53 protein-coding genes (1 of these 53 cut by a window edge) are annotated in these 55,318 nt (G+C 74.8%); 31 read left to right on the plus strand and 22 right to left on the minus strand.

Annotation, left to right across the window (positions count from 1 at the left end; genetic code table 11):
* Nucleotides 1–43 precede the first annotated feature (43 nt).
* Nucleotides 44–643 (minus strand): hypothetical protein, encoded by a 600-nt coding sequence (locus tag ACFTZA_RS13140; RefSeq protein ID WP_378195407.1) that lies wholly within the window; start codon nt 641–643, stop codon nt 44–46.
* A 115-nt stretch (nt 644–758) separates the two neighbouring features.
* On the opposite strand from ACFTZA_RS13140, the gene ACFTZA_RS13145 reads away from it, so the two are divergent.
* Complete coding sequence (locus ACFTZA_RS13145; RefSeq protein ID WP_378195410.1) at nt 759–2,873, plus strand: copper-translocating P-type ATPase; 2,115 nt, start codon at nt 759–761, stop codon at nt 2,871–2,873.
* Between the two features lie 12 nt (nt 2,874–2,885).
* Here the strand turns inward: ACFTZA_RS13145 and ACFTZA_RS13150 are convergent, their stop codons facing one another.
* A complete protein-coding gene (locus ACFTZA_RS13150; protein ID WP_378195413.1) occupies nt 2,886–3,149 on the minus strand; it encodes a DUF6343 family protein in 264 nt (87 codons plus the stop codon).
* 142 nt (nt 3,150–3,291) lie between these two features.
* Here ACFTZA_RS13150 and ACFTZA_RS13155 point away from each other — a divergent pair, with 142 nt between their 5' ends.
* The 6 genes from ACFTZA_RS13155 to ACFTZA_RS13180 all read left to right on the plus strand — a co-directional run bounded on the left by ACFTZA_RS13155 (nt 3,292) and on the right by ACFTZA_RS13180 (nt 8,667).
* A complete protein-coding gene (locus ACFTZA_RS13155; RefSeq protein ID WP_378195416.1) occupies nt 3,292–4,188 on the plus strand; it encodes a transporter substrate-binding domain-containing protein in 897 nt (298 codons plus the stop codon).
* A gap of 1 nt (nt 4,189) precedes the next feature.
* The gene (locus tag ACFTZA_RS13160) at nt 4,190–5,098 is read left to right on the plus strand and encodes an amino acid ABC transporter permease (RefSeq protein ID WP_378195419.1); all 909 of its coding nucleotides are present in this window, start codon (nt 4,190–4,192) and stop codon (nt 5,096–5,098) included.
* Complete coding sequence (locus tag ACFTZA_RS13165; protein ID WP_378195422.1) at nt 5,095–5,847, plus strand: amino acid ABC transporter ATP-binding protein; 753 nt, start codon at nt 5,095–5,097, stop codon at nt 5,845–5,847. Before ACFTZA_RS13160 ends, ACFTZA_RS13165 begins: the two co-directional genes overlap by 4 nt.
* A gap of 48 nt (nt 5,848–5,895) precedes the next feature.
* Entirely contained in the window at nt 5,896–7,842 is a 1,947-nt protein-coding gene (locus tag ACFTZA_RS13170; RefSeq protein ID WP_378195425.1) for a thioredoxin domain-containing protein, read from the plus strand.
* A 109-nt stretch (nt 7,843–7,951) separates the two neighbouring features.
* Nucleotides 7,952–8,428 carry a dsRBD fold-containing protein gene (locus ACFTZA_RS13175; RefSeq protein ID WP_378195428.1) on the plus strand — a complete coding sequence of 159 codons (477 nt, stop codon included), beginning with the start codon at nt 7,952–7,954 and terminating at the stop codon, nt 8,426–8,428.
* Entirely contained in the window at nt 8,425–8,667 is a 243-nt protein-coding gene (locus ACFTZA_RS13180) for an acylphosphatase (protein ID WP_378195431.1), read from the plus strand. The genes ACFTZA_RS13175 and ACFTZA_RS13180 overlap by 4 nt, the downstream gene beginning before the upstream one ends.
* 17 nt (nt 8,668–8,684) lie before the next feature.
* Here the strand turns inward: ACFTZA_RS13180 and ACFTZA_RS13185 are convergent, their stop codons facing one another.
* The gene (locus ACFTZA_RS13185) at nt 8,685–9,758 is read right to left on the minus strand and encodes an alkene reductase (RefSeq protein WP_378195434.1); all 1,074 of its coding nucleotides are present in this window, start codon (nt 9,756–9,758) and stop codon (nt 8,685–8,687) included.
* Between the two features lie 93 nt (nt 9,759–9,851).
* Between ACFTZA_RS13185 and ACFTZA_RS13190 the strand changes: the two genes are divergently transcribed.
* Nucleotides 9,852–10,397: a DsbA family protein gene (locus ACFTZA_RS13190; protein ID WP_378195437.1), complete on the plus strand. Its 546-nt coding sequence runs from the start codon at nt 9,852–9,854 to the stop codon at nt 10,395–10,397.
* Nucleotides 10,398–10,423: 26 nt separating this feature from the next.
* Here the strand turns inward: ACFTZA_RS13190 and nhaA (ACFTZA_RS13195) are convergent, their stop codons facing one another.
* Nucleotides 10,424–11,836 (minus strand): Na+/H+ antiporter NhaA, encoded by a 1,413-nt coding sequence (nhaA, locus tag ACFTZA_RS13195; protein WP_378195439.1) that lies wholly within the window; start codon nt 11,834–11,836, stop codon nt 10,424–10,426.
* A 154-nt stretch (nt 11,837–11,990) separates the two neighbouring features.
* Between nhaA (ACFTZA_RS13195) and glp the strand changes: the two genes are divergently transcribed.
* Together glp and ACFTZA_RS13205 are read left to right on the plus strand one after the other, a co-directional pair.
* Complete coding sequence (gene glp / locus ACFTZA_RS13200; RefSeq protein ID WP_378195442.1) at nt 11,991–13,283, plus strand: gephyrin-like molybdotransferase Glp; 1,293 nt, start codon at nt 11,991–11,993, stop codon at nt 13,281–13,283.
* Nucleotides 13,280–13,708 carry a molybdenum cofactor biosynthesis protein MoaE gene (locus ACFTZA_RS13205; RefSeq protein ID WP_378195445.1) on the plus strand — a complete coding sequence of 143 codons (429 nt, stop codon included), beginning with the start codon at nt 13,280–13,282 and terminating at the stop codon, nt 13,706–13,708. Before glp ends, ACFTZA_RS13205 begins: the two co-directional genes overlap by 4 nt.
* 15 nt (nt 13,709–13,723) lie before the next feature.
* Here the strand turns inward: ACFTZA_RS13205 and moaA are convergent, their stop codons facing one another.
* A complete protein-coding gene (moaA, locus tag ACFTZA_RS13210) occupies nt 13,724–14,839 on the minus strand; it encodes a GTP 3',8-cyclase MoaA (protein ID WP_378195448.1) in 1,116 nt (371 codons plus the stop codon).
* A gap of 218 nt (nt 14,840–15,057) precedes the next feature.
* Here moaA and ACFTZA_RS13215 point away from each other — a divergent pair, with 218 nt between their 5' ends.
* On the plus strand, nt 15,058–16,191 hold the full coding sequence (locus ACFTZA_RS13215) for an SPFH domain-containing protein (RefSeq protein WP_378195451.1): 1,134 nt from the start codon (nt 15,058–15,060) through the stop codon (nt 16,189–16,191).
* On the plus strand, nt 16,188–17,378 hold the full coding sequence (locus ACFTZA_RS13220; RefSeq protein ID WP_378195454.1) for a hypothetical protein: 1,191 nt from the start codon (nt 16,188–16,190) through the stop codon (nt 17,376–17,378). The genes ACFTZA_RS13215 and ACFTZA_RS13220 overlap by 4 nt, the downstream gene beginning before the upstream one ends.
* A gap of 34 nt (nt 17,379–17,412) precedes the next feature.
* On the opposite strand, the gene ACFTZA_RS13225 is transcribed toward ACFTZA_RS13220, so the two are convergent.
* The gene (locus ACFTZA_RS13225) at nt 17,413–17,820 is read right to left on the minus strand and encodes a winged helix-turn-helix transcriptional regulator (protein WP_378195457.1); all 408 of its coding nucleotides are present in this window, start codon (nt 17,818–17,820) and stop codon (nt 17,413–17,415) included.
* 166 nt (nt 17,821–17,986) lie between these two features.
* Between ACFTZA_RS13225 and ACFTZA_RS13230 the strand changes: the two genes are divergently transcribed.
* Nucleotides 17,987–18,871: an NAD(P)H-binding protein gene (locus ACFTZA_RS13230; RefSeq protein ID WP_378195460.1), complete on the plus strand. Its 885-nt coding sequence runs from the start codon at nt 17,987–17,989 to the stop codon at nt 18,869–18,871.
* 113 nt (nt 18,872–18,984) lie between these two features.
* Complete coding sequence (locus tag ACFTZA_RS13235; RefSeq protein WP_378195463.1) at nt 18,985–19,986, plus strand: VOC family protein; 1,002 nt, start codon at nt 18,985–18,987, stop codon at nt 19,984–19,986.
* Nucleotides 19,987–20,011: 25 nt separating this feature from the next.
* Here the strand turns inward: ACFTZA_RS13235 and ACFTZA_RS13240 are convergent, their stop codons facing one another.
* Together ACFTZA_RS13240 and ACFTZA_RS13245 are read right to left on the minus strand one after the other, a co-directional pair.
* Entirely contained in the window at nt 20,012–20,395 is a 384-nt protein-coding gene (locus ACFTZA_RS13240; protein ID WP_378195466.1) for a universal stress protein, read from the minus strand.
* 44 nt (nt 20,396–20,439) lie between these two features.
* Complete coding sequence (locus ACFTZA_RS13245) at nt 20,440–21,270, minus strand: IclR family transcriptional regulator (RefSeq protein ID WP_378195469.1); 831 nt, start codon at nt 21,268–21,270, stop codon at nt 20,440–20,442.
* A 70-nt stretch (nt 21,271–21,340) separates the two neighbouring features.
* Between ACFTZA_RS13245 and eda the strand changes: the two genes are divergently transcribed.
* From eda to ACFTZA_RS13270, 5 genes are all read left to right on the plus strand, one after another.
* Entirely contained in the window at nt 21,341–22,003 is a 663-nt protein-coding gene (gene eda / locus ACFTZA_RS13250; RefSeq protein ID WP_378195472.1) for a bifunctional 4-hydroxy-2-oxoglutarate aldolase/2-dehydro-3-deoxy-phosphogluconate aldolase, read from the plus strand.
* Between the two features lie 2 nt (nt 22,004–22,005).
* Nucleotides 22,006–23,136 carry a PfkB family carbohydrate kinase gene (locus ACFTZA_RS13255; RefSeq protein ID WP_378195475.1) on the plus strand — a complete coding sequence of 377 codons (1,131 nt, stop codon included), beginning with the start codon at nt 22,006–22,008 and terminating at the stop codon, nt 23,134–23,136.
* Nucleotides 23,137–23,273: 137 nt separating this feature from the next.
* Nucleotides 23,274–23,666 (plus strand): hypothetical protein, encoded by a 393-nt coding sequence (locus tag ACFTZA_RS13260; RefSeq protein WP_378195478.1) that lies wholly within the window; start codon nt 23,274–23,276, stop codon nt 23,664–23,666.
* A gap of 72 nt (nt 23,667–23,738) precedes the next feature.
* The gene (locus ACFTZA_RS13265) at nt 23,739–24,167 is read left to right on the plus strand and encodes a zf-TFIIB domain-containing protein (RefSeq protein ID WP_378195481.1); all 429 of its coding nucleotides are present in this window, start codon (nt 23,739–23,741) and stop codon (nt 24,165–24,167) included.
* Between the two features lie 70 nt (nt 24,168–24,237).
* The gene (locus ACFTZA_RS13270) at nt 24,238–25,227 is read left to right on the plus strand and encodes a bile acid:sodium symporter family protein (RefSeq protein ID WP_378195484.1); all 990 of its coding nucleotides are present in this window, start codon (nt 24,238–24,240) and stop codon (nt 25,225–25,227) included.
* A gap of 1 nt (nt 25,228) precedes the next feature.
* On the opposite strand, the gene ACFTZA_RS13275 is transcribed toward ACFTZA_RS13270, so the two are convergent.
* Together ACFTZA_RS13275 and ACFTZA_RS13280 are read right to left on the minus strand one after the other, a co-directional pair.
* A complete protein-coding gene (locus ACFTZA_RS13275) occupies nt 25,229–25,687 on the minus strand; it encodes a SufE family protein (protein ID WP_378195487.1) in 459 nt (152 codons plus the stop codon).
* Between the two features lie 141 nt (nt 25,688–25,828).
* Nucleotides 25,829–26,740, minus strand: a complete 912-nt coding sequence (locus tag ACFTZA_RS13280) for a sulfurtransferase (RefSeq protein ID WP_378195490.1) — start codon at nt 26,738–26,740, stop codon at nt 25,829–25,831.
* A 159-nt stretch (nt 26,741–26,899) separates the two neighbouring features.
* Between ACFTZA_RS13280 and ACFTZA_RS13285 the strand changes: the two genes are divergently transcribed.
* The 5 genes from ACFTZA_RS13285 to ACFTZA_RS13305 all read left to right on the plus strand — a co-directional run bounded on the left by ACFTZA_RS13285 (nt 26,900) and on the right by ACFTZA_RS13305 (nt 32,386).
* Nucleotides 26,900–27,454 carry a class I SAM-dependent methyltransferase gene (locus ACFTZA_RS13285; RefSeq protein ID WP_378195492.1) on the plus strand — a complete coding sequence of 185 codons (555 nt, stop codon included), beginning with the start codon at nt 26,900–26,902 and terminating at the stop codon, nt 27,452–27,454.
* A 61-nt stretch (nt 27,455–27,515) separates the two neighbouring features.
* Nucleotides 27,516–28,772: a GAF domain-containing protein gene (locus ACFTZA_RS13290; RefSeq protein WP_378195495.1), complete on the plus strand. Its 1,257-nt coding sequence runs from the start codon at nt 27,516–27,518 to the stop codon at nt 28,770–28,772.
* Between the two features lie 241 nt (nt 28,773–29,013).
* A complete protein-coding gene (gene adh / locus ACFTZA_RS13295; protein ID WP_378195498.1) occupies nt 29,014–30,537 on the plus strand; it encodes an aldehyde dehydrogenase in 1,524 nt (507 codons plus the stop codon).
* A gap of 112 nt (nt 30,538–30,649) precedes the next feature.
* A complete protein-coding gene (locus tag ACFTZA_RS13300; RefSeq protein WP_378195501.1) occupies nt 30,650–31,171 on the plus strand; it encodes a DUF779 domain-containing protein in 522 nt (173 codons plus the stop codon).
* A 72-nt stretch (nt 31,172–31,243) separates the two neighbouring features.
* Nucleotides 31,244–32,386 (plus strand): hypothetical protein, encoded by a 1,143-nt coding sequence (locus ACFTZA_RS13305; RefSeq protein ID WP_378195504.1) that lies wholly within the window; start codon nt 31,244–31,246, stop codon nt 32,384–32,386.
* 93 nt (nt 32,387–32,479) lie between these two features.
* On the opposite strand, the gene aceB is transcribed toward ACFTZA_RS13305, so the two are convergent.
* Together aceB and aceA are read right to left on the minus strand one after the other, a co-directional pair.
* Complete coding sequence (gene aceB, locus ACFTZA_RS13310; protein ID WP_378195508.1) at nt 32,480–34,186, minus strand: malate synthase A; 1,707 nt, start codon at nt 34,184–34,186, stop codon at nt 32,480–32,482.
* A gap of 103 nt (nt 34,187–34,289) precedes the next feature.
* On the minus strand, nt 34,290–35,744 hold the full coding sequence (gene aceA / locus ACFTZA_RS13315; RefSeq protein ID WP_378195511.1) for an isocitrate lyase: 1,455 nt from the start codon (nt 35,742–35,744) through the stop codon (nt 34,290–34,292).
* A gap of 175 nt (nt 35,745–35,919) precedes the next feature.
* Here aceA and ACFTZA_RS13320 point away from each other — a divergent pair, with 175 nt between their 5' ends.
* Nucleotides 35,920–37,416, plus strand: coding sequence for a helix-turn-helix domain-containing protein (locus ACFTZA_RS13320; RefSeq protein WP_378195514.1), 1,497 nt, complete (start codon nt 35,920–35,922; stop codon nt 37,414–37,416).
* Between the two features lie 6 nt (nt 37,417–37,422).
* On the opposite strand, the gene ACFTZA_RS13325 is transcribed toward ACFTZA_RS13320, so the two are convergent.
* From ACFTZA_RS13325 to ACFTZA_RS13350, 6 genes are all read right to left on the minus strand, one after another.
* Nucleotides 37,423–38,634 (minus strand): acetyl-CoA C-acetyltransferase, encoded by a 1,212-nt coding sequence (locus tag ACFTZA_RS13325; protein ID WP_378195517.1) that lies wholly within the window; start codon nt 38,632–38,634, stop codon nt 37,423–37,425.
* Nucleotides 38,635–38,702: 68 nt separating this feature from the next.
* Nucleotides 38,703–39,386, minus strand: coding sequence for a CoA transferase subunit B (locus ACFTZA_RS13330; RefSeq protein WP_378195520.1), 684 nt, complete (start codon nt 39,384–39,386; stop codon nt 38,703–38,705).
* Nucleotide 39,387: 1 nt separating this feature from the next.
* Nucleotides 39,388–40,230 (minus strand): CoA transferase subunit A, encoded by an 843-nt coding sequence (locus tag ACFTZA_RS13335; RefSeq protein ID WP_378195523.1) that lies wholly within the window; start codon nt 40,228–40,230, stop codon nt 39,388–39,390.
* A gap of 177 nt (nt 40,231–40,407) precedes the next feature.
* Nucleotides 40,408–41,703, minus strand: coding sequence for a Na+/H+ antiporter NhaA (gene nhaA, locus ACFTZA_RS13340; protein WP_378195526.1), 1,296 nt, complete (start codon nt 41,701–41,703; stop codon nt 40,408–40,410).
* Between the two features lie 183 nt (nt 41,704–41,886).
* Nucleotides 41,887–42,453, minus strand: a complete 567-nt coding sequence (locus tag ACFTZA_RS13345) for a DUF1697 domain-containing protein (RefSeq protein ID WP_378195529.1) — start codon at nt 42,451–42,453, stop codon at nt 41,887–41,889.
* A complete protein-coding gene (locus tag ACFTZA_RS13350) occupies nt 42,450–43,982 on the minus strand; it encodes an amidase (protein WP_378195532.1) in 1,533 nt (510 codons plus the stop codon). The genes ACFTZA_RS13345 and ACFTZA_RS13350 overlap by 4 nt, the downstream gene beginning before the upstream one ends.
* A 390-nt stretch (nt 43,983–44,372) precedes the next feature.
* Here ACFTZA_RS13350 and ACFTZA_RS13355 point away from each other — a divergent pair, with 390 nt between their 5' ends.
* Both ACFTZA_RS13355 and ACFTZA_RS13360 read left to right on the plus strand, forming a co-directional pair.
* A complete protein-coding gene (locus tag ACFTZA_RS13355) occupies nt 44,373–45,650 on the plus strand; it encodes a PhoH family protein (protein ID WP_378195698.1) in 1,278 nt (425 codons plus the stop codon).
* Nucleotides 45,651–45,843: 193 nt separating this feature from the next.
* Entirely contained in the window at nt 45,844–47,421 is a 1,578-nt protein-coding gene (locus ACFTZA_RS13360) for a glycoside hydrolase family 6 protein (RefSeq protein WP_378195535.1), read from the plus strand.
* Between the two features lie 78 nt (nt 47,422–47,499).
* Here ACFTZA_RS13360 and ACFTZA_RS13365 read toward each other — a convergent pair whose 3' ends face one another.
* Nucleotides 47,500–48,918 (minus strand): class II fumarate hydratase, encoded by a 1,419-nt coding sequence (locus tag ACFTZA_RS13365; RefSeq protein WP_378195538.1) that lies wholly within the window; start codon nt 48,916–48,918, stop codon nt 47,500–47,502.
* Nucleotides 48,919–48,964: 46 nt separating this feature from the next.
* Nucleotides 48,965–49,642: a carbonic anhydrase gene (locus ACFTZA_RS13370; RefSeq protein WP_378195540.1), complete on the minus strand. Its 678-nt coding sequence runs from the start codon at nt 49,640–49,642 to the stop codon at nt 48,965–48,967.
* Between the two features lie 130 nt (nt 49,643–49,772).
* Here ACFTZA_RS13370 and ACFTZA_RS13375 point away from each other — a divergent pair, with 130 nt between their 5' ends.
* The 4 genes from ACFTZA_RS13375 to ACFTZA_RS13390 all read left to right on the plus strand — a co-directional run bounded on the left by ACFTZA_RS13375 (nt 49,773) and on the right by ACFTZA_RS13390 (nt 54,241).
* Nucleotides 49,773–51,065: an extracellular solute-binding protein gene (locus ACFTZA_RS13375; protein WP_378195543.1), complete on the plus strand. Its 1,293-nt coding sequence runs from the start codon at nt 49,773–49,775 to the stop codon at nt 51,063–51,065.
* A gap of 35 nt (nt 51,066–51,100) precedes the next feature.
* Nucleotides 51,101–52,042 (plus strand): carbohydrate ABC transporter permease, encoded by a 942-nt coding sequence (locus ACFTZA_RS13380; protein ID WP_378195701.1) that lies wholly within the window; start codon nt 51,101–51,103, stop codon nt 52,040–52,042.
* On the plus strand, nt 52,042–52,893 hold the full coding sequence (locus tag ACFTZA_RS13385) for a carbohydrate ABC transporter permease (RefSeq protein ID WP_378195546.1): 852 nt from the start codon (nt 52,042–52,044) through the stop codon (nt 52,891–52,893). Before ACFTZA_RS13380 ends, ACFTZA_RS13385 begins: the two co-directional genes overlap by 1 nt.
* A 94-nt stretch (nt 52,894–52,987) precedes the next feature.
* Nucleotides 52,988–54,241, plus strand: coding sequence for an ABC transporter ATP-binding protein (locus tag ACFTZA_RS13390; protein ID WP_378195550.1), 1,254 nt, complete (start codon nt 52,988–52,990; stop codon nt 54,239–54,241).
* A 63-nt stretch (nt 54,242–54,304) separates the two neighbouring features.
* Here ACFTZA_RS13390 and ACFTZA_RS13395 read toward each other — a convergent pair whose 3' ends face one another.
* Together ACFTZA_RS13395 and ACFTZA_RS13400 are read right to left on the minus strand one after the other, a co-directional pair.
* Nucleotides 54,305–55,270 carry a carbohydrate kinase gene (locus tag ACFTZA_RS13395; RefSeq protein WP_378195553.1) on the minus strand — a complete coding sequence of 322 codons (966 nt, stop codon included), beginning with the start codon at nt 55,268–55,270 and terminating at the stop codon, nt 54,305–54,307.
* On the minus strand, nt 55,267–55,318 hold the 3' end of the coding sequence (locus tag ACFTZA_RS13400; RefSeq protein ID WP_378195556.1) for an exodeoxyribonuclease VII small subunit. Its footprint extends 281 nt past the window's final position; 52 of the gene's 333 nt are visible here — the last part of the coding sequence; the start codon falls outside the window, past its right edge; it ends in the stop codon at nt 55,267–55,269. The genes ACFTZA_RS13395 and ACFTZA_RS13400 overlap by 4 nt, the downstream gene beginning before the upstream one ends.

Genomic DNA, 55,318 nt, shown 5'->3' on the forward strand with positions numbered 1-55,318 from the left:
GGGCCCACGACAGTGGGCCCGGGCCTTCGTCATGTCCGCCGCGTCAGCGGTAGAACGGCTGCTGCTCGTCCGGGTCGGCGCGGACCACGTCGACCCGGGACTCGGCCAGCAGGCGGTCGACCGCCTCTGGCTCGGCGCCGATGCCCGCCCAGTGCGGGTCGACGTCGCACGCGACGCACCACGCACGGTCGGCGGGCCAGACGAACGCCGGCACCGGCATCGCCTGGTGCGTCCGGCTCCACCAGGCGCGCTGCGCCGCGCCGGAGGCGAGATCGAGCAGGGAGCCGCGGAACAGGACGCAAGGGCGTTCCGGGACGGCGACGCGCGGCCCCTCCAGCGCCCCGCGGGGGAGGTCTCGCGCGCCCCACCCCTCCCAGATCAGGATGTAGCCGTCGTCCGGGGATCGTGTGTGCTCGACGAGCGTGCTGACGGCGACGCGGAACTGCTCGCCGTCCGAGAGGCCGGCCGCATCCCGGGCGGCGTCGTGCTCCGGCTGCCCTGGGTACGCCGGGTCGGGGATGAACCGCAGGCGTGCGTGCTCCGGGAAGCCGAGCGGGCCGAACGTGACGAGGCGGTGCCACGGGGTGTTGCTGCGGACGATCCAGTCGGCCGCCGAGAGGTCCGTGGAGTGCGCGAGGCTCATGTCGCCCATCCTCGTCCGTGCGCGACGGCTCCGGCGCTCTCGGGAACAACCGCGGCCGCCGAGGGGTTGCCCTTGATACCCCATGGGGGTATCAAGGAGTCGAGAGGTGATAAGGATGCAGCACGAGCACTCCGGGCACGCACCGACCGGCACGCACGGGCAGGGCACCGGCTCGCAGGCCCACGCCCCGGAGCACGAGCACGGCCACGACCACGGCCGGTCGTCGGCCGAGGCGCACGCCGGCCACGGCGACGCCGGGCACGCGCACCACGCCGCCGCGTTCCGCGACCGGTTCTGGGTGAGCCTGGTGCTCGCGGTCCCCGTGGTCGTGTTCAGCCCCATGTTCGCGGGCCTCCTCGGGTACGCCCCGCCGTCGTTCCCCGGCTCGACGTGGGTCCCGCCGGTGCTGGGCACCGTCGTCTTCCTCTACGGGGGCTGGCCGTTCCTCGCGGGGGCGGTGACGGAGGCGCGGGCGCGCCGGCCCGGGATGATGCTCCTCGTCGCGCTCGCCATCACCGTCGCGTTCCTCGCGTCGTGGGCGACCACGCTCGGCGCGACCACGGCGCTGGACTTCTGGTGGGAGCTGGCGCTGCTCGTCGTCATCATGCTGCTCGGGCACTGGCTGGAGATGCGCGCCCTCGGCGCGGCGTCCGGCGCCCTGGACGCGCTCGCGGCCCTCCTGCCGGACGTCGCGGAGAAGGTCACCGAGGACGGCACGACCGAGGTGGCGCTCGACGAGCTGCGCACCGGCGACGTCGTGCTCGTGCGCGCCGGCGGGCGTGTCCCGGCCGACGGCGTCGTGGTCGCCGGTGCGGCGCACCTCGACGAGTCGATGATCACGGGGGAGTCGCGGCCCGTGCGCCGCGGCACGGGGGACGAGGTCGTCGGCGGCACGGTCGCGACCGACTCCACGCTGCGCGTGCGCGTCGCGGCCGTGGGTGCGGACACGGCGCTCGCGGGCATCCAGCGCCTGGTGGCCGACGCGCAGGGGTCGAGCTCGCGTGCGCAGGCGCTCGCCGACCGGGCGGCCGGCCTGCTGTTCTGGTTCGCGCTGGTGGCCGGGGTGCTGACGTTCGCGGTGTGGATGCTCCTCGGCGACACGTTCGACGCGGTCGAGCGCACCGTGACGGTCCTCGTCATCGCGTGCCCCCACGCGCTGGGGCTGGCGATCCCGCTCGTCATCGCGATCTCGACGGAGCGTGCGGCGCGCGCCGGCGTGCTGGTGAAGGACCGGCTCGCGCTCGAGCGCATGCGCACCGTGGACACGGTCCTGTTCGACAAGACCGGCACCCTCACCGCGGGCCGTCCGACGCTCGTCGGGCACGCCGCCACGGCAGGGACGTCCCAGGACGAGCTGCTCGCCCTCGCGGCGGCCGTGGAGGCCGACAGCGAGCACCCCCTCGCGCGCGCGGTCGTGGCGGCGAGCACCGGTCCACGTCCCGCGGTGAGCGACGTCGCGACGCTCCCCGGCAGAGGCGTCTCGGCACGGGTCGAGGGCCGCACGGTGCACGTCGGCGGCCCGGCTCTGCTCGACGAGCTCGGCGCGGACGTGCCGCAGGACCTCGCGGAGCCGACGGCTCGGTGGCGCGAGGAGGCGGCCGGCGTGCTGTACGTGCTGGCCGACGGTCGCGTGATCGGCGCTCTCGCGGTGGCCGACGCCGTGCGGCCCGAGTCCGAGGCCGCGGTCCGCGCCCTGCACGCGCGCGGCGTCCGGGTCGCGATGGTGACGGGGGACGCGCAGCACGTCGCCGACGCCGTCGCCGCGCGGCTCGGCATCGACGAGGTGTTCGCGCAGGTGCTGCCGCAGGACAAGGACGCGAAGGTCGCCGACCTGCAGCGTCGTGGTCACCGGGTCGCGATGGCGGGCGACGGCGTCAACGACGCCCCGGCGCTCACGCGCGCCGACGTGGGCATCGCGATCGGCGCCGGCACCGACGTGGCCGTGGAGTCGGCCGGCGTGGTGCTGGCCTCCGACGACCCGCGCGCCGTCGTCTCGGTCATCGCGCTGTCGACCGCGTCGTACCGCAAGATGTGGCAGAACCTCGTCTGGGCGACCGGCTACAACTTGCTGGCCGTCCCCCTCGCGGCAGGGGTGCTCGCGGGTGTCGGGTTCGTCCTGTCGCCGGCGGTCGGCGCGATCCTCATGTCGGTCTCGACCGTCGTCGTCGCGCTCAACGCCCAGCTCCTGCGCCGGCTCGACCTCGACCCTGCGCGCGTCGCCGGCGGCTGACCTCGGGACGCGTCAGCCGGGCTCGCCCCGCAGCTTGCGCCGCACGACGACGACCAGGTCGACCAGCGCGACGACCGCGAGCACGGCGAACGCCACGACGAGCAGGGTCGGCGCCCCGGCGCCGGCGAGGAGCCAGGCGGCGACGGCGCACGCGACGAGCCCGAACCCGGCGAGGACGATCCGCAGGGTCAGGGCGCTGCGTGCGGGCGGTGCGCCGCCGATCCCACGGGTCGGGTCGTGGTGGTCGGGCCGGGCGCGGTCGTCGGGCGTGGTCATACCGCCATCGTGCGCACGCCGTCGGCGGCACGCACGCCGCCCGGGGCGGCCCTCGCCTCGCGGGGCGGGTGTGACGAGCCGCACCGTCCCAGGGGCCGGAGGGCCCGGCCACCGGGCGTCGCACGGGACTACGCTCGGCAGCATGTCGCCGTCTCCCCGGGCGGGAACCTCCCGCCGTCGTGCCCTCGTGCCCTTCGCCCTGCTCGCCGGGTCCTCGCTGGCCCTCGCCGCGTGCTCGTCCGGCGGCGACGCCGAGGAGCCGCCCGCGAGCGCGACGTCCGGCACGGCGGACGCCGCCGCGTGCGCGGCGGGCGAGCTGCCCACGCTGACCGACGGCGTGCTGACCGTCGGCGCGAGCGAGCCGTACCTCCCGTGGTACGCGGGGGAGCCCGAGTCGGGCGAGGGCTTCGAGTCGGCGCTCGTCTACGCCGTGGCCGAGGAGCTCGGCTACGAGCAGGACGCGGTGCAGTGGGAGACGGTCACGTTCGAGCAGATCATCAGCCCGGCCGTGAAGCCGTTCGACATCGCCGCGTACCAGACGTCGATCACGGAGGAGCGCGAGCAGGCCGTCGACTTCTCGAGCCCGTACCTCACGACGCGCCAGGGCGTCATCGTCATGGAGGACGGCCCCTACGCGGACGCGACGAGCCTCGCCGACCTCGAGGGCGCGCGCATCGGCGTGACCGCCGCCCAGACGAGCCTGACGCTGTCGGAGGCCGCGTTCGGCGAGGACGCGGACATCTCGCCGTACAACGCCGCGGGCGACGGCATGCAGGCGCTCCAGTCGGGCACGATCGACGCGATGGTCATGGACGTCGACCAGGGCGTCGCGGCGTCGACCGAGTACTTCCCGGACTCCGTGGTCATCGGGACGCTGCCGGACCAGGGCGTCGTGGAGCAGTACGGCCTCGTGCTCGACGAGGGCTCCGAGCTGACGGACTGCGTCTCGCAGGCGGTCGACGCCCTCGAGGAGGACGGCACGCTCGCCGAGCTGCGCACCACGTGGCTGAAGTCGGACGACATCCCCGTCCTCGAGTGACGTGACCGGACCCGACGACGGGCGCCCGCCCGCGCGTCCGGGCGGCGCCTGGACACCCTCGCCGCTAGCGCTCGACCGGGCGGCGTTCCGCCGTGCGCAGCGGCGGCGGTCGGCGCTCGTGGCGCTCGTCAGCACCGTCGTGGTGGTCGCGACGGTCGTGCTCGTCGTCGTGAACGCGCCCGGCTGGGAGCGCGCGCGCACGGCGTTCTTCGACCCGGCGAACGCGTGGGAGTCGCTGCCCGCGATCCTCGAGGGCCTGTGGCTCAACCTGCGCGTGTGGGTGGTCGCGGGTGTCGTCGGGACGCTGCTGGGGCTCGGCCTCGCGATCGCGCGGACGAGCCGCGTGCCGGCGCTCTTCCCGCTGCGGGCCTTCGCCGTCGTCTACGTCGACCTGTTCCGCGGCGTGCCGCTCCTGCTCGTGCTGCTCCTCGTCGGGTTCGGCCTGCCCGCGCTGCGGCTCGAGTGGCTGCCCACGTCGGGCGCGTTCCTCGGCGCGCTCGCCATCGTCCTGACGTACACGGCGTACCTCGCGGAGGTGTTCCGCGCCGGGATCGAGTCGGTCCACCCGTCGCAGGTCGCGGCCGCGCGGTCCCTCGGTCTCACGCGCGCCCAGACGACGCGGCGCGTCGTGCTGCCGCAGGCAGTCCGCAACGTGACCGCGCCCCTCGCCAACAACCTCGTGTCGCTGCAGAAGGACTCGGGCCTCATCTCGGTGCTCGGCGCGGTGGACGCGATCCGTGCCGCGCAGATCGCGACGACCGGCAGCTACAACTTCACGCCGTACGTCGTGGCGGGCCTGCTGTTCTTCCTCGTGTCGTTCCCGCTGACGCGGGCCGTCGACGCGTACCAGGCGCGACGCGGCTGGGGCCGGTCGCTCGCGACCGTGAGCGGGGCGGGGGACATCCGGTGACCCACCTGCTCTCGCTGCGCGCCGTGCGCAAGACGTACCCGGGCCCGCGCGCCGGCGAGCCCCGCGTGGTGCTCGACGACATCGACCTCGACGTCGACCGGCACCGCTGCGTCGTCCTCGTCGGCGCCTCCGGGTCGGGCAAGTCCACGCTCCTGCGCGTGGTCAACCTCCTGGACGACGTCGACGACGGGCAGATCCTGCTCGACGGGCAGGACGTCGCGGACCCGCGCCTCGACGCCGACGCGGTGCGCGCCCGCATGGGCATGGTCTTCCAAGCCTACAACCTCTTCCCGCACATGCGGGTGCTCGACAACGTGACCCTCGCGCCGCGCCTCGTGCACCGGCGGGCGCGCGAGGAGGCCGAGGACGCGGCCGTCGCGATGCTGCGCCGCGTCGGGCTGGGGCACAAGGCGACGGCCTACCCGGACCAGCTCTCCGGCGGCGAGCAGCAGCGCGCCGCGATCGCGCGGGCGCTCGTCAACGAGCCCGAGCTGCTCCTGCTCGACGAGGTCACCTCCGCGCTCGACCCCGAGCTCGTCGGCGAGGTGCTGGACCTCCTCGCCGAGCTGCGCGCCGAGGGCCGCACCATGCTCGTCGCGACGCACGAGATGGGCTTCGCGCGGCGCGTCGCGGACGAGGTGTGCTTCCTCCACGACGGTCGCGTGCACGAGCGGGGTACGCCGGAGCAGGTGCTCGGTGACCCGCAGCAGCCGCGCACGCGGGAGTTCCTGCGCCGTCTGCACGCCTGAGCCGGGGCCCGCGGTGGCGGGGGCGGCGGGCTCTGCCAGGGTGGACGGATGGTCAACCGTCTCGCCGACGCCGTGAGCCCGTACCTGCGCCAGCACGCCGACAACCCCGTCGACTGGTACCCGTGGGGCGAGGACGCGTTCGCCGAGGCCCGGCGACGCGACGTGCCCGTCATGGTGTCGGTGGGGTACGCGACGTGCCACTGGTGCCACGTCATGGCGCGCGAGAGCTTCTCCGACCAGGAGGTCGGCGCCGCGCTCGCGGAGCGGTTCGTCGCCGTCAAGGTGGACCGCGAGGAGCACCCGGACGTCGACGCCAGCCTCATGGCGGCCGCGAGCGCGTTCACGCAGAACCTCGGCTGGCCGTTGACCGTGTTCACGACGCCGGACGGCGCGCCGTTCTACGCCGGGACGTACTGGCCTCCCGTCCCCGTGCAGGGCCACCCGGCGTTCCGGGACGTGCTCGACGCCGTGGCGCAGGCCTGGGCGCGACGGCGCGACCAGGTGCTGGAGACGGGGGAGACCATCCGCGCCGCGCTGCGCGACGCCGCGGCGGGCGGAGCGACGCGCGGCGTCCCGGGCGGCGGAGCGCAGGACGACGGCGTCCCCGGCGGGCGACCGTCACCGGAGCTCGCCGTCGCACGGTGGGCGCCGGGCGTCGTCAGTGGCCTCGAAGCGCTGGAGGACCGGGAGCACGGGGGGTTCGGCAGCGCCCCGAAGTTCCCCGTCGCGCCCGGGCTGGAGCTGCTGCTCGACGTCGCGGCGTCCGCCGTCGTGGACCCGCAGGTCGCGGAGCGCGCGCTCGCGCTCGCGGGGCGCACGGTCGACGCGATGGCGGCGAGCCCGCTGCGCGACGCCGACGGCGGGTTCTTCCGCTACGCGACGCGGGCCGACTGGTCCGAGCCGCACTACGAGCGCATGCTCTACGACAACGCCCAGCTCCTGTCGGCGGCCACGACGCTGGCCGTGCTGCGGCGTCGGGACGGCGACGCGGACGGCGCCGCGCGTGCCGCGGAGGTCGCGGCCGGCGCCGGGCGGTTCCTGCTGCGGACGTTGCGCCTGCCCGGTGGCGCGTTCGCGAGCGCGCAGGACTCGGAGTCCACGCTCGACGGGCGCCGCGTCGAGGGCGGCTGGTACCTGCTCCCGCCCGAGGAGCGGACCGCTCACGAACCGCCGCCGCTGGACACCAAGGTGCTCACCGGCTGGAACGGTCTCGCGGTCGAGGCCCTCGCGCGCGCCGGGCACCACCTGGACCTGCCCGAGCTCACGGACGCCGCGTGCGCCGCGGCGGACCGCCTGCTCGCGACGCACGTGCGAGCCGACGGCACCCTGGCGCGCGCCTCGGTCGGGGACCGTGTCTCGGACGCCGTCGCGACCCTCGAGGACCACGGCGGGCTCGCCTCGGCCCTCCTCGTGCTCGGTGGGCTGGCCGGCCGCGCCGACCTTCTCCGCGAGGGGCTGCACCTCGTCGGCGAAGCCGTGACCGACGACGGGCGTCTGCGTGCGCCGCAGGGCACCGACCCCGTGCTCGCCGGCCTCGGGCTGGACGCCGGCGCCACCGTGGACCCCTCGGAGGGGGCCACCCCGTCCGGCCCGACGGCGGCCGCGCGCGCCGCGCTGCTCGCGCACCTCGCCACGGGGGAGGCACGCTTCCGCGAGGCGGCGGAGGCCCACGTGGCGTCGTCGCACGGGGCGCACGAGCGCCCGCTCGCGTCGGGCGGGGTGCTGCGCCTCGCCGTCGGGCTGGCCGAGCCCGCGCACCAGCTCGTCGTCGTCGAGGACACCGAGGCGCGCACGGACCTCCTCGCCGTGGCGCGGGACTGGTACCACCCGGGGTCGCTGCTGCTCGGCGCGACGCCGGCGGACGCCGCCGAGCTCGGCGGGTCCGGGGTGGAGGCGCTGGCCGGGCGGGGTCCGGGGGCGTACCTGTGCGCCGACTTCGTGTGCCGCCTGCCCGCGACCGGGCCCGAGGCGCTGCGCGCCCAGCTCGCCGGCTGACCACTGCGCGCACGCGTGCGTCGCGCCGAGGCCCGCCGCATGATGGACAGGTGCGGCGGCGTGACGGGGCGCGCCACGTGCGGCCGACGGACTCGCCGGAGGAGGAGCCATGAAGGCATCGGTCGGAGACAGGATCGTCACGGCGTCGGGGGTCGTGGGCGGCGCGGTGCGCGACGGGGTGGTCGTCGAGCTGCGGCACGACGACGGCTCGCCCCCGTACCTCGTCGAGTGGAGCGACACGGGCGAGCGCACGCTCGTCTACCCGGGGTCGGACAGCTACGTCGAGCACGTGCCCGGCGCGGAGAACGGTGACGGGACGGACACGACGAAGGTCTGGCGCATCCAGGTGAGCGTCGTCGAGTCCGAGGGGCGCACGACCGCGGAGGCCGTCCTCGTCGCGGGTCCCGAGGAGCACGTGCGCACGGTCGGGCGTGCCCGGCGCGACCCGCACGACACCGACGTCCCGCTGATCGGCGACGAGATCGCCGTCGGCCGGGCGCTGCGACGCCTCGCGGACCGCCTCCTCGACGACGCCGAGACGGACATCGAGTCCTCCACCGGCCGCCCCGCGCACGTGCACCTGTGACCCGCGTGCGAGCCGTCGTGCACGGGCACGTCCAGGGCGTCGGCTTCCGCGCCGCGACGCGCTCGCGGCTCGCCGAGCTCGGACTCGACGGCGCGGCCACGAACCTGCCCGACGGCACGGTCGAGGTGGTCGCGTCCGGCTCGGACGACGCGGTCGACGACCTCGTCGCGTGGCTGCGGGAGGGGCGCACGCCCGGCCGGGTGAGCGGCGTCGACCTGGAGCGCGCCGACGGGACGTGAGGCGACGACGCGACACGTCAGGCCGCGCCCGCCTCCGGGTAGTCCGTGTAGCCCTCGGCACCGTCGGCGTAGAACGTGGCCGGGTCCGGCTCGTTCTCGCCGAGGTCGCGTGCCCAGCGCGCGACCAGGTCGGGGTTCGCGATCGCGGCACGGCCGACGGCGGCCAGGTCGACGACGCCCTCCTCGACCAGGCGGACGGCCTCGTCGCGCGTGGTGCTCTCCGCGAAGCCGGTGTTGCCGATCAGCGGCGCGCCGACGCGGCGTCGGACGTCCTGGACGAGCTCGCCGCCCAGGTCGCGGTGCAGCACGTCGACGAAGGCGAGCCCGAGCGGTGCCAGGCCGTCGGCGAGCGCCGCGTACGTCGCCGCGGTGACGTGGGGGTCGGTCTCGACCACGCCCTGGATGTCGTGCTCGGGGGACAGCCGGATGCCGGTCCGGTCGGCGCCGATCTCGGCGGCGACGGCGGTCACGACCTCGATCGCGAACCGCGCGCGGCCCTCCGGCGTCGCGCCGTAGTCGTCGGTGCGCCGGTTGCTGGCGGGGGAGAGGAACTGGTGGACCAGGTAGCCGTTGGCGCCGTGCACCTCGACGGCGTCCATCCCGGCGTCGACGGCGCGGCGGGCGGCGGCCGCGAAGCCGCGGACGACCTCGGCGATCTCACCGGCCTCGAGCGCGTGCGGGACGGGGTGGCCGGCCTTGCCGGACGGCGTGCGGATCTCTCCCGGGGCGGCCACGGCGCTGGCGGAGACCACCCGCGTGCCGGTGATGTCGGGGTGCGCGATGCGGCCGCCGTGCATGATCTGCATGGCGACGCGCCCGCCGGCGGCGTGCACGGCGTCGGCGACGCGTGCCCACCCGGCGGCCTGCTCGTCGGTCTCGATGCCGGGCTGGCCGGTCCAGGTGCGGCCCTCGAGCACCGGGTAGGTGCCCTCGGTGAGGACGAGGCCCATGCCGGCCCGCTGGCGGTAGTGCTCGACGAGCAGGTCACCGGGGACGCCCGACAGGCCGGCACGGAGCCGGGTGAGCGGGGCCATCACGACACGGTTGGCGAGGCGGAGGCCGCCGAGGGCGGTGGGGTCGAAGATCTTCACCCTCGTGCCAGCGCTGCGTGCGCCGGGAACATTTCGTGACGAGCGCCACGACGGGCTCGCGCGATGCCGCTGGCCGCGTGCCATGCTGGCCCGGTGACCGAGCCCACCGCAGCGCGTGTCCCCACCGAGCAGCTCGTCCCCGCGGACGCTCACGTCCTCGGCGCTCCGGACGCACCGGTGACGATCGTCGAGTTCGGCGACCTCGAGTGCCCGTACTGCGCGGCGGCCGCACCGGTGCTGCGCGACGTCGTCGCGTCGTCCGGCGGCCGGGTGCGCCTCGTGTTCCGCCACTTCCCGCTGTTCGAGATCCACCCGCACGCCCTCACGGCGGCGCTCGCGGCCGAGGCCGCCGGCGCGCAGGGGCGGTTCTGGGAGATGCACGCGCTGCTCTTCGCGCACCAGGACCGGCTCGACGACGCCGGGCTCGCCGAGCGTGCCGAGGAGCTGGGGCTCGACGGCTCCTCCGTCGTCGGCGACGCGGCGCAGGCCTTCGCGGGTGCCGTGCAGCGCGACTACGCCGACGCCCTCGCCGCCGGCGTGCAGGGCACGCCCACGCTGTTCGTCGACGGGGTGCGCTACCGCGGCAAGGTCACCCGGGATGGGCTGGAGGCGGCGGTCGCCGCGGTGCCGACCCGATAGCGCGCTCGGCCGACCCGACAGCGCGCTCAGGTGACGGGTGCGCGCCACGGCAGCGGCGGCAGCGACGGCGGCGGGCCGGCGGAGCCCGGGGAGCACAGCGGCCAGCGCTCGCCGAAGAGGCGCAGGGCGAGCGAGCCGAGCACGGCGGCGACGAGCGACCCGGCGAGGATGCCGATCTTCGCCTGCCCGATCAGCACCTCGTCGTCGAACGCCAGCTCGGCGATGAACAGCGAGATGGTGAACCCGATGCCCGCGAGCATCGCGCCGCCGAGCAGGTGCGAGTAGCGCACCCGCCCCGGCAGGTCGCCGAGGCCCAGCCGCAGCGCGAGCGCCGAGGCGCCGAAGATGCCGACCGCGTTGCCCGCGACGAGCGCGACGGCCACGCCGATCGTCAACGGCGAGGTCGCCGCGGCGCGCAGGGACTCGGCGTCCAGGGCGACGCCGGCGTTGGCCAGCCCGAAGACGGGCACCACGACGTACGCGCTCCACGGGTGCAGCACGCGCTGGAGCTGTTCGCTCGTCGGCACGGCGGCGCGCGCGGCGAGCTCGGTGAGGTGCTCGCGCTCCGCCGTCGTCTCCTGCGCGAGGCGCTTGGCGTACTTGGGGACGAGGGCGACGTCGACCGGGCGCGACGCGCGCGACGGCACGAGCAGGCCGAGCACCACCCCGGCGAGCGTCGCGTGCACACCCGACGCGTACACGGCGGACCACAGGCCGAGGCCGACGAGCACGTAGGGCGCCAGGCGCCACACGCCGAGCCAGCGCATCACGACGATCGCGGCCACGAGCAGCACCGCGACGAGCAGCCCGGGCAGCCACAGGTCGTCGGTGTAGAACAGCGCCATCACGGTGATCGCGCCGATGTCGTCGACCACCGCGAGCGTGAGCAGGAACAGACGCAGCTGGTCGGGGCAGCGCGGGCCGAACAGCGCGAGCACGCCCACGAGGAACGCCGTGTCCGTCGACATGACGATGCCCCAGCCGTGCTGCGCGGGGGACCCGGCATTGAACGTGACGTAGATCAGCGCCGGCACCGCGAGACCGCCGAGCGCGCCGAGCGCCGGCACGGCGACGGTGCGCCGGTTGCGCAGCTCGCCGCTGGTCACCTCCCGGTTGATCTCCAGGCCGATGACGAGGAAGAACACCGCCATCGCGGCGTCGTTCACCCAGTGGTGCAGGTCCATCTCGAACGACCACGGACCGAGCGTCCACCCGGCGGTGGCGTGCCAGAGGTCGTCGTACGCCGACGACCACGGGGAGTTGGCCCACACGAGCGCCACGACCGTCGCGGCGAGCAGCAGCACCGCGCCGCCCGCCTCGGTCGCGAGGAACGACCGCAGCGCCGGTGCGAGCGGGCGCAGCTGGAAGCGCAGCGGCGGGCCCGGGCGGGCCGGGACGCGCAGCTGGGGCGGCGACGGCGGCGGGGCGGGCTGGGACACGGGACCTCCGGGCGGGTCGGGGCGGCGCCGGGAGCGACGACCGCTGCGCAGCGTGACAACTCTCGCGGGCCGCCGGTGCTTCCGCAACGGTCGTCCCGGTGCGCGGGCAGGACGTGGCAGGCTGGGCCGGGTCCACGACGACGGAGGTGAGGACGTGGCGGAGCGCGTCAGCGTGGAGCAGCACCAGGCGGACGTCGCCGCGCTGCTCGCGCCCCTCGTGGACGGTGCTCGGCGTCGGGCCCGGAGCGAGGAGGTGGCGCTCGCCGACGCGCTCGACCGCGTGCTCGCCACCGACCTCCTGGCCCCGCACGCGGTGCCCCGGTTCCGCAACTCCCAGATGGACGGGTACGCGGTGCGGGCGTGCGACGTCGCGGACGCCGCCCCCGGCGCCCCCGTCCGCCTTCCCGTGCTCGGGGAGGTCCCCGCCGGCCCGGGTGCCGTGGGCGACCTCGCGCCCGGGGCGGCGGCGCGCATCATGACGGGCGCGCCCGTGCCGGGTGGCGCGGACGCCGTCGTGCCGGTCGAGGACACCGCGACCGGGACGTTCGTCGCGGCGTCGGACGCGGGAGGCGCACGCGGCGACGACGCCGCGGCGCACCACGTCGACGTGCTGGCACCGCGCGCCGTCGGCGACTTCGTCCGGGAGTCCGGCAGCGACGTCGGTGCGGGCGACGTCGTCCTCGGGGCCGGGACCGTGCTCGCGCCGCACCACCTCGCCGCCGCGGCGGCGTGCGGGGTCGCGCGCGTGCGGGTGCTCGTCCGGCCGCGCGTCGCGGTGCTGTCGACCGGCGCCGAGCTCGTCGCACCGGGCGAGGAACCCGGCCCCGGGCAGGTGTTCGACGCGAACGGCCCGGCGCTCGCGGCCGCGGTGCGGCGCGCGGGCGGCGTCGTCACCACCCTCGCGCGCAGCGGCGACGACGCGGGCGCGTTCACGCGTGCGCTCGCCGCGGCGACGGCGGACGCCGACCTCGTCCTCACCTCGGGCGGGGTGAGCCAGGGGGCGTACGAGGTGGTCAAGGACGTCCTCGGCGGCGGCGCGGGCGGCGACCCGGCGGCGGGGGTCGTGTTCCGCGCGGTCGCCATGCAGCCCGGCGGGCCGCAGGGTTTCGGCACGGTCGACGGCACGCCGGTGCTCACCTTCCCCGGGAACCCCGTGAGCGCTCAGGTGTCGTTCGTCGTGTTCCTGCGCGACGTGCTCGAGCAGGCGGCGGGACGCCCGCGGGAGCGTCCGGTGGGGCGGGCGCGCGTCGTCGACGCCGGGGTGTCGCCGGCCGGGAGGCGGCAGCTGCTGCGGGGCGTCAGGTCGCCCGACGGCGGGGTGCGTCTCGTCGGCGGGCCCGGGTCGCACCTCGTCGCGTCGATGGCGCGCGCGGACGTGCTCGTCGACGTGCCCGCGGACGTGACAGGGTGGGACGCCGGGACCCAGATGGAGGTGTGGGAGCTGTGAGCGCAGCGGGCGTCGTGAGCCGTGTGACCGAGGACGCGCTGGACGCGGAGGTGTCGCAGGCGGTGGAGGACGCCGTCGCGGCGCCGGAGTGCGGCGCCGTCGTGACGTTCCGCGGCGTGGTGCGCGACGTCGACGACGACCGCGGCGTGACCGGCTTGGACTACGAGGCTCACCCGGACGCGACGGAGGTCCTGCGGCGCTGCGTGGACGCGGTCGCCGCCGAGACGGGCCTGCGGGTCGCGGCCGTCCACCGGTACGGCACGCTCGCGATCGGCGACGTCGCGCTCGTCGCGTCGGCCTCGGCAGGGCACCGGCGCGAGGCGTTCGAGGCCTGCTCGCTGCTCGTCGAGCGCATCAAGGCCGAGGTGCCCATCTGGAAGCGCCAGCACTTCACCGACGGCGTCTCGGAGTGGGTCGGCCTCTGAGGCGGATCGGCGCCGTCAACCGCCGATGGCCCCCATGGAGCGCGCCGTCGCGGCGAACGACTCCGGGTCGCGGCCGGGTGCGGCGTCGTCCATCCCGTGCGCGAACGGCTTAACCCACATGGCGCCCTGCCACGTCCGGGCGATCGCGTCGTCGCGCGCGTCCTCGTCGAGGTCGGAGGCGCGCAGGATCGCACGCAGGTCGGTCTCGTCGTCGCCGAACAGGCACGAGCGGACGGTGCCCTCGGCGGTGAGGCGCGTGCGGTCGCAGTCGCCGCAGAACGACCGCGTCACGGAGGCGATGATCCCGACCGTCTGCGGGCCGCCGTCGACGAGCCACTCCTCGGCGGGTGCGGACGGGTCGTCGCGGCCTACGGCCGTCAGGGCGAAGCGCTCGCCCAGGACGGCGAGCAGGTCGGCGGCGGACACGAGGTCGGCGCGCGACCAGTTCCCGTCCGCGTCGAGCGGCATCTGCTCGATGAAGCGCAGGTGGCAGCCGTGGTCCACCGCCCACGCGAGCAGGTCCACGGCGCCGGCGACGGTCTCCGGCATGAGGACCGCGTTGAGCTTCACGGGCGCGAGGCCCGCGGCGAGCGCGGCCCGGACACCGGCGAGGACGTCGGGGAGCCGGTCGCGCCGCGTGAGCCGCGCGAAGTCTTCGCGGTCCACGGAGTCGAGCGAGATGTTGACGCGGTCCAGGCCCGCGGCGACGAGCTCGTCCACGCGCTTGTCGAGGCCGATCGCGTTGGTCGTCATGGACAGCGACACGTCCGGCGCGGCGGCGCGCGAGAGCCGCAGGATCTCGGCGAGGTCGCGGCGCACGAGCGGCTCGCCGCCCGTGAAGCGGACGTCCGTGATGCCGAGCCGGCCGACCGCCACGCGCACGAGTCGCGCGATCTCCACGGGGGTGAGGAGGTGCTCGCGCGGGATCGCGGGCAGGCCCTCCGCCGGCATGCAGTACGTGCACCGCAGCGTGCACTTCTCCGTGATCGAGATCCGCAGGTCGCGCGCCACGCGGCCGTAGCGGTCCACGAGGGCGTCGGTGTCGGGACGTCCCTGGGCGAGCCCGTCGGCCGGGGAGGCGGCGGGCGCGCGCCCGCGGACCCTGGGCATCCCGAGCGTCACGGCAGTCACCGGTCGATCGTAGACAGGTCCCGCGCCGCGTCGCACGACCGCGCGTCGGCGCGCACCGTCACCAGGCGGCCGCGTCGCTCGCGCACCACCCGCACGCTGGCGATTTTGCCCGAACTTGACGCAACTCACGCCTCGTCATGCCGCTCCGCTATGCTCTCCGCGGGCCGGCGACCGGCCCACCCGCTCGGCGGACGACGCACCAGGACGAAAGAGACGGCATGGCCTTCCTCGACAAGCTGCGCGGCCAGCTCATCGACATCATCGAGTTCCTCGACGACAGCCGGGACACCATCGTCTGGCGCTTCCCGCGGCAGGGGAACGAGATCAAGAACCAGGCGAAGCTCGTCGTGCGCGAGGGCCAGGCCGCCGTCCTCGTCAGCGAGGGCGTGCTCGCCGACGTGTTCGAGCCGGGCACGTACACCCTCGAGACGAAGAACCTGCCCGTCCTGTCGACCCTCCAGGGCTGGAAGTACGGGTTCGACTCGCCGTTCAAGGCGGAGGTCTACTTCGTCGCCACGCGCCAGTTCACCGACCTCACCTGGGGCACGCAGAACCCCGTGATGTTGCGCGACCCCGAGCTCGGCATCGTCCGGCTGCGCGCGTTCGGCACGTACGCGCTCCAGGTGGTCGACCCGGCGGCGCTCCTGCGCCAGCTCGTCGGCACGGACCCGCAGTTCCGCACGGACGAGATCGGCGACTACTTCCGCCGCCTCGTCGTCGGCGGCCTCGGGCCCGCGCTCGGCGAGGCGGGCTTGGCCGCGATCGACCTCGCGGCCAACCAGCGCGAGATCGCGGCCCGCATCGCGGGCCAGCTCAGCGAGGACCTCGCGCAGTACGGCGTGGCCGTGCCCGGGTTCGTGCTGGAGAACGTCTCGTTCCCGCCCGAGGTCGAGGCCGCGCTCGACCGGCGGACGCAGATGGCGGTCGTCGGCGACCTCGACCAGTACACGAGGTTCCAGTCGGCGAACGCGATCGAGACCGCGGCGGGCAACCCCGGCGGGGCCGGCGAAGGGCTCGGTCTCGGGGTCGGCATGGCCATGGGGCAGCAGATGGCGCAGTCGTTGACCGGGGCGGGCCAGGGAGCGCAGCAGGCCCCCGCCGGGCCGCCGCCGCTGCCCGGTGCGGGCGCACCCTGGTTCTGGGCGCTCGACGGCGCGCAGGCAGGTCCCGGATCGGTCGCCGACCTCGCGGCCCTGGTGCAGACCGGCCGGGTCGGGCGCGACACGCTCGTGTGGCAGGAGGGCATGGCCGGCTGGACCGCCGCGGGGCAGGTTCCCGCCCTGTCGACGCTCTTCGCGGCGACCCCGCCGCCGCTCCCGCAGGCCGGCGGCGCACCCGGGACCGGCGCGTGACGGGACCCGACGCCCCGTCGCAGCCCGCACCGCCGGCGCTGCCGGGACCGCCGCCGCTGCCCTCCGCCGCGCCGTCGGCCGGGCGCGAGGCCGAGCCGCCGGCGTCACCGTCGCTCGCGGCCGAGCTCGTGCGCACGCGGTGCCGGTCGTGCGGCTCCCAGCTCGCCTTCGCGCCGGGGACGCGGGCGCTGGAGTGCGTCGCGTGCCGGGCGCGCGTCGAGATCGTCCACGGGGCGGGCGAGGCCGTCGACGAGCACGCGTACGACGCCTGGCTCGCGACGGGTGCGGCCCCCGTCGCGCACGCGTCCGGGCAGGCGCTCGCCTGCGACGGGTGCGGCGCGACGACGCACGGCACGGACCTGTCCGTCGCCTGCCAGTTCTGCGGCGGCCACCTCGTCGTCGCGGCCCCCGTCGACGGCGTCGTCGAGCCCGAGGCGGTCGTGCCGTTCGCCGTCGCCGGTGACGCCGCGCGCGACGCGTTCCGCACGTGGGTGCGCTCGCGCTGGTTCGCGCCCGGTGCGCTGAAGAGGGTCGGCGACACGGAGTCGCTCCACGGGACGTACGTGCCGCACTGGACGTTCGACGCGGACACGACGTCGCAGTGGTCCGGTCAGCGGGGCGACGCGTACTACGTCACGGTGGGGGACGGCGAGAACCGGCGCACGGAGCGGCGCGTGCGCTGGACGCCCGTCGCGGGCACGACGCGCCGCGCGTTCGACGACGTGCTCGTCCCCGCGTCGACGCTCGTGCCGGAGCGCGACCTCGACAGGCTGGGGCCGTGGCGGCTCGAGCGGGCGGCCCCGTACCGCCCCGAGTACCTCGCGGGGTACGCGACGGCGCGCTACGACGTCGACCCGCCGCACGGCCTGGAACGTGCCAAGGACGAGATGGCACCGGTCATCCGCGGTGACGTCGAGCTCGCGATCGGGGGCGACGAGCAGCGGGTGCACGGCATCAGCACCGCGTACGCGGCGGTGATGTTCAAGCTCGTGCTCCTGCCGCTGTGGATCGCCACCTACGTGTACGCCGGCAAGCAGTGGCAGGTCATGGTGAACGCGAACACGGCCGAGGTCGTCGGGCAGCGCCCGTACAGCCCCTGGAGGATCACCCTGGCGGTGCTCGCAGGGCTGGCGGTGGTCGCGGCCGTCGTCGTCTGGTACCTGACCACCCAGGGCTCGACGGGCTGACGGCCGCCCCGCGCAGGCGGGACCGTGAGGACGGTCAGGCGCCCCGGAGCGCGTCGTAGGCGCGCTGGGACGCGGTCACCTCGTCGACGGCGTCCTCGAGCACGTCGATGAGCGCGGTCAGGCGGTCGGCCACGCGTCGGCCCAGGGGGGTGAGCGAGTACTCGACGTGCGGCGGGATGGTCGCGCGCACCTCGCGCACCACGATCCCGTCCCGCTCGAGGCTCTGCAGCGTCTGGGCGAGCATCTTCTCGCTCACGCCGTCGATGCGGCGGCGCAGGGCGTTGAAGCGCACGGCGCCGTCGCGCAGGCCCGCGACCGTGAGGACGCCCCAGCGGCCGGTGACCGACTCGAGGACGTGGCGGGACGTGCAACCGCGCTGGAAGACGTCGGCCACCATCGCGTCGGTGGGGCCGGCGTCGGGCGCGTGGGTGTCCGTCGTCATGGAGCCAGGATACGGCGGGCTCTTGCGCGAAGCACTGTGATACAGGTCGCACCGCCATTCGGTTGGCACTGTGGAAAAGTAAGCGCATGCTCGGAGACGGGCGCCGCGCGGCGCCCGTCGGCACGGCGCGTGCCGTGCCTCACCACCCGTCCTGAAGGAGCAGTCCATGACCATCGCCGTCACCGGAGCCAGCGGCCACCTCGGCCGCCTCGTCGTCGAGTCCCTCCTCGCCCGCGACGTCGCCCCGGGCGACGTCGTCGCTGCAGTCCGCACCACGTCGGCGGTGGCCGACCTGGCCGGGCGCGGCGTCGTCGTGCGCGAGGCCGACTACGACCGGCCCGAGACGCTGCGCGACGCGCTCGCCGGGGTCGGCGTGCTCGTGCTCGTGTCCGGCTCCGAGGTGGGCCGCCGCGTCGAGCAGCACGGCAACGTCGTCGAGGCGGCGCGCGCTGCCGGCGTCGCGCGCGTCGTCTACACGAGCGCGCCGCGCGCGACGACCTCGGCGCTCGTCCTCGCGCCGGAGCACAAGGCGACCGAGGAGCTGCTCGCCGCGTCCGGGCTGTCGACGACCGTCCTGCGCAACAACTGGTACACCGAGAACTACGTCGCGGACGTCGAGCGGGCCCGCGAGACGGGCGAGATCGTCGCGAGCGTCGGCGACGGCCGTGTCGCGAGCGCGAGCCGCGCCGACTTCGCCGAGGCGGCGGCCGTCGTCGCGGTCGACGCCCTGCGTGACGGCTCGCACGACGGCGCGGTCCACGAGCTCGGGGGCGACGTCGCGTGGTCCTACGACGACCTGGCCGCGGCTGCCGCCGAGGTCCTCGGTCGCCCGGTGGCCTACCGGCGCGTGACGCCCGAGCAGCACCGCGAGCTGCTCGTCGGCGCCGGCCTTGACGAGGGGACGGCCGGGTTCGTCGTCGCGCTCGACGGCAACATCCGCGACGGCCTGCTGTCCGAGGCGTCGGGCGACCTGGCCCGCCTGCTCGGGCGCCCGACGACCCCGCTCGTCGAGGGGCTGCGCGCTGCGGTCCCGAGCGAGGCCCGTGCCTGAGCGCCGTCGCCGCACCCGCTGAGGCGACGCCGCGGAATGACCGGCGGGCGGAGATGGTTGAATTGGCAACCATCATCTCCGCCCGCCGGGCGGCCGGAACGGGAGGACCGTCCATGAGCTCGCCCACCGACCCCGCTCCGGCGGCCCGAGGGGCCGTCCGCCCCGGCGCCCGCCGTCCCGCCGACGACCTGCTCGCGGCGGCCACACGCATGGACGCGGTCACGCTCCACGTGCGCGACCTCGACCTCATGACGCGCTACTACCGCGACGCGTTGTCGCTCGTCGTGCTCCCGACCCCGGAAGGGCTCTCCCTGCCGGCCGGAGCGCGCCGCGCCGAGACCGTCGTGCTCGGGCGGGGCCGGACACCGCTCGTCGTCCTGCACCGCACGCCCGACCTGCCCGTCCCCGGGCGGCGCGAGGCCGGCCTGTTCCACACCGCCGTCCTCTTCGACGACGAGCCGGGCCTCGCCCACGCGCTCGCGTCCGTGGCGACGACGGCGCCGAGCACGTTCGTCGGCAGCGCCGACCACCTCGTGTCGCAGGCGTTCTACTTCACCGACCCCGAGGGCAACGGCGTCGAGCTCTACGCCGACCGTCCCCGCGAGACGTGGGCCTGGGACGAGAGCGGGGTGCGGATGGACACGATCCACCTCGACCCGAACGCGTTCCTCGACGAGCACCTCACCGACGCGTCGCGCGACCTGCTCGCCGCCCCGCGGGCCGAGGCGGGGGAGCGGGCGGCCGCGGCGCCGGGCGGTCCGGGCGGGGCCGTCGTCGGGCACGTGCACCTGCAGGTCGGTGACGTCCCCGCCGCACGCGCGTTCTACGTCGACGCGCTGGGCTTCGAGGAGACGGCGGCCGTGCCGGGCGCGCTGTTCGTCTCCGCGGGCGGCTACCACCACCACATGGCGATGAACACGTGGAACAGCCGAGGTGCCGGCCCGCGTGCGTCGTCGCTCGGGCTGGGCGCGGTCGCGATCACCGTGCCGGGCGCCGACGACGTCGGGGCGCTCGGTGAGCGGCTCGCGCGGGCGGGGGTCGGTGTGCAGGACGACGGCGCGGTGCTGCGCTTCTCGGACCCGTGGCACAACCGCCTGGAGGTCCGCGCCGGCTGACCGCGCGCGGACCCGGCGTCGGTCCTCAGTGCCGGGCCTTGACCACCAGGACGGGGGACGGCGAGTCGAGGAGCACGCGCTGGGTCGTGCTGCCGAGCAGGAACTTGCCGACGGGCGAGCGCTTGCGCGCGCCGATGACGACGAGCTCGGGGTGCAGGCGCTCGGCCTCGTCGACGATCGCGTCCGCCGGGTCCACGTGCTCGGGGCGGTACGTGACCTCGGGGCGCTCGAGGTCGCCCGTCAGCGCGTCGAGCTGGTGCGCCAGCCCGGCCGGCACGCCCGCGGCAGGGTCCTGCGGGGTGAGCACCAGCACCGCGAGCGACGTGCCGCGGCGCTGCGCCTCGGCGATCGCGGCGTGCAGCGCGGTCTCGCCCTGCGGTGAGTCGTTGTACGCCACGAGGACGGTCATCGCGGGCCTTTCCGTGCTGCCGGTCGGAGTGCGGTTGAACTCTCTCACAGCGGGGGCCGGGTCGCCGTCCGAGGGGTCGTGCGGGCGGTGACGGCGGCGGTGACGGCGGCCGGCACGGCGAGGGACGCGGGGAGCAGCGGCGGGACCACGCGGGCGAGCTCGTCCTCGATCTCGTGGCGCCGCCACGCCCCGAGGCGTTCCACGGGCACGGTCACGCTGATCGCCGCGACCGGGCGCCCGCCGTCGAGCACGGGGATCGCGACGCAGCTGATGCCCGGCTCGTTCTCCTCGGTCTCGTGCGCGAAGCCGTGCTCGCGCGTGCGGTCGCAGACCTCGCGCAGGGCGGTCGTCGTGACGTCGGCGGGTGCGGCGTCGGCGTACCAGGCCAGGCGCGCGTCGTCGAGGTCCCGGTGCGCGAGCAGCGCGCGGCCCAGCGCGGTGGTCGCGGCGGGCCGACGGCGCCCCACGGCCGACCACACCCGCACCGTGCGCGCCGGCTCCACCTTGTCGAGGTAGACGATCTCCGTGCCCGCGAGCGCCCCGAGGTGGACGAGCTCGTCGGTGGCCTGGCAGACGGCCACGAGCGCGGGGTGCAGGAGCGCGGGCAGGTTCTCCTCGCCGAGGTAGACGGTGGCGAGCGCGGTGGCGGCGGACCCGAGCCGGTAGCGCCCCGTCGTCTCGTCCTGCTCGGCGTAGCCGCGGTGGCGCAGCGCGGCGAGCGTGCGGTGCAGGGACGCCTTGTGCTGGCCGAGGTGGTGCGCGAGCTCGCCGAGGGGCTGGCCCGCGGGGCCGGCCGCCGCGAGGGCCTCCAGCGCGGCGAGCGCCTTGTCGACGCTGCCGAGCGGGCTCGGTGGCGCGGGTTCGGCTTGGGCCATCGGCGCTGCCTCCTCTAGAGTGCGTTCCGCAGTGAACAACCGGCGTTCACCATAACGAAACGGAGCGAGGATGTCATCCGACACCACCGTCCTGGAGGAGATCGGTCGCGCGCGCGTCGTGCCCGTCGTCGTGGTCGACGACGCGCGTGAAGGGCTCGAGGTCGCGGGGGCCCTGCGCGACGGCGGCCTGCCCGTCGCCGAGGTCACGTTCCGGACCGCCGGGGCCGGCGCGGCGATCGCGGCCATCGCGCGCGAGCTGCCCGACGTGCTCGTCGGCGCGGGGACCGTCGTGACGCCCGCGCAGGTCGACGAGGCCGTCGAGGCCGGTGCACGCTTCCTCGTGTCGCCCGGTCTCTCGGCGGACGTGGTGCGCCGCGCGCAGGAGCGGGGGGTGCCGATCCTCCCGGGTGTCGCCACGCCGTCCGACATCATCGCCGCGCTCGACCTCGGCCTGGACGCGGTCAAGCTGTTCCCCGCGAACGTCGTCGGGGGCCCGGCCGCCATCAAGGCGTTCTCCGCGCCGTTCCCCGGCCTCCGCTTCGTCCCCACCGGCGGCGTGAGCGCCGCCAACCTCGGCGAATACCTCGCGCTGCCGTCGGTCCTGGCCGCCGGCGGCTCCTGGATGGTCGACCGCGCCCTCGTGCGCGCCGGCGACCGCGCCGAGATGACCCGCCGTACGCGCGAGGCCGTCGAGCTCGCCGCGTCGTCCACCGCCGTCACCGAAGGAGCCTGACCATGGCCGACAGCACGAGGACCACCACGACCACCCCGCCTCTCGAGGTCCGTCCCGCCGGCGAGTGCGCCTACGACGTCGTCGCCCTCGGCGAGGTCATGCTCCGTCTCGACCCGGGCGAGCGGCGCATCAAGACCGCCCGCAGCTTCGACGCGTGGGAGGGTGGCGGCGAGTACAACGTCGCGCGCGGCCTGCGCCGCTGCTTCGGCCTGCGCGGCGCCGTCGTCACGGCGCTCGCGGACAACGAGGTCGGCCGCCTCGTCGAGGACCTCATGCTTACCGGCGGTCTCGACACGAGCCACGTCGTGTGGCGCTCCTACGACGGCATCGGCCGCACCGTGCGCAACGGGCTGAACTTCACCGAGCGCGGCTTCGGCGTGCGGGGGGCGGTCGGCGTCTCCGACCGCGGCAACACCGCGATCTCGCAGCTGCGGCCCGACGACGTCGACTGGGACGCGCTGTTCGGGCGCGGTGTGCGCTGGTTCCACACGGGCGGCATCTTCGCCGCGCTCTCGGAGTCGAGCGCCGACGTCGCCGAGGCGGCGATGGCCGCCGCGCGCCGGCACGGCACGATCGTGTCCTACGACCTCAACTACCGCCCGTCGCTGTGGCAGGGCATCGGCGGCGTCGAGCGCGCCCAGGAGGTCAACCGTCGCCTCGCGCGCTACGTCGACGTGATGATCGGCAACGAGGAGGACTTCACGGCCTCGCTCGGCTTCGAGGTCGAGGGCGTGGACGAGAACCTCACCGACCTCGACACCGGTGCGTTCCGGGCGATGATCGCCCGCGCCGCCGAGGAGTACCCGAACTTCCAGGTGATCGCGACGACGCTGCGCGGCGTGCAGACCGCGACGGTCAACGACTGGGGCGCCATCGCCTGGTCGCGCGTGCAGGGCTTCGCCGAGGCGACGCACCGCCCTGGTCTCGAGATCCTCGACCGCGTCGGCGGCGGCGACTCGTTCGCCTCCGGGCTCGCGTACGGGCTCATGGAGCTCGGGTCCGTCCAGGAGGCGGTCGAGTACGGCGCCGCGCACGGCGCGCTGGCGATGACGACGCCGGGCGACACGTCGACGGCGTCGCTCGCCGAGGTCCGCAAGCTCGCTTCCGGAGGCAGCGCGCGCGTCCAGCGCTGACCTGCTGGACGCCGCTCGGGCGGGCGCCGTGGAGGACCGTGGCGCCCGCCCGCTCGAGATGCACCGGCTCGTCCCCGGGGGTGCCCGACCGGGGATAGGGTGAGCCCGCGAGCATCGGGGGCTGCTGGGAGGTCGCAATGGCGAGAGGACGGGTGGCCGTACCCGGCCTGCCCCGGCGCCGCGTCGAGCAGCCCCCTGACCTGGCGCACGCCGTCGAGCACGCGCGCATCCTGCGCGCCGCCGGTGACACCGCCGGCGCCGCGCGGGTCCTGGACGCCGCGTTCGCGGCCGAGGGCGTGCGCACCCGCAGCGTCTCGGAGCGCGTGCGGTTCCGCGCCCTCGTGCTGCGGGCCGACCTCGCGATCGCGCTGCACGACGACGCGGCGGCCGCCCGGTACCTCGCCGGGGCCGAGTGGTTCCTCGCCGGCGCGGACTTCCTGCCCCAGGTCGCCGATGCGCTGGCCGCGCTCGACGAGGACGTCCACCGCTTCGGCGAGATGCGGGGCCGGGTCGAGGCCGAGCGGACCTGACCGCGCGTCGCCGCGGGGAACCCCCGCGCCGCGTGGCACGTTGGGGAACCAGGACCGATCGCTGGAGGATCCATGCTCTGCCCGACCGACCAGACCGTGCTCGTCATGACCGAGCGCAAGGGTGTCGAGATCGACTACTGCCCCACGTGCCGGGGGGTGTGGCTGGACCGTGGCGAGCTCGACAAGATCATCGACCGGTCCCAGGAGGCGGACGCGCCGGAGGCGGCGCGTCCCGCGCCTGCGCCGACGCCCACCCCGGCGCCCGGTCCTGCGCCGACGGCGTACCCGCCGGCCGCGGCCGCCGACTACGGCACCCCGGCCGGTTACGGGGCCCCGCGTGACGACCGCCGGTACGACGACCGCCGCTACGACGACCGCCGGTACGAGGGCGATCGCCGCTACGAGGGCGACCGCCGGTACGACGACCGTCCCGGCTACGACCCGCGCTACCGCAAGCGCAAGAAGAGGGAGTCCTGGCTGGAGGACCTCTTCGACTTCTGACGCCGGTCTCTAGCGCGCACGACGGTGGGCGCGGCGGCGCCCGGCGGCGGTCGTCCTAGACTCGGGCGTCGTGCGCGCTGTGCTGGCCCGGTGGGTCGACCCCTTCGTGGTGACCCTGTTCGCGGTGCTGGTGCTCGGCCTGCTGGCGCCGGTGCCGGCCGGGGCGCAGCGCGTCGTCGAGGTCGTCGCCGACCTCGCCGTGACCGTGCTCTTCCTCGTCTACGGCATGCGCCTGTCGACGCGGGAGGTGTGGGCGGGGCTGCGCAACGTCCGGCTCCAGGGCGCGATCCTCGCGTCGACGTACGTCGTCTTCCCGCTGCTCGGGTTCCTCGTGGCCTGGGCCGTCGCGCCGCTGGTCGGCGCCGGGCTCGCCGCGGGCGTGCTCTTCCTGTCCGTGCTGCCGTCCACGGTGCAGTCGTCGGTCGCGTTCACCTCAGTGGCGCGCGGCAACGTCGCGGGCGCGATCTGCGGCGCGACGGTGTCGAACGTCCTCGGCATGCTCGTCACGCCGCTGCTCGTGCTGTGGCTCCTGTCCGACGCCGCGGGCGCGGCGCCCGGGGACGCGGGCGAGGTCGTGGGCGGGCTCGGCGGGCTGCGCACCGTCCTGCTCCAGCTCCTCGTGCCGTTCGTCGTGGGGCAGCTGCTCCAGCCGTGGGTCGGCGGCTGGGTGCGCGCACGACGCTGGCTGACGCTCGGCGTCGACCGCGGCACGATCCTCGTCGTCGTGTTCGGCGCGGTGGCCGCGGCGTCGTCGGCGGGCGTGTGGGCGAGCGTGTCCGGGTGGGCGGTCGTCGCGGTGCTGGGCGTCAGCGCGGTGATGCTCGCCGTGATGCTCGCCGCGACGTGGTGGGGCGGCGCCGCGCTGCGGCTGCCGCACGAGGACCGCGTCGCCCTCCTCATGTGCGGGTCGAAGAAGTCGCTCGCGACGGGCCTGCCGATGGCGAGCGTGCTGCTCCCCGTGGCCGTCGCGGGGGTCGTCGCCGTGCCGGTGATCGTGTTCCACCAGCTCCAGCTCATGGTGTGCGCGGTGCTCGCGCGCCGGCTCGCGCTGCGGGCCTGACTCAGGCGCGGGCCGCGACCTGCTCGCGCACCTGGCGCTTCGCGCGCGTGAGCATGCCGCTCATCCCGCCGAGCCGCAGGGGGCTGACGGCGCGCGTGAGCCCGATCGTCATCGGGAAGTCGTCGGGGACGTCGAGCACCTGCTGCGCGGTGAGCCCGGACAGGCCTTGGGCGAGGATCGAGGCGAACCCGCGCGTCGTCGGTGCCTCCGCCGGAGCGGTCGCGTAGAAGTGCACGACCTCGTCGTCGTCCACCTCGGCGAACGCGCGCACGGGGGACTGGCACTCCTCGATCCGCTCGAGCATCCCGGGCGCGCTCGCGTAGCGCTCCGGCAGGTCCGGCAGCTCGTTCGCGAACTCCAGCAGCAGCTGCAGGCGCTCGCGCTCGGGCAGGGCGAGGAAGTCCTCGCGGATCTCTGCGAGCGTCGCGGGCAGTGCGGCGTCGGGCGTGGAGTCGCTCATGGTCCTGATCCTCGCACCTCGTCGTGCGGGCCGGGGCGGCGGTTCAGCGTGCGGGACGCCGACGGCGCGGGGCCGGTCCCAGCGGGAGCCGGCCCGCGCCGTCGGCAGGGGAGGGGCGGAGAGTCTCGGTCGCGCGACGGCTCAGTTGAGCGAGGCGGGCGCCTCGCCCGGCTGGTCGCCCTTGACGATCGGGACGCGCACGGCGTTGCCCCACTCGGTCCACGAGCCGTCGTAGTTGCGGACGGTGTCGAAGCCGAGCAGGTACGTCAGCGCGAACCACGTGTGGCTCGAGCGCTCGCCGATGCGGCAGTACGTGACGACCTCGTCGTCGGCGCGCAGGCCGAGACCGCCCTCCTGGTAGATCGCCTCGAGCTCGGCGCGCGACTTGTACGTGCCGTCCTCGGCGACCGCCGTCGCCCACGGGACGTTGCGCGCCGTCGGGATGTGCCCACCGCGCAGCACGCCCTCCTCCGGGTAGTCCGGGATGTGCAGGCGCTCGCCCGTGTACTCCTGCGGGGAGCGGATGTCGACGAGCGGCCCGTTGCCGATGTGCGCGAGGACGTCCTCCTTGAACGCGCGGATCGTCACGTCGTCCCGCTCGACCACGGGGTACTCGACCGGCTCGGGCGCCGGGACGTCCGTCGTCGTCTCGCGGCCCTCGGCGATCCACTTCCCGCGACCGCCGTCGAGCAGGCGCACGTCCTCGTGGCCGAAGAGCGTGAAGACCCACGCGGCGTACGCGGCCCACCAGTTGTTCTTGTCGCCGTAGACCACGATGGTCGTGTCGCGGCCGATGCCCTTGGATCCGAGCAGCTCGGCGAACGCCGTGCCGTCGACGTAGTCGCGCGTGTCGGGGTCGTTGAGGTCGGTGTGCCAGTCGATCTTCACGGCGCCGGGGATGTGGCCGGTCTCGTAGAGCAGCACGTCCTCGTCGGACTCGACGACGACGACGCCCGGCTCGCCGAGGTGCTCCGCGAGCCACGCCGTGCTCACGAGACGGTCCGGGTGGGCGTACTGCGTGATCTTCTCGGTGGTGTCGAGCGGTGCGGGCATGGGCTTCCTCCGTGGTCGTCGGTCCGACCGCCCAGGCTAGGTCGACCGTCCACGTGACGAGAAGCGCATCGCGCATCCTGAGACAGTGTTACGCGCCACTCGTCGGCCCCCTCCCGGGGCCCGGGTGCGGTCCGCCGCGCGGGTGCGCACACTGACGCCGTGAGCCCCACCGTCCCCGCACGGCTGCGCCGGGCCGCCGACCTGCTTGACCTCGGCGGTGACGAGCGCGTGCTCGAGCTCGGCTGCGGTCCGGGCGTCCTGGCCGAGCTCCTGCTCTCCCGGCACCCGGGGCTGCGGTACATGGCGGTCGACCGGTCGTCCGTCGCGGTCGAGCGGGCGACCCGTCGCAACGCCGGCGCGGTGGCCGACGGGCGCCTCGCCGTGCGGGAGGGCACGGTCGAGGACCTCGGCGGGGTGCTCGACGGCGAGGCGGCCTTCGACGTCGTCGTCGCCGTGAACGTCAACCTGTTCTGGACCGGGGACGCGCGCACCGCGTGCGCCGCTCTGGCCGGGGGCCTGCGTCGCGGCGGGAGGGTCTGGCTCGTGTACGAGACGCCGGGCGGGCAGGCCGACGAGCGCGTCGTGACCGGCGTCGTCCGGTCGCTCACGGTCCCCGGGCTGAGCGCCCCGACGGTGCTCGACGGCGCCGCGCTCGGAGGCGGGGTCTTCGCCGTCGGCGTGCGACGCACGGAGGAGCCCGACGGCGCGGTGTGACGGGGGTCGCGGTGCCGCCTACACTGGCGGCAGCACCCGGACGCCGACGTCGGAGGTGAGCATGGCGGAGCGGACCGCGCCACCCGGTGGCCCGGCACGCCGCGACCCCCGGTCGGTGCGCACCGCCTACGACACCTTCCTCGGCACGGGCGCCCTCCTGCCCGGCGTCGACCCGCTCGTCGCCGCGTCGTGGCGCCGCAGCCTGCGCTCCGGCGTGGACCCGGACACGCCGCGTCCGGGAGAGGGCCTCGCCGGAGCCGAGCTCGCAACGTACCGCGCGGCCCACCCGCTCGCGGCGCTGATGCCCGTCGTGCGCGAGCTCGTCGTCGACGGCGCGCGCGACGACGGGCTCGTCGTCGCGGTCTCCGACGACGTGGGCCGGCTCCTGTGGGTCGAGGGCAGCGTGCGCACCCGCGGCGCGGTGGAGCGCGTCGGGTTCGTCGAGGGCACCGTCTGGCGCGAGGAGCGGGTCGGCACCAACGCCCCCGGCACGGCGCTCGCGGCGCGACGTCCCGTGCAGGTCCTCGGGGCCGAGCACTTCTCCCGGCCCGTCCAGGACCTCAACTGCGCCGCCGCGCCCGTCCGGGGACCGGACGGCCGGGTCGTCGGCGTGCTCGACGTGACGGGCGGGCGCGCCGCCGCGTCGCACGTCGTGCTGTCCCTCGTCCGCGCGACCGTGGCGACGCTCGAGCGCGAGCTCGCAGCGCGGACGCCGGCCGGACCGGAGCGCGACGGGTACCACCTCGTCCCCGCGGTGCGACTCCTCGGCATCCCGGCGCTCGTCCTGCCCGACCGCGAGCAGCGCCTCTCGCTGCGGCACGCCGAGATCCTGGCCCTGCTCGCCGAGCACCCGGGCGGCCTGTCCGCCGACGAGCTCGCCGTGCTCCTGCACCCCGGCGACCTGTCCGACGTCACCGTGCGCGCCGAGGTATCCCGCCTGCGTCGCGTCGCCGGTCCGCTGCTCGCGGGGTCGCGCCCGTACCGGCTCGCACGGCCGGTGCGCACCGACGTCGACGTGGTGCGCGACCGCCTCGCCGCGGGCGACGTCCGGGCCGCGCTCGCGGCCTACGGCGGACCGCTGCTCGCGCGGTCCGTCGCGCCGGGGGTCGAGCGCCTGCGCGTCGAGCTCGCCGCCGAGGTGCGCGCCGCCGCCCACGCGAGCGACGACACGGCCGTCCTCGACGCCTGGACCCGCACCGACGACGGCGCCGACGACCACGCCGCGTGGTCCCGCCTCGCCGTCCTCGCCGACGACGGCAGCCCGCTGCGCGCCCGCGCCAGGGCGCACCTCGCCGTGCTCGACACCTTCCTGCGCTGAGCGAGCCGCCACCCTCGCCGAGCACGAGGTTGATGTCGCGACGGCGCCCATCACGGCACCGACGTCGTGCGCGGGTGCGAGCAACCCCGTGCTCGGCGCTGCACCGCTGCTGCAACGCTCCTGCAACCCTGGGCCGCCTACCGTCACCACCACGGCGCGACGACGCGCCGGGCCGCGCACCGCCGTCGGGCACCCCGACCGCGCGGGCGCGACGAGCGAGCACTGCGAGGAGGCAGACCGCATGACCGTCTACGCAGCCCCGGGGACCGACGGCGCGATCGTCGAGTACCGGTCCCGGTACGACCACTGGATCGGTGGCGAGTACGTCGCGCCGTCGAGCGGCCAGTACTTCGAGAACCCGAGCCCCGTCACGGGCCGCCCCTTCACCGAGGTCGCGCGCGGCAACGCCGACGACGTCGAGCGCGCCCTCGACGCCGCGCACGGCGCCGCCCGGTCGTGGGGACGCACGTCCGTGAGCGAGCGCGCGAACGTCCTCAACAAGATCGCCGACCGCATGGAGGCGAACCTCGAGAAGATCGCGGTCGCCGAGTCGTGGGAGAACGGCAAGCCCGTCCGCGAGACCCTCGCCGCGGACATCCCGCTCGCGATCGACCACTTCCGCTACTTCGCGGGCGCGATCCGCGCGCAGGAGGGCTCGATCTCCGAGATCGACTCCGACACCATCGCGTACCACTTCCACGAGCCGCTCGGCGTCGTCGGGCAGATCATCCCGTGGAACTTCCCGATCCTCATGGCCACCTGGAAGCTCGCGCCGGCGCTCGCGGCCGGCAACTGCGTCGTGCTCAAGCCGGCCGAGCAGACGCCCGCGTCGATCCTGCTGCTCATGGACCTCATCGGCGACCTGCTGCCGCCCGGGGTCGTGAACGTCGTCAACGGGTTCGGCGTCGAGGCGGGTAAGCCGCTCGCGTCCAGCCCGCGCATCCGCAAGATCGCGTTCACGGGCGAGACGACGACGGGCCGCCTGATCATGCAGTACGCGAGCCAGAACATCATCCCGGTGACGCTCGAGCTCGGCGGCAAGAGCCCGAACATCTTCTTCTCCGACGTCGCCGACGCCCGGGACGACTTCTACGACAAGGCGCTCGAGGGCTTCACGATGTTCGCCCTCAACCAGGGCGAGGTGTGCACGTGCCCGTCGCGGGCGCTGATCCAGTCGTCGATCTACGACTCGTTCCTCGGCGACGCGATCGAGCGCACGCGCGCCGTGAGGCAGGGCAACCCGCTCGACACGGAGACGATGATCGGCGCGCAGGCGTCCAACGACCAGCTCGAGAAGATCCTGTCGTACATCGACATCGGGCAGGCCGAGGGCGCGAAGGTTCTCACGGGCGGGGCGCGGGCCGAGCTCGGCGGGGACCTGGAGGGCGGCTACTACGTGCAGCCCACGATCTTCGAGGGCAAGAACTCCATGCGGATCTTCCAGGAGGAGATCTTCGGGCCCGTCGTCGCGGTCACGGACTTCACCGACTTCGACGACGCCATGACCATCGCCAACGACACCCTCTACGGGCTCGGCGCCGGCGTGTGGTCGCGGTCCGGGAACACCGCCTACCGCGCCGGCCGCACCATCGAGGCCGGCCGCGTGTGGACGAACTGCTACCACGCGTACCCCGCGGCGGCCGCGTTCGGCGGGTACAAGGGCTCCGGCGTCGGGCGCGAGAACCACAAGATGATGCTCGACCACTACCAGCAGACGAAGAACCTGCTCGTGTCCTACTCGGCCCAGAAGCTGGGCTTCTTCTAGGCCGGTCGCCCGCCGAGCACGGGGTTGGTGTCGTTCTGAGCGTGATCACGGCAGCAACCTCGTGCTCGGCGGCGAGCACCGTCGTTCTCGTCCGTCCCGGTTGGAGGTCCCCGTGCCCGACGACGCCCGCTCGCCCGATCTCGGCGCGCCACCCGCGCGGGTCGCGCTCACCGAGCCTGCTGCCACGCTGCTCGCGAAGCTGCGCACGATCCACGGCGAGCTGATGTTCCACCAGTCCGGCGGCTGCTGCGACGGGTCGTCGCCCATGTGCTACCCGCAGGGCGACTTCCTCACGTCCGACGCCGACGTCCACCTCGGCGATCTCGTCGTGTCAGCACGAGAGGCCACCGGGGTGGCGCGTGGTGCTGACAGTCCGGGACCAGGGACCGATGTGTCAGCACCACAGGCGACCGGGGTGGCGCGTGGCGCTGACACGGCGCAGTCGTTCGCCGTTCCCGTGTGGATGAGCCGCGCCCAGTTCGAGTACTGGAAGCACACGCACCTGACGATCGACGTCGTGCCGGGCCGCGGCGCCGGGTTCAGCGTCGAGGCGCCCGAGGGCGTGCGGTTCCTCATCCGGTCGCGCCTGCTCACCGACGACGAGTGGGAGGGGCTGAGCGGCGCCCGACGCTGAGGACGTGCGACGTGTGCCACGCCATGCCCGCCACGGCCTGCGAGGCCCGGTGACTCTTCGCAGGATGGGGCCATGCCGACCCTGCGCAGCTCCTCCGACCCGTGGACCGCCGTCCGCGACCGCGCCGCGGGCGCGCGGCGCTTCTTCGCGACGCACCAGCCCGCGTGGTCGATCTCGCTGCGCACGGGCATCGCCGCGGGCCTGGCGTGGTGGGCCGCGTGGCTGCTGACGCTCGTCGCGCCGGACCCGTTCGCCGAGTACCGGTACTACGCGCCGCTCGGCGCCGTCGTGGCCACCTCCTCGACGGCGTCGCGGTCCGTCGGGCAGTCGCTGCGGGCGACGCTCGCGATCGTCGTCGGCGCGGGCGTGGCGGCGGGGCTCGACCGGCTGCTGCCGATCGACACCCTGACGATCGCAGTCACGGTGATCGCGGCGAGCCTGCTCTCGTCGTGGCGCACGCTCGGCGACATGAGCCAGTGGACGGTGACGTCGGCCTTGTTCGTGCTCGTCATCGGGGGCTCGCAGGGCGCGCAGGGCCAGTCCGACTACATCATCGGGTTCCTCGGTCTCGTCGTGCTGGGCGCCGCCGTCGGCGTGCTTGTGAACCTCGTCGCCCCGCCGCTGCCGCTCGGCCCGTCGGAGGCCGCGCTAGACCAGTTGCGAGACGTGCTGGCCGACCAGCTCGAGGCGCTCGCGGGCGGCCTGCACGGCGACCGGGCGCCACGCGCCGACGAGTGGGAGGAGCGCCGTCGGGCCGTGGAACCGGCGGTCGAAGGCGCGCGCCAGGCGGTCGACCACGCGCGCGAGGCGCAGCAGCTCAACATCCGCGCCCGGCGGAACCGGGAACGGCTGCAGCGGCAGCAGAACCGCTCCGAGCGCCTGCTCATGACGACGTCGGTCGTCACCGACCTCGTGCGGATCCTCACCGAGGGGGAGCGCGAGGACGTCGACAACCAGGTGCTCGGCGCGCACTTGCGGCACCCTGCGGGCGAGGCGCTGAGCGCGCTCGCCGTCGTGGTCCGCGACGGCGACGACGCGGACAGAGCTCCGGCGTACGAGGCCGTGCACGCGCTGCGCACGGCTCTGGCGCACGAGCGCTCGCACGGAACGGGCGACGACTACCTGGCCGCCGGCGCGATGGTGCTCGACATCGAGCGCGCCCTCGAGGCGAACCGCTCCACCCGGGAGCCCGCGGACGACGAGAGCGCGGGGTGATCGGGGCGCCGGGCCGGGCGCCGACGGGCACGCCCCTCGCCCGCGCCCGTCCTACCGACGGTGCGGGCAGGACGGACGCGGGCGGTCACCGGCCTACGGCTGGTCGACGTCCGAGCCCACGAGGAGCTGCGCGTACGCCCCGACGGTGAGGAACGTCGGGAAGTCCTCGGCGAGCGCGACGGCGCGGAACACCGCCGCGGCGTCGTCCACGCGGTTCCCCGCGGGTCGGGGCAGGTCGTCGACGATCTCGGCGAGCAGCGCCTCGACGCGTCCGCGCGTGATCGGGACGCCGTTGTCGGTGCGCGTCCCGGAGGCCACCCACTGCCACACCTGCGCCCGCGCGATCTCGGCGGTCGCGGCGTCCTCCATGAGGTGGTCGAGGGCCACCGCGCCGACGCCGCGCAGCCACGACTCGACGTAGCGCACCGCCACCGAGACGTTCGACCGCAGGCCTGCCGCCGTCACGGTCGCGCCCGTCCGGCGCGCCGACCCGACGTCGAGCAGCTCGTGCTGCCCGACGCGCACGTCGTCCCGCCGCCGCGACACCTGGTGCGGCGCGTCCCCGAGCACAGCGTCGAACTCCGCGCGGGCGACCTCGACCAGGTCGGGGTGCGCGACCCACGTCCCGTCGAACCCGTCCCTCGCCTCGCGCCGCTTGTCGGCGCGCACCTGCTCCACGGCGCGCGCGGTGACGTCGGGCCGGCGCCGGTCCGGGATGAACGCGCTCATCCCGCCGATGGCGTGCGCGCCGCGCCGGTGGCACGTCGCGACGAGCAGCTCGGTGTACGCGCGCAGGAACGGCACGGTCATGGTGACCTGGGAGCGGTCGGGCAGGACGTACCGGTCGCCGCGCGCGCGGAAGGACTTGATCACCGAGAACAGGTAGTCCCAGCGGCCCGCGTTGAGCCCGGCGCAGTGGTCACGGAGCTCGTGGAGGATCTCCTCCATCTCGAACGCGGCAGGCAGCGTCTCGATGAGCACCGTCGCGCGGACCGTGCCGTGCGGCAGCCCGAGCCACTGCTGCGCGAGGACGAAGACGTCGTCCCACAACCGCGCCTCGCGGTACCCCTCGAGCTTCGGCAGGTACAGGTACGGCCCGCGACCGCGCGCGACGAGCTCGCGCGCGTTGTGGAACAGGTACAGCCCGGCGTCGACGAGCGACGCGGAGGCGGACACGCCCAGCCCGGCCCGGTCGACGTAGCGCAGGTGCTTCTCGACGAGGTGCCACCCGCGGGGTCGAAAGACGATCGTCGGGAGGTCGGTGAGCGTCGCGGAGCGCAGGCGGTACTCCCTGCCCTCGGCGGTCGTGTGGACGAGCGTGCCGCGGATCGCGTCGTGCAGCGCCAGCTGGCCCTCCACGACGTTGCGCCACGTCGGGCTCGAGGCGTCCTCGGCGTCGGCGAGCCAGACCTTCGCGCCGGAGTTGAGAGCGTTGATCGTCATCTTGGGGTCGGTCGGGCCGGTGATCTCGACGCGCCGGTCCTCCAGGCCGGGCGCACCCGTCGCGCCGGCGACGCGCCACGAGGGGTCGTCGCGGACCGGGCGCGTCTCGGCGCGGAAGTCCGGGTCGATCCCGTTCGCGACGTCCTGCCGGCGCTGCTGGCGGTCCATGAGCAGCTCGTGGCGTCGCGCGAGGAACCGGTCGTGGAGCACGGCGAGGAAGTCGAGCGCCTCGGGCGTGAGGATCTCGCGGTAGCGCGGGCCGAGCGTCCCCGTGACGCGCAGGCTGCCCGACGGTGCGTGGCGGGTCGTGCGCGCGGGCTCAGTGGTGGACGTACGGGTGGTGCTGAGGGTGGTCATGGTCTCTCCGGACGGTCGGTCCGCGAGATAGAGGGATCTCGCCGAGGTAGAGGGAGATTGCCCTCTACCTCGCTGGATTCCCTCTATCTCGCGGAGGGAGTGGTCAGTGGAACTGGGCGGTCTCGGTGGACCCGGCGAGGGCGAGCGTGGCGGCGGACGGGTCGATCGCCGTCGCGACGCGGTCGAAGTAGCCCGTGCCGACCTCGCGCTGGTGGCGGGTGGCGGTGTACCCGTCGGCCTCGGCGGCCATCTCCGCCTGCTGCAGCTCGACGTAGGCGCTCATGCCGTGGTCGCGGTAGCCCCGGGCGAGGTCGAACATCGAGTGCGCGGCGGCGTGGAAGCCGGCCAGCGTCACGAACTGGAACGCGTAGCCCATCGCCGCGAGCTCGGTCTGGAAGGTCGCGATCTGCGTGTCGGTTAGGTGCTTGCGCCAGTTGAACGACGGCGAGCAGTTGTACGCGAGCTTCTTGCCCGGGTGCTCGGCGTGGACGGCCTCGGCGAAGCGCCGGGCGAGCTCGAGGTCGGGCGTGCCGGTCTCGACCCAGAGCAGGTCGGCGTAGGGCGCGTACGCGAGGCCGCGCGCGACGACCGCGTCGAACCCGGGGCGCACACGGTAGAAGCCCTCGGCGGTGCGCTCTCCCGTGAGGAACGGCCGGTCGCGCTCGTCGACGTCGGACGTCAGCAGGTCCGCGGCGAGCGCGTCCGTGCGCGCGACGACCACCGTCGGCACGTCGGCGACGTCGGCCGCGAGCCGCGCCGCGCCCAGTGTCCGCACGTGCTGCGCCGTCGGGACGAGCACCTTGCCGCCGAGGTGGCCGCACTTCTTCTCCGACGCGAGCTGGTCCTCCCAGTGCACGCCCGCGGCACCCGCGGCGATCATCGCGTGCATGAGCTCGTAGGCGTTGAGCGGGCCGCCGAAGCCTGCCTCGGCGTCGGCGACGATCGGTGCGAGCCAGTCGCGCGACGGCCCGCCGCCGGGACCACCACGGGACCCGGCGGCCTCCGCGACCTCGACCTGGTCGGCGCGCAGCAGGGCGTTGTTGATCCGGCGCACGACGGCGGGGACCGAGTTCGCCGGGTAGAGCGACTGGTCGGGGTAGGTCTGGCCCGACAGGTTCGCGTCGGCTGCGACCTGCCACCCCGACAGGTAGACGGCCTGCAGCCCGGCACGGACCTGCTGGACGGCCTGGTTCCCGGTGTAGGCGCCGAGCGCCGCGACGAGCTCCTGGGAGTGCAGCAGCTCCCACAGCCGCTCGGCCCCGCGGCGGGCGAGCGTGTGGTCCTCGCGCACCGAGCCGCGCAGCGCGACGACGTCCTGCGCGGTGTGGTCCCGGCGCACCCCGGCCCAGCGCGGGTCGGTGCGCCACCGGCGGGCGAGCTCGTCGGCGGTCTCCGTCTGGTCGCCCGGCCGCGCCCCGTGGGCACGCTGGGCGGGTGCGGCCGCGGGTGCGGGTGCGGGTCGTTCGGCGGTCGCGACGGCGCCGGCGGAGCGGGCTCCTCCCGCGTACTCGCCGGGGGAGCGACGGCTGACGACGGTGGGTCCGTTCACGGGTGCCACGAGGCCTCCTGGTGTCGGGCCGGTCCGCGCAGGGCGCCGGCCGGCGGTGACGTCCCTCGGACGAGGGCGTGCATCGACCTTCGTGCTCCCCTGTCAGCGGTCTCAAGGTGCGCGCGTGCGAAAGAACACCGAATCTTCTGTTGTCTGCAAGCTGTGGCGTGTGTCACCGTCAGTCATGGCTATCCCGACGACGAGGTCCGCCGGCACGGCGGACGCCGGCGCACCGCTGCCGCTCGCGGACGAGCCGGACGCCCTGACGATCGGGCGCCGGATCCGGCACCTGCGGACCGCGCGGGGCATGACGCTCGACCAGCTCGGCGCTGCGATCGGTCGCGCCCCGTCGCAGGTCTCGCTGCTCGAGAACGGGCGGCGCGAACCGCGCTTCAGCCAGCTCCAGGCCGTGGCGCGCGCGCTCGACGCGAGCCTGGACGACCTCCTGTCGCCCGAGCCGCCGTCGCGCCGCGACGCCCTGGAGATCGAGCTCGAGCGCACGCAGCGCGGCCCGCTGTCCGACGCGCTCGGCCTGCGACCCGTGCGCGTCGGCAAGTCGCTGCCGACCGACGCGCTCGAGACGATCGTCGCGCTGCGGCGCGAGCTCGAGCGCCTGCACACCGAGCGTGCGGCGACGCCGGAGGAGGCGCGTCGCGCGAACGTCGAGCTCCGCGCCACGATGCGCGCGCAGGACAACCACTTCCCGGAGCTCGAGGACGCCGCCACCGAGCTGCTCGCGGGCGTGGGGCACAGGGGAGGGCCGCTCCCGCAGCGCGTCGCCGCCGACGTCGCCGCTCACCTCGGGTTCACGCTGCACTACGTCCCCGACCTGCCGCACTCCACCCGTTCGCTGCTGGACCTGCGGCACCGGCGCGTGTACCTGCCGAGCGACGGGATGCGCGGGCGGTCCAACCCCACGTCGGCGCTCCTGCAGGCCCTCGCCCCGCACGTCCTCGGGCACGCCGAGCCGCGCGACTACGGCGAGTTCCTGCGCCAGCGCGTCGAGGCGAACTACCTGGCCGCCGCGATCCTGCTCCCCGAGCGTCACGCCGTGAAGGTGCTGCGCGCCGCCAAGGAGGCGCGCGCGATCTCGATCGAGGACCTGCGCGACGCGTTCGCCGTCTCCTACGAGACCGCCGCGCACCGGTTCACCAACCTCGCGACGCGCCACCTCGGCATTCGCGTGCACTTCATGAAGGTCCACGAGTCGGGGGTGGTCCACAAGGCGTACGAGAACGACGGCGTGCGCTTCCCCGCGGACGCGCTGGGCGCCGTCGAGGGGCAGCACGTGTGCCGCAGCTGGACGGCGCGCACGATCTTCGCGGCCGAGGACCGGCTGAGCCCGTTCAGCCAGTACACGGACACCCCGACCGGCACGTACTGGTGCACGAGCCGCGTGCAGGACGGCGCGGACGGCCTGTTCTCCGTCAGCGTCGGCGTGCCGTTCTCGGACGTGCGCTGGTTCCTCGGCCGCGACACGACCCGGCGTCTGGCCTCGGGCTGCCCCGACGAGGCGTGCTGCCGCCGTCCACCGCCCGGCCTCGCCGAGCGGTGGGCGGGGCACGCGTGGCCGAGCGCGCGCCCGCACGCGTCGATGCTCGCGGCGATGCCCGCGGGAGCCTTCCCGGGCGTCGACCAGACCGAGGTGTACGCGTTCCTGGAGGCGCACGCGCCGTCGTGACGGCGCCTACGCCTCCAGCAGCAGCGCCTCGCCCTGGCCCCCGCCGCCGCACAGCCCGACGGCGGCGCGCCCGCCCCCGCGCCGCGCGAGCTCGTGCGCGGCGTGCACGGCCAGGCGGGCGCCCGACGCGCCGATCGGGTGGCCGAGCGCGATGCCGCCGCCGTGCACGTTGACGACGTCCGGGTCCACGCCGAGCGCGCGGGTCGAGACGGCGACGACCGTCGCGAACGCCTCGTTGATCTCGACGAGGTCGAGGTCGCCGACGTCCCATCCGGCGCGGTCGAGCGCCTGGCGGATCGCGCGCGCCGGCTGGGAGTGCAGGGACGTGTCCGGGCCCGCGACCTGACCCCAGGTGCGCACGGTCGCGAGGACGGGGCAGCCCTCGCGCTCGGCCAGGGCCCGGGTCGTGAGCACGAGCGCCGCGGCGCCGTCGGAGATCTGCGACGCGTTTCCCGCGGTGATCGTGCCCGCGGGGTCGAACGCAGGTCGCAGCCGCGCGAGCGTCTCGACGGTCGTGTCCGGGCGCACGCCCTCGTCCTCGCGCACCTCGACCGGCTCGCCGCGCCGCTGCGGCACGCTCACCGGCGCGATCTCGGCGTCGAACAGACCGTCCTTCCACGCGGCGGCGGCGCGCTGGTGCGACGCGGCGGCGAGGGCGTCCTGCTCCTCGCGCGGCACATGGACGTCGCCGGTGTTGGTGCGCTCGGTCGACAGGCCCATGGACTCCCGGTCGAACGCGTCGGTCAGCCCGTCCCGGGCGACCGCGTCGACGAGCGTCGCGTCGCCGTAGGCGAACCCGGCGCGCGCGCCCGGGAGCAGGTGCGGCGCGTTCGTCATCGACTCCTGCCCGCCGACGAGCACGACCTCCGCCTCGCCCGACCGGATCATCCTCGTCCCGTCGACCACGGCGGTGAGCCCGGACAGGCACACCTTGTTCACGGTCACCGCCGGCACGTCCCAGCCGACGCCGGCGCCGACCGCGGTCTGCCGGGCGGGGTTCTGGCCCGCGCCCGCCTGGAGCACCTGGCCGACGACCACCGCGTCCACGGCCTCGGCGCCCAGCGTCGAGCGCTCGAGAGCGGCGCGCGCGGCGACGGCCCCGAGGTCGGTGGCGGCCATCGCGGCGAGCGACCCGCGCAGCCGGCCCAGCGGCGTGCGAGCGGCTGCGACGACCACGACGTCGTCGGGGCGGGCGGGGGAGAGGGGAGCGGCGCTCATGGCTGGACCTCCAGGGGTGCGGACGACGGTGTCGGCGACGGCGCCGGGGGGTGTGGCGCCGTCGCTCCTCACGCTACTCCGCCGGAACCCGTGCCGGACGCGGCCAGCGGCGCGGGGTCGAGCGCGACGGCGAGCGCGGGCTCGGTCGCGGCGCGCACGTCGTCGACGCTCACGCCGGGCGCGGTCTCGCGCAGCACCAGCCCGTCGGGCGTCACGTCGATCACCGCGAGGTCGCTGATCACGCGGTCCACGACGCCGCGCCCGGTGAGCGGCAGCGAGCACTCGTGGAGGATCTTGGGCGAGCCGTCGCGTGCGACGTGCTCCATGAGCACGATCACGCGGGCGGCGCCGTGCACGAGGTCCATCGCGCCGCCCGGGCCCTTGACCATCTTGCCGGGGATCATCCAGTTGGCGAGGTCGCCCGTCGCGGAGACCTGCATGCCGCCGAGGACGGCCGCGTCGATCTTGCCGCCGCGGATCATGCCGAAGCTCGTGGCGGAGTCGAAGATCGCGGCACCGGGCAGGAGCGTCACGGTCTCCTTGCCGGCGTTGATGAGGTCGGGGTCGACCTCGTCCTCGGTGGGGTACGGGCCCACGCCGAGGATCCCGTTTTCCGACTGCAGCACCAGGTGTCGTCCGACCGGGACGTGGTTCGGCACGAGCGTCGGCAGCCCGATGCCGAGGTTCACGTACCAGCCGTCCTGGAGCTCGCGCGCGGCGCGGGCAGCCATCTCCTCACGGGTGAGCGTCATCTCAGGCCTCCTTCGCGGGACGCACGGTGCGTCGCTCGATGCGCTTGGGCGCGTCGGGGCCCACCTCGACGACGCGGTGGACGAACACGCCCGGCAGGTGGACCTCGTCGGGGTCGATGTCGCCCGGCTCGACCAGCTCCTCGACCTGGGCGACGCACACCCGTCCGGCCATGGCGGCGAGCGGGGAGAAGTTGCGGGCGGAGCGGTGGAACACGAGGTTGCCGTGCCGGTCGCCGCGCAGGGCGTGGACGAGCGCGAAGTCGGTCGTGATCGACTCCTCGAGGACGAACTCCGCCACGCTCGCGGACGACCCGTCGCGGGTGCGGGGCCCCACGCCGAACGTGCGCACCTCCTTCGGCGCGCTGGCCTGCGCGACCCCGCCCGCGCCGTCGTACCGCTGCGGCAGGCCGCCCTCCGCGACCTGCGTGCCCACGCCGGTGCGCGTCCAGAACCCGGCGATCCCGGCGCCGCCCGCGCGCAGCTTCTCCGCGAGGGTGCCCTGCGGCGTGAGCTCGAGCTCCAGCTCGCCCGAGAGGAACTGCCGCTCGAACTCCTTGTTCTCGCCGACGTAGGAGCTCGTCATCCGACGGATCCTGCCCGCGCCGAGCAGGACGCCGAGGCCCCAGTCGTCGACCCCGCAGTTGTTGCTCACGACCCACAGGTCACGCGTGCCCTGGTCGAGCAGCGCCTCGATGAGGGCGATCGGGTTGCCGCACAGGCCGAACCCGCCGACGGCGAGGGACGCGCCGTCGGGCACGTCCGCGACCGCCTCGGCGGCGGACGCGACGACCTTGTCCAGGCCGTGGCGCACGGGGGGTGGAACGGGCGGGCTCGTCAGGCTCATGGCGCGACCTCCTCGTCGGGCCGCCGTCCCGGGGTTGTGGACGACGGCGCACCAGCCACGCGGCCTCGGTGCCGCGTGGTCCACGACGATCATGCCGCGCACCGGGGCGTCCCGGCGAGCGCGACGGCGCACCACCGGACGGTGGTGCGCCGTCGGCAGGGTCGGCGGCGTGCGCCGTCAGTGGTCGAGGCGGTCCTTCTCGTCGCCGATGAAGTCGCGCACGTCGTCGGGCAGGTCGTCGCGGTTCATGTCGTCCGTGCGCGCGCGACGTGCGTCCCAGCGCAGCGCGGCCGCGGCGAGCGCGGCGGCGAGCGTGGAGGCGGCGAGGATCGCGATCTTCGCGCCGTCGGTGTGCTCGGCGTCCGGGAACGAGAGCTCGGCGATGAGGAGCGAGACGGTGAACCCGATGCCGGCCAGCAGGGCGACGGGCAGGAGGTCGCGCACGCCGATGCCGGGCGCGAGGCGCAGCGGGGTGAAGCGCGTGACGAGCGCGGTGACGCCCAGGACGCCGACGAGCTTGCCCACCACGAGCCCCAGGACGATCGCGAGCACGACCGGCTGGCCGAGGACCTCGCCGACCGGCGTCTCGCCTCCGACGATCGACACCCCCGCGGCGAAGAAAGCGAAGACCGGCAGCGCGATGCCCTGCGAGAACGGGCGGATCGTGCGCTCGAAGCGGTGCGTGCGGGACTCTGCCTCGCCGTGCACGACGAGGGCCGGGACGGTGAACCCGAGCAGCACGCCGGCGATGGTGGCGTGCACGCCCGACTCGTGCATGAAGGCCCAGGCGACGACCGCGACGGGCAGCAGCAGCCACCAGCGCGTGCGTCGCATGCGCACCAGCACCGCGTACAGCACGACGGCGACCAGCGCGAGGCCGAGGTAGGCCCACTGCAGGTCCGCGGTGTAGAAGATCGCGATGATGACGATCGCGAGCAGGTCGTCCACGACGGCGAGCGTGAGCAGGAAGGTGCGGATGGCGACGGGCAGGCCGCGCCCGAAGACGGCCAGCACGCCGAGCGCGAACGCGATGTCGGTCGCGGTGGGGATGGCCCAGCCGTGCAGGGCGCCGGTGTCGCCGGACACGACCAGGACGACCGCGAAGATGATGGCGGGCACCGCCATGCCGCCGACCGCGGCGAGCATCGGGACGCCGGCCTGCTTCGGGTTGCGCAGGCTCCCCGCCACGAACTCCTGCTTGAGCTCCACGCCGACGACGAAGAAGAAGATGGCGAGCAGCCCGTCCGCCGCCCAGGCCGACAGGCTCAGGTCGAGGTGCAGGGGCGACGACGGGCCGACGACCGTGCTCGACAACGTCTGGTACGACTCGCGCCACGGCGAGTTCGCCCACGCCAGGGCGAGGAGGGCCGCCCCGATGAGGAGCGCTCCGCCCGTCGTCTCGCGGCTCGCCCAGCGGCGCAGCGGTCCGGGTGCGGAGCCCGACGGGGCGGTGGCGGGCGAAGCAGCAGTCATGGTTCTCCTGGTGTCGGGAGGGGTGCGGCCTCAGGGGTCGCGAACGGGCCGCCGACCAGACTTCCCGGCACACCGCCGTCGATCCTACGCGGGGCGCCGCGCCCACGCCGCCCGGCGTCCGCCACGCGGTCACGTGGCGCGTACGCCGCGACTCCTCGCCGATCGGCCGCGACGCGTGGCGGGTCAGGACACCTCGTCCTCCACCTCGCGGGCCGTCGTGAGCAAGCGGGTCACGGTCCTCCAGTTGCGTCCCGTGACGGGGCCGCCGGCGGCGCGGGCGAGGACCGCGGAGGTGAGCCGCGACCGGCCGATCCCGTCGGGGAACGTCACGTACAGCGCGCCGTGCGCGACGGCGACCTGCTCGCTCCCGGGATGCTCGGCGGCGAGCCGCGCGAGGCCCGCCGCGTCGACGTCGTGCTCGCCGACGAAGAGCTGCACGTGCGACGGCGACTCCCGGGCCGCGTCCGGGAACGGCAGGGCGTCGACGAGCCCGGCGAGCCGCGCGGCCGGGAGCACCGCGACCGCCGCGTCGACGCCGAAGCGGTCGGCGACGCCGTCGCGGACGAGGCGGGCGACGTCGTCGGCGGTGGCGGCGCCGGAGGCGCCCGCCGCGACGACGAGGTTCCCGCTGTTGACGACGGTCCGGCTGGCCGCGAACCCGAGCGCCGCGGACAGGGCGCGCAGCGCGGTCGACGGGACGGAGCGGCCGCCGACGTTGACGGCGAACAGCAGGGCGACGTAGGCGGTCACGCGGTCTCCGGGGGTCGGCGGTGGGCCCAGGGCGCCGCCTCCTCGAGACGGGCGGCGAGGGACAGCAGCAGGGCGTCCGCGCCGTGGGCGGCGCCCAGCATGACCCCGACGGGCAGCGGGACGGGCGTTCCGGCGTCGGCCGGCACGACGGCCTCGCCGAGCGGCAGGCTCACCGCGGGGCGGCCGGTGAGGTTCCACATGCTCGTCCACGGGGTGAACGCCGTCTGGGCGGCGAAGTCGGCGGCAGGGTCGTCGTCGAGCCGCTGGGCGCCCACGAGGGCCGGCGGCTGCGCGAGCGTCGGGGACACGACGACGTCGACGTCCGCCCACGCGGCCGCGACGTCGCGCGTGAGCCGCTGGACCTCGGCGAGCGCGGTCGCGTACTGCGCCCCGGACACCGACCGGCCCCGCTCGCGCAGCCACCGCGTGAGGGGCACGAGCAGGTCCTCGCGCTCCGCGGGCACGGGTGCGAGCAGCGCGCCCACCGACCACAGCGCCGCGAACGACTCCCACCGCTGCGCGTCGAACGGCGGTCCGAGCTCGACGACCTCGTGGCCCGCGTCGGCGAGGAGGGCCGCGGCCTCGCGCGCGACGGCGGCGCACGCCGGGTGCACGGGCGCGTCCGGGGCGATCACCGGGTCGAGGAGGAGTCCGACGCGCAGCGGGCGCGTCGGTGCGCGGGTCGCGCCGAGGAACGTGTCCGGTGCCTCGCCGGTCCACCACGTCGTGGCCGTCGTGCCACCGCGGTGCGCGGTCCCGGGCACGGGGCCCGCGACGAACGTGTCGCCGGGCCACGGGCGTGCGAGGACGTCCAGGAAGGCCGCGGTGTCGCGCACGGACCGCGTGAGCACGCCGTGCGTCGCGAGGCCCGCGCCGTCGACGGAGAACGGCCCGGGGCTGACCCGACCGCGCGACGGCTTGAGCCCGACGAGACCGCACGCGCTCGCCGGGATGCGGATCGACCCGCCGCCGTCGCTGCCGTGGGCGACCGGGACCACCCGCGCGGCGACCGCGGCGGCGGCGCCGCCGCTCGACCCGCCGGCCGACCGGCGCAGGTCCCACGGGGTGCGGGCGGTCGGGCCCACGTCGGGCTCGGTGTAGCAGGGCAGGCCCAGCTCTGGCGTGCTCGTCTTGCCCAGCATGACGGTGCCCGCCTCGCGCAGGAGCGTCACGACGCCGTCGTCGACGGGGGGCGCGACGGGGTCGAGCGCGGCGGAGCCGGCGCGGACGGGCACGCCCGCGACGAGGTTCAGGTCCTTGACCGGGCACGGCACGCCGAGGAACGGCGGGAGCGCTCCCGGCTCGCCGACCACGCCGTCGCGCCGCGCGGTGACGAGGGCGGACTCCGCCGCGGCCGCCTGCGCGCGGGCGAGGTCGTCGGCGAGGTGCACGAAAGCCCCGACGCGGGCACCTGCGTCGCGGGCCGCCCCGAGCGTCGCGTCGAGGACCTCGGTGGGGGACGTCTCGCCGGCCCTCAGCGACGCGGCGAGCGCGGTCGCGTCGAGCTCGAGGAGCTCTGCGGTCGTCATGGCCCGACCGTACGCGGCCGCCCCGGTCGGTGCCCAGGCGCGGGCGGGCGACGTGAACGTCGGATGAAACCTCGGGGACACGAGGGGAGAGCTCTGGTGATCCGAATCACAGAGGCGTAGTTTCGACAGGGACGGGCGGCACCATCGTCGCCCTCCGGGAGGCCAGCCGATGGGGTTCACGCTCCGCTCAGGAGGGCCGGCACCGGCGCTGCTGAGCCGTGGCACCTGCGGCCCAGCGGCCGGTCGCCTGCCACACCCTGGAAGAGCACGGCGCTCGCGCGCCGGAGGGGAGCCTCCGTGGTCCGCACCTCATCCACCCCCCACCCCGACCCGTCACCCGACGGGGCCGGGCGCACGACCCGCACGTTCGTCGTCGACACGTCGGTACTCCTGAGCGACCCGCGGGCCATCCTGCGGTTCGCCGAGCACGACGTGGTGCTGCCGGTCGTCGTGGTCACCGAGCTGGAGGCGAAGCGTCACCACGCGGAGCTCGGCTACTTCGCCCGCTCCGCCCTGCGGATGCTCGACGACCTGCGGGTCAAGCACGGGCGTCTCGACGAGCCCATCCCCGTCGGCGACGCCGGGGGCACGCTGCGCGTCGAGCTCAACCACACCGACCCGGCGGTCCTGCCCGCGGGCTTCCGGCTGGGCGACAACGACACGCGCATCCTGTCGGTCGCGGCCAACCTCGCCTCGGAGGGGCACGACGTGACGGTCGTGTCGAAGGACCTGCCGATGCGCGTCAAGGCGTCCGCCGTCGGGCTGCGTGCCGAGGAGTACCGCGCGGAGCTCGCCGTCGACTCCGGGTGGACGGGCATGAGCGAGATCGACCTGACGGACGAGCAGACGGCCGCCCTGTGGGAGCACGAGTCGCTCGAGCTCGCGGGCCTCGACCCGCAGGTCGTGGAGGCGGCGGGACCGCTCCACTGCCACACGGGCCTCGTCGTGCACTCGCCGCGCGGGTCGGCGCTCGGCCGCGTCACGGCGGACAAGCACGTCCAGCTCGTGCGCGGCGACCGCGAGGTCTTCGGGCTGCACGGCCGCTCGGCCGAGCAGCGCGTCGCGATCGACCTGCTGCTCGACGACAGCGTCGGGATCGTCTCCCTCGGCGGGCGCGCCGGGACCGGCAAGTCGGCGCTCGCGCTGTGCGCCGGCCTCGAGGCCGTCATGGAGCGCGGTCAGCACCGCAAGGTCGTCGTCTTCCGCCCCCTGTACGCGGTGGGCGGCCAGGAGCTCGGCTACCTCCCGGGCTCCGAGTCCGAGAAGATGAACCCCTGGGCCCAGGCGGTGTACGACACGCTCGGCGCGCTCGTCTCGCCCCAGGTGCTCGACGAGGTGATCGACCGCGAGATGCTCGAGGTGCTGCCGCTCACGCACATCCGCGGGCGCTCGCTGCACGACGCGTTCGTCATCGTGGACGAGGCCCAGTCGCTCGAGCGCAACGTGCTGCTCACCGTGCTCTCGCGGATCGGGCAGTCGTCGCGCGTCGTGCTCACGCACGACGTCGCGCAGCGCGACAACCTGCGCGTCGGGCGGCACGACGGCGTCGCGGCCGTCATCGAGGCGCTCAAGGGCCATCCGCTGTTCGCCCACGTGACCCTGACGCGCTCCGAGCGTTCGCCCGTCGCCGCGCTCGTCACGGAGATGCTCGAGTCGATCGAGGTCTGAGGCGCGACGGCCCTCCCGACGAGGGCGGCCCGGCGTCACGCCGCGCCGCCCTCGTCCGGCTGCTCCCGCTGCTCGGGCCCGCCTCTTGACGCGCGTCGCGGCGGGGTCCAGGGTGGACGGAGGTCGCCGGTGGTAGCGCTCCCACGCCGTGCCGGCGCCTCGACACCGCCGTCGCAGATCGAAGGAGATCTCCATGACGCACGTCCTGAGCCGCCGGCCCGCGCGCTCGCTCGCGACCGCCCTCGCCGCGGCTCTCGTCGCGGCGCTCGCCGCCGCCCCCGCATCCGCCGTTCCCGACGACGCGGCGCCGTCCGCGGCGCCCGAGCGGCTCTACGTCGACCCGTTCAGCACCACGCTCGAGGCCGCCGCGTCGCTCGAGGGGGACGCGCGGGCCGACGCCCAGCTCCTCGGCAGCTTCCCGTCCGCCACGTGGTTCACCGGCGGCACCCCCGACGAGGTCCGCGCGGAGGTGGCCGGCGTCGTCGGACGCGCCGCCGCCGACGACGCGCTGCCGACGCTCGTCGCCTACAACGTGCCGTTCCGCGACTGCGCGCAGTACTCCGCCGGTGGGGCGACGAGCACCACGGAGTACGTCGCCTGGGTCGACGCGTTCGCCGCCGGCATCGGCGACGAGCACGCGATCGTCGTGCTCGAGCCGGACGGTCTCGGGATCATCCCCTGGTACACGACCGTGAACGGGGAGCAGGAGTGGTGCCAGCCGGCCGAGGCGGACCCGGCGACCGCCGCGGCCGAGCGGTTCGCGCAGCTCCAGCACGCGGTGGACGCGCTGGGCGCGCTGCCGAACGTGCGCGTCTACCTCGACGGCACGCACAGCGGCTGGCTGGGGGTTGGCGACATCAGCGACCGCCTCCTGCGCGCGGGGGTCGAGCGCGCCGACGGGTTCTTCCTCAACGCCTCCAACTACGTCGAGACGGAGAGGCTGCTGCGGTACGGCACGTGGATCAGCGACTGCCTGCACCTCAGCGTGAACAGCTGGTGGGAGCCGCAGTGGTGCGCGAGCCAGTATCACCCCGCGGACCCGGACGACGTCTCCACGTGGACGCTGACCGACGCGGCCTACGAGCAGGCGTTCGCCGACACGGGCGTCGTGCGCCACCCGGCCGAGCAGGCGCACTTCGTCGTCGACACGAGCCGCAACGGTCGAGGGCCGTGGACCGCGCCCGCAGGGGCGTACCCCGACCCGGAGGTGTGGTGCAACCCGCCGGACCGCGGCCTCGGCGCCCGACCGACGCTCGAGACGGGCACGGCGCTCGTCGACGCGTTCCTGTGGATCAAGGTTCCCGGGGAGTCCGACGGCCGCTGCTTCCGGGGCACGGGCGGGCCTCTCGACCCGGCGCGCGGCATCGAGGACCCGCCGGCGGGCGCGTGGTTCCCCGAGCAGGCGGCCGAGCTGCTCGACCTCGCCGTGCCGGGCGTCCAGCGGCCGACGTGCCACATCGACTACACCGTCCACGGGACGTGGCCCGGCGGCTACGTCGCCCAGGTGTGGCTGCGCAGCACCGGCACGGCGCCCCTCGACGGCTGGTCGCTGCGGTGGGCGCTCGCCGACGGCGAGGCGGTCGCCGACGCCTGGGGCGCCGTCGTGACGGAGGAGGGCGCCGCCGTCACCGCGCAGCACCTCGCCTGGAATGCGACGGTCCGCCCCGGCGGGGCGGTGACGTTCGGCTTCGTCGGCACGCGCGGCGCGGGTGCGCCGACGTTGCCGCAGCTCGTCACGCTGGACGGCCGGCCCTGCACGGTCGGGGGCTGAGCGCGGACGACGAGCGGCCGGGAGCGCGGGGGTGGTCCCCGGCGCTCCCGGCCGTCGGACGCGGGCGACTACCGGCGCTCAGGCCTTCGGCGCGCGCGTCATCGACAGGACGTCGAGCGCGGAGTCGAGCTGCTCCTCGGTGACCTCGCCGCGCTCGACGAAGCCGAGGTCGACCACGGCCTGGCGCACGGTGATGCCCTCCGCGACGGAGTGCTTGGCGACCTTCGCGGCGGCCTCGTAGCCGATGACGCGGTTGAGCGGCGTGACGATGGACGGCGACGACTCGGCGAACGCGCGCGCCTTCTCGACGTTGGCGGTGATGCCCGCGACGGTCCGGTCGGCGAGGACGCGCGAGGCGTTCGCGAGCAGGCGGACGGACTCGAGCACGCCCTGCGCGATGACGGGGATCTGCACGTTGAGCTCGAAGCTGCCCGACGCGCCGGCCCAGGCGACGGTGGCGTCGTTGCCGATCACGCGTGCCGCGACCATGAGCACGGCCTCGGGCACGACCGGGTTGACCTTGCCCGGCATGATCGACGACCCGGGCTGCAGGTCCGGGATGAAGATCTCACCGAGACCGGTGTTGGGGCCCGAGCCCATCCAGCGCAGGTCGTTGCAGATCTTCGTCACGGACACCGCGACGGTCCGCAGGGCGCCGGACAGCTCGACGAGGCCGTCGCGCGCGGACTGCGCCTCGAAGTGGTCGCGCGCCTCGGTGAGCGGCAGGCCGGTGTCCTCGACGAGGAGCTCGATGACGCGCTGCGGGAAGCCCGCGGGCGTGTTGATGCCGGTGCCGACGGCGGTGCCGCCCAGCGGGACCTCGGCGGCGCGCGGCAGCGCGGCCTGCAGTCGCTCGACGCCGTAGCGCACGGCCGCCGCGTACCCGCCGAACTCCTGCCCGAGCGTCACCGGCGTCGCGTCCATGAGGTGCGTGCGGCCCGACTTCACGACCGTCGCGAACTCCTGCGCCTTGGCCTCGAGCGCCTCGGCCAGGTGCTCGAGCGCCGGGACGAGGTCGCGCACGACGCCCGCCGTCGCGGCGACGTGCACCGAGGTCGGGAACACGTCGTTGGACGACTGCGACGCGTTGACGTGGTCGTTGGGGTGCACGTCGCGGCCGAGGGAGCGCGTCGCGAGCGTCGCGAGGACCTCGTTGGTGTTCATGTTCGACGACGTGCCCGAGCCGGTCTGGAAGACGTCGACGGGGAAGTGCTCGTCGTGGACGCCCGACGCGACCTCGTCCGCCGCCGCCACGATCGCGTCCGCGACGTCGGCGTCCAGCACGCCGAGCTCCGCGTTCGCGCGCGCCGCCGCCTTCTTGACGCGGGCGAGCGCCTCGATGTGACCGCGCTCGAGCGGCGTGCCCGAGATCGGGAAGTTCTCCACCGCGCGCTGCGTCTGCGCGCGGTAGAGGGCCTGCGCGGGGACCCGCACCTCGCCCATCGTGTCGTGCTCGATGCGGTACTCGGGGGAGCCGTCGGTGGCTGCAGCAGTCATGCGCCTATCGTGCCGCAACGGTGGGCGCGGCTCCGAACCCGGCGGGTCAGGCCGCGTCGTCGTCCGCGACCGGCTGCTCGCCGACGTCACCGACGACCTCGACCAGCCGGGCGCGGCCCTCGGCGAAGTCGTACTCGACGCCGATGATCGCGCAGCGCCCCTCGGCGACCGCGGCCGCGAGCCCGGCCGAGTAGGAGTGGAGCATGTCGACGGTGTTCCGCACGTGCTCGCGCCGCAGCACGGCGGGGTCGATGCTCTCGAGGGCGCCCCCGCCCGCACCGGTGATCTTGGCGATCGACGGGATGACGCGGTCGACGACGGCACGGACGAAGCCGTCGGCCTGCGCCCCGGTCGAGAGGGTCTCCACGGCGGCACCCACGGCCCCGCACGAGTCGTGCCCGAGGACGACGACGAGCGGCGTCGACAGCACCTCGACGCCGTACTCGATCGACCCGAGCACCGTGGTGTCCACGACGTGGCCCGCCGTGCGCACGACGAACATGTCGCCGAGGCCCTGGTCGAAGACGATCTCCGCCGCGACGCGCGAGTCGGAGCAGCCGAACAGGACGGTGTGGGGGTGCTGGGCGCCGGCGGTCTCACGCCGTCGGTCCGCGCCCTGCGACGGGTGCAGCAGGGCGTCGGCGACGAAGCGGTCGTTGCCGGCGCGCAGCGTGGTCCAGGCCTCGGCCGGGGTGCGCGGGGTGGGGGTCGCGGTGCTCGTCATGGGCCCCATGATGGCGCACCCCGGCCGGTGCACGCCGGGCGCGTTCGCGTGGCGAGCCTGCTGCCGCTGGTGTAGCCATTGAGGCAGGTGGCGTCCCTCCCGGGCCGCCGCGCGGACGAAAGGAGCCGCCGTGCGCAGACGCACCCGCCCGCTCGCCGTGCTCGCCGCCGTGGCGGTCGTCGCGCCGCTCGCGGCGTGCGCCTCGGGGGACGGCAGCACGCCGGTGCTGACGTGGTACATCAACCCCGACGCCGGGGGGCAGGCCAGGATCGCCGCCTCCTGCACGGAGGAGGCGGACGGTGCCTACCGGATCGAGACGGAGCTCCTGCCGCGCGACGCGGCGTCGCAGCGCGAGCAGCTCGCGCGCCGCCTCGCGGCGAAGGACGCGTCGATCGACCTCATGAGCCTCGACCCCGTCTTCATCGCCGAGTTCGCGGAGGCGGGCTTCCTCGCCCCGGTGCCCGACGACGTCGCGCAGGCGACGACGCAGGACGTGGTGCAGGGCGCCATCGACGCGTCCACGTGGAAGGACGAGCTCGTGGCCGTCCCGTTCTGGGCCAACACGCAGCTGCTCTGGTACCGCACCTCCGTGGCGGAGGCCGCCGGCCTCGACATGTCGCAGCCGGTCACGTGGGACCAGATCATGGAGGCGGCCGCGGGGCAGGACAAGCTGCTCGCGGTGCAGGGCGCCAAGGCCGAGTCGCTGACGGTGTGGATCAACGCCCTCGTCGAGGGCGCCGGTGGGCACGTCGTCGAGAACCCCGAGGCTCCCGCCGAGGACATCGAGCTCGGCCTGGTGTCCGACGCGGGACGCGAGGCCGCGCGGATCATGGGCGAGATCGGGTCGTCCGGTCTCGGTGGCCCGGGTCTGCCGAGCGAGAACGAGTCCGCCTCGCTCGAGCTCTTCCAGGGGGACGACGCGTCCTTCATGGTCAACTGGCCGTTCGTGTGGTCGTCGACGCAGGGCGCGGTCGAGTCGGGGGCCCTGGACCAGGCGGTGCTCGACGACATCGGGTGGGCGCTGTACCCGCAGACGGTCGAGGGCGAGCAGGCCCGGCCCCCGTACGGCGGGATCAGCCTCGGCGTCGGGGCGTTCAGCGCGCACCCGGACCTCGCGTACCAGGCGGCGGAGTGCATCGTGCAGCCCGAGAACCAGGCCGCGTACTTCGTCACCGACGGCAACCCGCCCGCGAGCACCACGGCGTACGACGACCCGGAGGTCCAGGAGACCTTCCCGATGGCCGACCTCATCCGCGACTCGCTCGAGCAGGCGGCGCCGCGTCCCAAGACCCCGTTCTACAACGAGGTGTCGACCGGTCTGCAGCAGACCTGGTACCCGCCGTCGGACGTCGACCCGCAGACCACGCCCGAACGGTCCTCCGAGTACATCACCGCGGTCCTGCGAGGGGAGCGACTCCTGTGAGCACCACGATCCCGGGAAGCGCGAAGGACGTCGAGATCGACGACGGCTCGGGCGAGGACCGCGAGGCGAGAGCGGCGCGCAGCGACCGCGCACGGGCCGAGGCCCGGCTCGGCTGGCTCCTGGCCGGGCCCGCGTTCGTCGTCATGCTCGCCGTGACGCTGTACCCGATCCTCCAGGCCGTCTACGACTCGCTGTTCAACTACAAGCTCACCGCCCCGGACGAGCGGACGTTCGTCGGGCTGAACAACTACCTCGTGATCCTCAGCGACGTCGTCTGGTGGCGGGACCTCGGGGTGACGCTGTTCATCACGGTCGTCACGGTCGCCGTCGAGCTCGTGCTGGGCTTCGCGCTCGCGCTCGTCATGCACCGCGCCATCAAGCGCCTGCGCGGCCTGCTGCGCACCGCGATCCTCGTGCCCTACGGGATCATCACGGTGGTCTCGGCGTTCGCGTGGTTCTACGCGTTCGACATCACCTCCGGCTACGTCAACCGCTGGTTCGACTGGGTGCCCGGCATCGGCCCCGACCTCAACTGGTTCGCGCAGCAGGGGACGAGCCTGTTCGTCATCATCGCGTCCGAGGTGTGGAAGACGACGCCGTTCATCTCCCTCCTGCTCCTCGCCGGCCTCGCGCAGGTGCCGGGCGACCTCGAGGAGGCGGCCAAGGTCGACGGCGCGACCGCGTGGCAGCGGTTCACGCGCGTCATCGTGCCGAACATGAAGGCCGCCATCATGGTCGCCGTGCTGTTCCGCGCGCTCGACGCGTTCCGCATCTTCGACAACGTCTTCATCATGACGAACGGCGCGAACAACACCGAGGTGCTGTCGCTGCTGGCGTACCGCACGTCCATCGGCCAGCTGCAGATCGGCATGGGGTCGGCGATCTCCGTCCTGCTGTTCCTGTGCGTCGTCCTCATCTGCTTCGTCGCGATCAAGCTGTTCAAGGTCGACCTCGCCGGCGCGAGAGGGGAGAAGTGATGGGCAGCGTCCTGAGCACCCGGGCCAAGGTCTGGTGGGCCGTCATCACGGTCGTCGTCCTCGTCGGCTCGCTCTTCCCGGTCGTGTCGATCCTCATGACGAGCTTCAAGTCGTCCGCCGAGATCAACTCCGGCACCTTCCTCCCACCGAGCTGGAGCACGGAGAACTACGAGCAGATCCTGTCGCCGGAGGGGTCGGCGCAGGAGCTGTTCCTGTCCGCCCTGCGCAACTCCGTCGGGATCTCGCTCATCGCGACGTTCATCGCCGTCGTGCTCGCCACGCTGTGCGCGTACGCGATCGCGCGCCTCGACTTCCCCGGCAAGCGGCTGATCCTCACGACGGCGCTCGGGGTCTCGATCTTCCCGGTCGTCTCCATCGTCACGCCGCTGTTCAACCTGTGGCGCAACATCGGTCTGTACGACACGTGGCCCGGCCTGATCATCCCGTACCTGTCGCTCACGCTGCCGATCTCCATCTGGACCCTCGCGGCGTTCTTCCGCCAGATCCCCTGGGAGCTCGAGCAGGCGGCGCAGGTGGACGGCGCGACGCCGTGGCAGGCGTTCCGCAAGGCGATCGTCCCGCTCGCGGCGCCCGGCGTGTTCACCACGGCGCTCATCGCGTTCTTCATCGCGTGGAACGACTTCGTCTACGGCATCTCGCTGACGTCGACGAGCGCGGCGCGACCGGTGCCGGCGGCCCTCGCCTTCTTCACGGGTGCGTCCTACTTCGAGCAGCCGACGGGTGCGATCTCCGCCGCCGCGGTCGTCGTGACGATCCCGGTCGTCGTCCTCGTCGTGCTGTTCCAGCGCCAGATCGTCTCCGGCCTCACCCAGGGTGCGGTGAAGGGATGACGACGGCGCCCACCACCGCTCCGCCGCGACCGCGCGCCGCCGGGCACGTCCGCCGCGCACCGAACCGAGCACGCCGACCCCGAGGAGAGCTCTGATGGCGTCGATCACCCTGAAGGACATCGTCAAGCGCTACGGCGACGGCTTCCTCGCCGTGGACGACGTGAACCTCGAGATCGCGGACGGCGAGTTCGTCATCCTCGTCGGGCCGTCCGGGTCGGGGAAGTCCACCGTGCTGCGCATGATCGTCGGCCTCGAGGACATCACCGCGGGCGAGCTCGAGATCGACGGGCGGCGCGTCAACGAGAAGGCGCCGCGCGACCGGGACCTCGCGATGGTGTTCCAGAACTACGCCCTCTACCCGCACCTGACCGTCGCCGAGAACATCGCGTTCCCGCTGCGACTCGCCAAGGGCAAGCACAGCGAGGAGGAGATCCGCGCGAAGGTGGAGCACGCGGCCGACCTGCTCGACCTGCGCGAGCACCTCGACCGCAAGCCTGCGAACCTCTCGGGCGGGCAGCGCCAGCGCGTGGCGATGGGGCGCGCCATCGTGCGCGACGCGAAGGCGTTCCTCTTCGACGAGCCGCTGTCGAACCTCGACGCGAAGCTGCGCGGCCAGATGCGCACCGAGATCGCGCGCCTGCAGCGCCGCCTCGGCACCACCACGGTCTACGTCACGCACGACCAGACGGAGGCCATGACGCTCGGCGACCGCGTCGCCGTGCTGCGCAAGGGCGTGCTGCAGCAGGTCGCGAGCCCCCGCGGGCTGTACGAGCAGCCGGTCAACCTGTTCGTCGCCGGGTTCATCGGCACCCCGCCGATGAACTTCCTGCCCGGGCGCATCTCGGGCGGCCGCATCGCGCTGCCGTTCGGCGAGTTCGACCTGCCCGAGAGGGTGAGCGACGTGGTGGGGGAGCGCGACCTCGTCATCGTGGGCCTGCGGCCCGAGCACTTCGAGGACGCCCGCCTCGTCGACCCGACGAAGAAGGACCGCGGCCACACGTTCGAGGCGCAGATCGACGTCACCGAGTGGCTCGGTGCCGACCTGTACGCCTACGTGCCCTTCGACATGCCGGACTCCGTCAAGGGCATGCTGGACGAGCTCGACCGCGAGCTCGACGGCGAGGGCATGCGCACGCAGTTCGTCGTGGCCCTCGACGCGGCGTCGCGCGTGCGGGACGGGGACGCCACCGAGCTGTGGTTCGACCCGACGAAGATGATGATCTTCGACCCCGAGTCGAGCGAGAACCTCACGCGCGACCCCGAGGAGGCGGAGCGGGTCGAGCGCGAGAACGAGGAGGACCGCCGGGCGTCGCTCGAGCGCGCGAAGAAGCAGGAGGCGCGCGTCTAGCGTCCCGCCGGTCCCGCCACGACGTGCGCTCCCGACCTCCCGCGCCGCCCTGGACGTCGGCCGTCAGCCCGGGGAGAGCTCGGCGCGGCGCGGGGGGTTGGCGCCGGCGCGGGAGACGGTGATCGCCGCGACGGCCGCGCAGCGCTCGAGGAGCCGCTCGAGCGTGCCCGGGTCGACGGCGCGCAGCGCGTCGCGGCGCGCGGCGCCGAGGAGGCCCGCGTCCCAGAGCCCGTCCACGAGCGCGCCCATGAACGAGTCGCCCGCCCCGACCGTGTCGACGACCTCGACCCGGGGCGCGGCGACGCGGTGCTCGCCGCCCGGGGTGAGCGCGACCGCGCCGGCGCCGCCGAGCGTGACGACGACGAGGGCCGGCCCCAGCGCGAGCCACCCGCGGGCGACCTCGACGGGGTCGCCCGCGGGCACGAGCCACGCGAGGTCCTCGTCGCTGACCTTGACGACGTCGGCCAGCGCGACGACCGCCTCGATGCGCTCCCGTGCGTCGGCGGGGTCGCCCATGAGGGCCGGACGCGCGTTGGGGTCGTACGTGATGGTCGCGGTGTCCCGGGCCGCGGCGACCAGATCGCGGACCGCGCGCGCCCCCGGCTCGAGCACGGCGGCGATCGAGCCGGTGTGCACGGCGAGCGTGCCCGCGGTCACCTCGGTGCCGGGCGGCATCTGCCACTCGAGGTCGAACTCGTACGTCGCGGCGCCCTCGTCGTCCAGGTGCGCCGTCGCGACGCTCGTCGACGGCGCGCTCGTGCTGCCGGGGGCGAGCTGCACGCCCGACTCCTCGAGCCACGCACGGATCGCGTCGCCGTGCTCGTCGGCGCCGATCCACGTGACGAGGCGGGCGTCGCGGCCGAGGCGGCCGAGCGTCAGGGCGACGTTGGCCAGGCTGCCGCCGGGGAGCTCGTCGACGCTGCCGTCCGCGCGGTGCACCACGTCGATGAGCGCCTCGCCGACGGCGAGCACGTGGCCGTGCGCGGACGCCGGGGAACCGTCGGGGGCGGCGGGGGCGGTCGGGTTCATCGGTCTCCTCCGGGGGTGTCGTCGGCCGGGCGGGTGTCGTCGCCCCGC

Source organism: Cellulosimicrobium sp. NPDC057127 (assembly GCF_042670945.1).
Lineage (GTDB): Bacteria > Actinomycetota > Actinomycetes > Actinomycetales > Cellulomonadaceae > Cellulosimicrobium.

What these genes read in the sequence shown, in the direction of transcription:
- ACFTZA_RS13170 (WP_378195425.1), top strand. Translation starts at nt 5,896, where the DNA reads ATGGTCAACCGTCTCGCCGACGCCGTGAGCCCGTACCTGCGCCAGCAC.
- ACFTZA_RS13320 (WP_378195514.1), top strand. Translation starts at nt 35,920, where the DNA reads ATGGCTATCCCGACGACGAGGTCCGCCGGCACGGCGGACGCCGGCGCA.
- ACFTZA_RS13245 (WP_378195469.1), bottom strand. Translation starts at nt 21,270, where the DNA reads ATGGCCCAAGCCGAACCCGCGCCACCGAGCCCGCTCGGCAGCGTCGAC.
- ACFTZA_RS13280 (WP_378195490.1), bottom strand. Translation starts at nt 26,740, where the DNA reads ATGCCCGCACCGCTCGACACCACCGAGAAGATCACGCAGTACGCCCAC.
- ACFTZA_RS13265 (WP_378195481.1), top strand. Translation starts at nt 23,739, where the DNA reads ATGCTCTGCCCGACCGACCAGACCGTGCTCGTCATGACCGAGCGCAAG.
- ACFTZA_RS13140 (WP_378195407.1), bottom strand. Translation starts at nt 643, where the DNA reads ATGAGCCTCGCGCACTCCACGGACCTCTCGGCGGCCGACTGGATCGTC.
- ACFTZA_RS13275 (WP_378195487.1), bottom strand. Translation starts at nt 25,687, where the DNA reads ATGAGCGACTCCACGCCCGACGCCGCACTGCCCGCGACGCTCGCAGAG.
- adh (WP_378195498.1), top strand. Translation starts at nt 29,014, where the DNA reads ATGACCGTCTACGCAGCCCCGGGGACCGACGGCGCGATCGTCGAGTAC.
- eda (WP_378195472.1), top strand. Translation starts at nt 21,341, where the DNA reads ATGTCATCCGACACCACCGTCCTGGAGGAGATCGGTCGCGCGCGCGTC.
- ACFTZA_RS13215 (WP_378195451.1), top strand. Translation starts at nt 15,058, where the DNA reads ATGGCCTTCCTCGACAAGCTGCGCGGCCAGCTCATCGACATCATCGAG.
- ACFTZA_RS13175 (WP_378195428.1), top strand. Translation starts at nt 7,952, where the DNA reads ATGAAGGCATCGGTCGGAGACAGGATCGTCACGGCGTCGGGGGTCGTG.
- ACFTZA_RS13240 (WP_378195466.1), bottom strand. Translation starts at nt 20,395, where the DNA reads ATGACCGTCCTCGTGGCGTACAACGACTCACCGCAGGGCGAGACCGCG.
- ACFTZA_RS13335 (WP_378195523.1), bottom strand. Translation starts at nt 40,230, where the DNA reads ATGAGCCTGACGAGCCCGCCCGTTCCACCCCCCGTGCGCCACGGCCTG.
- ACFTZA_RS13370 (WP_378195540.1), bottom strand. Translation starts at nt 49,642, where the DNA reads ATGACGAGCACCGCGACCCCCACCCCGCGCACCCCGGCCGAGGCCTGG.
- ACFTZA_RS13150 (WP_378195413.1), bottom strand. Translation starts at nt 3,149, where the DNA reads ATGACCACGCCCGACGACCGCGCCCGGCCCGACCACCACGACCCGACC.
- ACFTZA_RS13305 (WP_378195504.1), top strand. Translation starts at nt 31,244, where the DNA reads ATGCCGACCCTGCGCAGCTCCTCCGACCCGTGGACCGCCGTCCGCGAC.
- ACFTZA_RS13325 (WP_378195517.1), bottom strand. Translation starts at nt 38,634, where the DNA reads ATGAGCGCCGCTCCCCTCTCCCCCGCCCGCCCCGACGACGTCGTGGTC.
- ACFTZA_RS13260 (WP_378195478.1), top strand. Translation starts at nt 23,274, where the DNA reads ATGGCGAGAGGACGGGTGGCCGTACCCGGCCTGCCCCGGCGCCGCGTC.
- ACFTZA_RS13225 (WP_378195457.1), bottom strand. Translation starts at nt 17,820, where the DNA reads ATGACGACGGACACCCACGCGCCCGACGCCGGCCCCACCGACGCGATG.
- ACFTZA_RS13330 (WP_378195520.1), bottom strand. Translation starts at nt 39,386, where the DNA reads ATGACGCTCACCCGTGAGGAGATGGCTGCCCGCGCCGCGCGCGAGCTC.
- ACFTZA_RS13290 (WP_378195495.1), top strand. Translation starts at nt 27,516, where the DNA reads ATGGCGGAGCGGACCGCGCCACCCGGTGGCCCGGCACGCCGCGACCCC.
- ACFTZA_RS13395 (WP_378195553.1), bottom strand. Translation starts at nt 55,270, where the DNA reads ATGAACCCGACCGCCCCCGCCGCCCCCGACGGTTCCCCGGCGTCCGCG.
- ACFTZA_RS13230 (WP_378195460.1), top strand. Translation starts at nt 17,987, where the DNA reads ATGACCATCGCCGTCACCGGAGCCAGCGGCCACCTCGGCCGCCTCGTC.
- ACFTZA_RS13235 (WP_378195463.1), top strand. Translation starts at nt 18,985, where the DNA reads ATGAGCTCGCCCACCGACCCCGCTCCGGCGGCCCGAGGGGCCGTCCGC.
- ACFTZA_RS13145 (WP_378195410.1), top strand. Translation starts at nt 759, where the DNA reads ATGCAGCACGAGCACTCCGGGCACGCACCGACCGGCACGCACGGGCAG.
- ACFTZA_RS13365 (WP_378195538.1), bottom strand. Translation starts at nt 48,918, where the DNA reads ATGACTGCTGCAGCCACCGACGGCTCCCCCGAGTACCGCATCGAGCAC.
- ACFTZA_RS13390 (WP_378195550.1), top strand. Translation starts at nt 52,988, where the DNA reads ATGGCGTCGATCACCCTGAAGGACATCGTCAAGCGCTACGGCGACGGC.
- nhaA (WP_378195526.1), bottom strand. Translation starts at nt 41,703, where the DNA reads ATGACTGCTGCTTCGCCCGCCACCGCCCCGTCGGGCTCCGCACCCGGA.
- ACFTZA_RS13385 (WP_378195546.1), top strand. Translation starts at nt 52,042, where the DNA reads ATGGGCAGCGTCCTGAGCACCCGGGCCAAGGTCTGGTGGGCCGTCATC.
- ACFTZA_RS13360 (WP_378195535.1), top strand. Translation starts at nt 45,844, where the DNA reads ATGACGCACGTCCTGAGCCGCCGGCCCGCGCGCTCGCTCGCGACCGCC.
- ACFTZA_RS13255 (WP_378195475.1), top strand. Translation starts at nt 22,006, where the DNA reads ATGGCCGACAGCACGAGGACCACCACGACCACCCCGCCTCTCGAGGTC.
- aceB (WP_378195508.1), bottom strand. Translation starts at nt 34,186, where the DNA reads ATGACCACCCTCAGCACCACCCGTACGTCCACCACTGAGCCCGCGCGC.
- ACFTZA_RS13350 (WP_378195532.1), bottom strand. Translation starts at nt 43,982, where the DNA reads ATGACGACCGCAGAGCTCCTCGAGCTCGACGCGACCGCGCTCGCCGCG.
- ACFTZA_RS13155 (WP_378195416.1), top strand. Translation starts at nt 3,292, where the DNA reads ATGTCGCCGTCTCCCCGGGCGGGAACCTCCCGCCGTCGTGCCCTCGTG.